We start from the raw sequence: 56,884 nt of genomic DNA on the forward strand, positions 1-56,884 counted from the left end.
GGCGACCCCGCCGAGCCCCGCCTCGGCGCCGAGCGCCCCGTCCGCGGCGTCCGGCGACTGACGTCGTCGATGGCACGGCAGCAGGCCGGCCCCGGACCTGAGGTCCGGGGCCGACCCGCGTCCACGGAGCGCGACACCGAGGAGCTGGCGGCCGGCGTGCCCCGCCCCGTCCCGGCGGCGTCGCCCGCCGCCACGCCCTCCGGAGCGATCCGTGATACTGACGCGATGACGGAGGCGGCACGGCGGCGGTGGCACTGGAGCGTGCGCACCCGCGTCCTCGCCGCGCTCAGCCTGCTGACCGCGCTGGCGCTGCTGGTCGCCGGCTCCACCGCCTACGTGCTGGAGCGCAACCGCCTCGACGACATGATCGACGGCGCGCTCGACCGCAGCCGAACCGAGTTCCTCGCCCTGGCCGAGGACGGCGTCGACCCCAAGACGGGCCTGCCCTTCGAGGACGTCTCGCAGCTGCTGCTGGTCGCCCTGGGGCGGATCGTGCCCGGCCCGAACGAGGGCATGGTCGCCTTCGTCGAGGGCGAGCACCGCTACAACCAGCCGGCCGAGTACCCCTACCAGCTCCAGCAGGACCGCGAGCTGATCCGGCTGCTCGGGCCGATGACCGAGGCCCGCGTGGAGCTCCTGCGGCAGTCGCCTGCGGGGGCGTCCCTCACGACCACCGTCACCACCGAGCAGAGCAGCTACCGGGTCCTCGTCGTGCCGGTCGTGGGCGGCTCCAGCTCCGGCGCGCTCGTGCTCGCGTTCGACCGCACGGCCGAGCACGCCGTCCTCGCCGACACCTACCGCACCTACGCGCTCGTGGCGCTCGGTGCCGTCGTGCTCATCACCGCGCTCGGCTTCCTCATCGTCAGCGACCTGCTCAAGCCGGTCGCGCTGCTGCGCAGCGCCGCCGCGCAGATCGGCTCCTCCGACGACCTGTCGCAGCGCATCGAGGTGGTCGGCAACGACGACCTCGCCGAGCTGACGAGCACCGTCAACGGGATGCTCGACCGCCTGGAGAACGCCTTCGCCTCGCAGCGGCAGCTGCTCGACGACGTCGGCCACGAGCTGCGCACGCCGCTCACCGTCGTCCGTGGCCACCTCGAGCTCATGGACCCCGCCGACCCCGAGGACGCAGCCGCCTCGCGCGCCGTCGCGCTCGACGAGCTCGACCGCATGAACTCGCTGGTCGAGGAGCTGGTCACGCTCGCCAAGGCGCGGCGCCCCGACTTCGTGACGCCGCAGCCCACCGACGTCGCGGTGCTCACCGACGAGGTGCTCACCAAGGCGCGGCCGCTGGGAGAGCGGCGCTGGACGCTCGACGGCCTCGCCGAGGTCGAGACGACCCTCGACGCGCGCCGGGTGACGCAGGCCTGGCTGCAGCTGGCGAGCAACGCCGTCAAGTTCTCCGCCGAGGGCTCCACGGTCGCGCTCGGCTCCGCGGCCGGGGACGGTGTCGTCCGGCTCTGGGTGCGCGACGAGGGCATCGGCATCGACCCCGCCGACCACGACCGCGTCTTCGACCGCTTCGTGCGGGCCGAGCGCAGCGGTGCCGAGGGCTCCGGGCTCGGCCTGACGATCGTGCGCTCGATCGCGCAGGCGCACGGCGGCACCGTCGAGCTCGACTCCCGCCCCGGCATCGGCAGCACGTTCACGATGGTGCTGCCGCTCGACGGACCCCGACCCGACGACCCCCACGAGGTGCCATGAGCCAGATCCTGATCGTCGAGGACGAGGAGCGGATCGCGTCCTTCGTCGCGAAGGGGCTGCGGTCGGCCGGCTACACCTCGCACCACGTCGGCACCGGCCGGGAGGGCATCGACCTCGCCACCAGCGGCGAGTTCGACCTGCTGATCCTCGACCTCGGGCTGCCGGACGTCGACGGCTTCGAGGTGCTGAGCACCATCCGCAGCCTGGGCGTCACGACCCCGGTCATCATCCTCACGGCCCGCAACTCGGTCACCGACACCGTCGCCGGGCTCGAGGGCGGCGCCGATGACTACGTCGCCAAGCCGTTCCGCTTCGAGGAGCTGCTGGCCAGGGTGCGGCTGCGGCTGCGGCAGGACTCCGCCGCCGGCGCGGAGGTCAACGTCCTCACCCACAACGACCTCTCGCTCGACCTGCGCTCGCGGCGGCTGGCGGTCGGCAGCACCGAGGTCGACCTGTCCGCGCGCGAGTTCGCGCTCGCGGAGACGTTCCTGCGCAACCCGGGCCAGGTGCTCAGCCGGGAGCAGCTGCTCTCGCGCGTGTGGGGCTACGACTTCGACCCGGGCAGCAACGTCGTCGACGTCTACGTGCGGTACCTGCGCAAGAAGGTCGGCGCCCACCGGATCGAGACCGTCCGCGGCATGGGGTACCGGCTGGTGTGAGGGCGGTTCCGCGCCGTGCGCGACGGGCCGCCCACGGCCGCCCACGGGCCGCGCAGCGCGCGTCGCGGTGGACGTGTTCGACCGACGCGCGCTCGGCAGGTACACTCGATCCCCGGTGGTCTCCTCCGCCATGCTGCTCGCTGCCCGGCACGCGCCGGACGACGGGCCGCGGGAGGCGGGGATCGTCCTAGGGCAGTGGCGCAATTGGTAGCGCACCGGTCTCCAAAACCGGCGGTTGTGGGTTCGAGTCCCTCCTGCCCTGCCAGGGCCTGGTCCGCGGTCGCCGCGGACGGGTCCGGCGGGGGCCCGTCCAGCGCCCCGAGGAGGTCGCGCCAGCTCCGGCCGACCCGCACCGAGTCAGTGAGGAAGCACGAGTGAGCAGGTCCACCAACGCGTCGCCGGGTGCCCCCGACGACGACGAGGGTCGGCTCGCCGACGGTTCCACCGAGCCGACGGACGACGTCGCGGCGGACGCCGCTGCCGACGCCGACGAGGCCGGTACCGCTGACGACGACGCCGTGGCCGACGAGCCCGCCGGGTCCGAGGACTCCGACGACGCCGACCGCGACGACGACGCGGTGCCCGCCACCGCCGCGGCGGTGGCCCGCAGCCGTGAGGCTGCGCGCGAGCGCAAGCAGGCCGCGCGGTCGGGCGGCAAGCCCGCAGCGCGTCCCGCCGCCCGCCCCGCGGCCCGCGCCGGCAAGGACGAGCGCCGGGGCCCGATCGCGGCGATCGTGCTGTTCGTGCGGCAGGTCATCTCCGAGCTGCGCAAGGTGGTCACCCCCACCGGCAAGGAGCTGGGGACCTACGTCGCCGTCGTCATCGTGTTCGTGCTCGTCGTGATGGCCTACGTCGGCGTCCTCGACTTCGCGATCGGCAGGCTCGTCCTGTGGGCGTTCGGCGGCTGACGGCCCCACCCCCAGACCACACCACCAGATAAGCCAAGGAAGCAGGTCACCGTGTCCGAGCAGCCCCTCGACCAGCCCGTCGCGGCCGAGGTCGACGAGGAGCCCACCACGGCCGTCGAGACCGCGGACGAGACCGACGAGAGCACCGCCGTCGACACCGACGAGAGCGCCGCGGAGGCCGCCGAGGCCTCCGACGCGACCGACGAGGTCGAGCCCGCCGACGAGGTCGAGCCCGCCGAGGACGCGGAGGAGGACCCGGTCGAGGCCTTCCGCCGCGAGCTGCGGATGCTCCCCGGCGACTGGTACGTCGTGCACTCCTACGCCGGCTACGAGAACCGCGTGAAGGCGAACCTCGAGTCGCGCATCCAGTCCCTCAACATGGAGGACTACATCTTCCAGGTCGAGGTGCCGATGGAGGAGGTCGTCGAGGTCAAGAACTCGGTGCGCAAGGTCGTCAAGCGCGTGCGCATCCCGAGCTACGTCCTCGTCCGCATGGAGATGACCGACGAGTCCTGGGGCGCCGTGCGGCACACGCCGGGCGTCACCCAGTTCGTGGGCGCCTCGCACTCGCCGCCGCCGCTCTCGCTCGACGACGTCATGAAGATGCTCGCCCCGACCATCGAGGCCAAGGCTCCGGTGCAGCGCGGCGGCACCACCTCGGCCGCGGCGCCGGTCGAGGTCGACTTCGAGGTCGGCGAGTCGGTCACCGTCACCGACGGCCCGTTCGACACGCTGCCGGCCACGATCTCCGAGATCAACGCCGAGGCCCAGAAGCTCAAGGTCCTCGTGTCGATCTTCGGCCGCGAGACCCCGGTCGAGCTGTCGTTCAACCAGGTCGCCAAGATCTGACGCACCACCTGCAGTCCCGCGCCGCGTGCGTCGGCACCCGGTTCTGACCGGCCCGATCGCGACGGCGTCACCGCCCGGCGGCCACCGTCGCCGGGATGCAACCGGGTCATCGCCCACGGCGTCGGCCCACCACACAGGAGAAGGCAATGCCCCCCAAGAAGAAGGCCGTCGGCCTCATCAAGCTCCAGATCCAGGCCGGCGCGGCCAACCCCGCGCCGCCGATCGGCCCCGCGCTCGGTCAGCACGGCGTCAACATCATGGAGTTCTGCAAGGCGTACAACGCCGCGACCGAGTCGCAGCGCGGCAACGTCATCCCGGTCGAGATCACGGTGTACGAGGACCGCTCGTTCACCTTCATCACCAAGACCCCGCCCGCCGCGGAGCTGATCAAGAAGGCCGCCGGCGTGCAGAAGGGGTCCTCGACCCCGCACACCGTCAAGGTCGCCTCGCTCAGCCAGGAGCAGGTCCGCGAGATCGCGCAGCAGAAGCTGGTCGACCTCAACGCCCGCGACCTCGACGCCGCCGCCAAGATCATCGCCGGCACCGCCCGGTCGATGGGGATCACCGTCACCGACTGAGGTCCCCGCACCTCCCGGCCGTCGCCGGGAGGCCACCCAGTGGAAGGGCCGCGCGGGCCCGCACCACGACTGCTCAGAGCTAGGAGAAGCAGATGACCACGCGCAGCAAGAGCTACCGCAAGGCCGCCGAGCCGATCGACCGTAGCCGTCTCTACACCCCCGCCGAGGCCGTGCGTCTCGCCAAGCAGGGTGCGACCACCAAGTTCGACTCCACCGTCGAGGTGGCGTTCCGGCTCGGCGTCGACCCCCGCAAGGCCGACCAGATGGTCCGCGGCACCGTCAACCTGCCGCACGGCACCGGCAAGACCGCCCGCGTCATCGTGTTCGCCACCGGTGAGCGCGCCGCGCAGGCCGAGGCCGCTGGTGCGGACGAGGTCGGCGGCGACGAGCTGATCGAGAAGGTCGCGGCCGGCTACACCGACTTCGACGCCGCGGTCGCCACCCCGGACCTCATGGGCAAGGTCGGTCGCCTGGGCCGCGTGCTCGGTCCCCGTGGCCTCATGCCGAACCCGAAGACCGGCACCGTGACGATGGACGTGGCGAAGGCCGTCAACGACATCAAGGGCGGCCGGATCGAGTTCCGCGTCGACAAGCACGCCAACCTGCACTTCATCATCGGCAAGGCGAGCTTCGACGAGAAGCAGCTGCTCGACAACTACGCGGCGGCGCTCGAGGAGATCCTGCGGCTCAAGCCGAGCTCGGCCAAGGGTCGCTACATCACCAAGGCGACGCTGAGCACGACGATGGGCCCGGGCATCCCGCTCGACCCGACCCGCACGCGCAACCTCGCCGAGGACGGCGCCGCCTGATCCAGGCGCCCACGGCTCGACGACGGGGCCGCACCCACGCCGGGTGCGGCCCCGTTCTCGTTCGTCGTCGCCGGTGCCCGCAGGTGGCGGCTGGATCGGCGTGGGATCGGCCACACCTGCACCCTCGGCGCCCGTCCCGATTTGCTGTGCTGGACGGCGTGACCTAGACTGACCGCTGCCCAAGACCGCCGGTCGCCCGTCACCAGACGGGACGAAGTCCACGGATGTGGAGCCTGCGCAGGCGAGAGTTCGGTGTCACGTCCCGTGAACCTTCCGAGCCCCGTGCCTGCGCGCGGGGCTCTTGTCATGTGTGGGCCCGGTGGCACCGAAAGATCAAGGAGGGGCCCATGGCACGGCCTGACAAGGCGGCTGCTGTCGCCGAGCTCACGGAGCGTTTCAAGAACTCCTCGGCTGCCGTCCTGACCGAGTACCGCGGGCTCACCGTGTCGCAGCTCAGCGAGCTGCGGACCAAGCTCGGCGCGGACACCCAGTACGCCGTCGTCAAGAACACGCTCACCGCCATCGCGGCCAAGGAAGCCGGGCTCGACCTGTTCGAGGGGGACACGGCGCTCGCCGGTCCGTCCGCGATCGCGTTCGTCTCGGGTGACCCCGTGGAGGCGGCGAAGGGTCTGCGCGACTTCGCGAAGGCCAACCCCGCTCTCGTCATCAAGGGCGGCGTCATGGAGGGCAGGGCCCTCAGCGCCGCCGAGGTGACCAAGCTCGCGGACCTCGAGTCCCGCGAGGTGCTGCTGGCCAAGGCGGCCGGCGCGATGAAGGCGAAGCTGTTCCAGGCTGCCTACGTCTTCACCGCTCCTGCCAGCAAGGCGGTGCGCACCATCGAAGCCCTGCGCGAGAAGCAGGCGTCCACCGGCGAAGCCGCCTGAGGCTGCGCCACACCACCCACCGCGCTTCTCTGCGCCAAGCCCCTGCCCGGCCCCAGCCGGCCCGGTAGGACCCACACAGGAAGGAACGCCATCATGGCGAAGCTCACCACCGACGAGCTCATCGAGGCTTTCAAGGAGCTCACCCTCATCGAGCTCTCCGAGTTCGTGAAGCAGTTCGAGGAGGTCTTCGAGGTCACCGCTGCCGCCCCGGCCGCTGCCGTCGTGGCCGCCGCCCCGGGTGCGCCCGGCGCCGCCGAGGAGTCCGCCGAGGAGCAGTCGGAGTTCGACGTCATCCTCGAGACCGTCGGCGACAAGAAGATCCAGGTCATCAAGGAGGTGCGTGCGCTCACGTCGCTCGGCCTCAAGGAGGCCAAGGACCTCGTCGACGGCGCCCCCAAGCCCGTCCTCGAGGGTGTCGCCAAGGAGCAGGCCGACAAGGCCAAGGAGCAGCTCGAGGCCGCCGGCGCCACCGTCACCGTCAAGTGACGACCGCCTGACAGCGTCACGAAGGCCCGCACCGTTCGGTGCGGGCCTTCGTCGTGCCCGGCCCCGTGGCGTGAGCTCGTACCTCGGTGCCGAGCTCGTACGGTGCACGCTACGAGCTCGGCACGAGGGTACGAGCTCGCGCCGGCGGGCGCGGATGTGCGGCGGGGGAGGCGGTGTGCCTCCCGAGGTCGTGCTTCGCCGTCGAGCTCGTGCTTCGCTGCCGAGGTCGTGCCGGGCCCGGCACGAGCTCGGCGCCACGGCACGAGCTCGGTACCACGGCACGAGCTCGGCGCCACGGCACGAGCTCGGCGCCACGGCACGAGCTCGGCGCCACGGCACGAGCTCGGTACCACGGCACGAGCTCGGCTCCAGGGCACGAGCTGGCGACCGGCGGAGCCGGCGCGAGGCGGATGCGGCGGGTGGTGGGTGCTCGGCCGGGGACCGCGCCGTGGCGCAGCCCAAGCGTCGCGGGCGCAGGTCCCAGAGCGCCTCGCGCCCACCGCCGGAACCCGCCTGCGGCGTGGCGCGGGGGCTGAGTGGCGGCGTGGCGCGGGTGGGGAGTATGGTGTGCGTCACTTACCGGTGGCCCAGTGGCGGGCGCTGGACATGCGATGGCGCGTGCCCTATAGTTGGTCCTTGCTCTGTGCTCTCTGACCCCGTCCTGCCCTTCCGCCGGTTTGCGGCCACGCTCGTGCGACTACCCGTTGGGTAGGAGCGAGCGCCAACCCGGCAGGGCTTGACCGGGGCGGTTCCGCACGCGCAAGCCACACGACGCCGGGAAGGACCCCTCTTGGCTGCCTCGCGCACCTCTAACGCTCCCACTGCCACTGACATCGAACTCCGTACCGCTTCTCGCCGGGTCTCGTTCGCGAAGATCCACGAACCCCTCTCCGCGCCGGACCTCCTCGGTCTCCAGACCGAGAGCTTCGACTGGCTCCTCGGCAACGACGCGTGGCGCGCTCGCGTCGAGGCCGCCGTCGCCTCCGGCAACAACGCGGTGCCGACCACCTCGGGCCTGGAGGAGATCTTCGAGGAGATCTCCCCGATCGAGGACTTCGGCCAGACGATGTCGCTGTCGTTCCGGGACCACCGCTTCGAGCCGCCGAAGTACACGGCGCAGGAGTGCAAGGAGAAGGACTTCACCTACTCCGCCCCGCTCTTCGTGACGGCCGAGTTCGTCAACTACACGACCGGTGAGATCAAGTCGCAGACGGTCTTCATGGGCGAGTTCCCGCTCATGACCGAGCGCGGCACGTTCATCATCAACGGCACCGAGCGCGTCGTCGTCTCGCAGCTCGTCCGCTCGCCGGGCGTGTACTTCGAGCGCGCCGCCGACAAGACCTCGGACAAGGACATCTTCACCGCGCGCGTCATCCCCTCGCGCGGCGCCTGGCTCGAGTTCGAGATCGACAAGCGCGACGCCGTCGGCGTCCGCGTCGACCGCAAGCGCAAGCAGTCGGTGACCGTCTTCCTCAAGGCGCTCGGCATGACCGAGGGCGAGATCCGCGAGACCTTCGCCGACTACCCGGCCGTCATCGAGACCCTGGAGAAGGACAACGTCCACACCCAGGACGAGGCGCTGCTGGACATCTACCGCAAGATCCGTCCGGGCGAGCCGCCGACGGTCGAGGCCGGTACCGCGCTGCTCGACAACTTCTACTTCAACAGCAAGCGCTACGACCTCGCCAAGGTCGGCCGCTACAAGATCGGCAAGAAGCTCGGCGTCGACAAGCCGCTGAGCGACTCGACGCTGTCGCTCGAGGACGTCGTCGCGACGATCCGCTACCTCGCCGCCCTCCACAAGGGCGAGACGACCATCACGGGCGTCCGCAACGGCGAGGAGGTCGAGCTGCCGGTCGAGACCGACGACATCGACCACTTCGGCAACCGTCGCATCCGTGCGGTCGGCGAGCTCATCCAGAACCAGGTCCGCACCGGCCTGTCCCGGATGGAGCGCGTCGTGCGCGAGCGCATGACGACGCAGGACGTCGAGGCGATCACGCCGCAGACCCTGATCAACATCCGCCCCGTGGTGGCTTCGATCCGCGAGTTCTTCGGCACCAGCCAGCTCTCGCAGTTCATGGACCAGAACAACCCGCTCGCGGGTCTGACCCACAAGCGGCGCCTGTCCGCGCTCGGCCCGGGTGGTCTGTCCCGCGACCGCGCCGGCATGGAGGTCCGTGACGTCCACCCGAGCCACTACGGCCGCATGTGCCCGATCGAGACCCCCGAGGGTCCGAACATCGGTCTGATCGGCTCGCTCGCGACCTACGCGCGGATCAACCCGTTCGGCTTCGTCGAGACGCCGTACCGCAAGGTCGTCAAGGGCAAGGTCACCGACGAGGTCGAGTACCTGACCGCCGACGACGAGGACCGCTACGTCATCGCGCAGGCGAACGCCCCGCTCGACGACAAGGGCCGCTTCCTCGAGGACACCGTGCTGGTCCGCACCCGTGGCGGCGAGGCGATCGACGTCCCGGCCGAGGACGTGGACTACATGGACGTCTCCGCACGCCAGATGGTGTCGGTCGCGACCGCGATGATCCCGTTCCTCGAGCACGACGACGCCAACCGCGCGCTCATGGGCGCGAACATGCAGCGCCAGGCCGTGCCGCTGGTGCGGTCGGAGGCGCCGCTGGTCGGTACCGGTATGGAGCGCCGTGCCGCCGTCGACGCCGGTGACGTCATCGTCGCCCGCAAGCCGGGTGTCGTGACCGAGGTGTCGGCCGACTCGATCGTCGTGGCCGAGGACGACGGCACCACCTTCACCTACCGGGTCGCCAAGTTCCGCCGCTCGAACCAGGGCACCTCCTACAACCAGCGCGTGCTGGTCGACGAGGGTGCGCGGGTCGAGGCCGGCTCGGTGCTCGCGGACGGTCCCGCCACCGACGAGGGCGAGCTCGCCCTCGGGCGCAACCTGCTGGTCGCGTTCATGTCGTGGGAGGGCCACAACTACGAGGACGCGATCATCCTGTCGCAGCGCCTCGTGCAGGACGACGTCCTCACCTCGATCCACATCGAGGAGCACGAGGTCGACGCCCGCGACACGAAGCTGGGCCCGGAGGAGATCACGCGGGACATCCCGAACGTCTCCGACGAGGTGCTGGCCGACCTGGACGAGCGCGGCATCATCCGCATCGGTGCCGAGGTCGGCGCCGGCGACGTGCTGGTCGGCAAGGTCACCCCGAAGGGTGAGACCGAGCTGACCCCGGAGGAGCGGCTGCTCCGCGCGATCTTCGGCGAGAAGGCGCGCGAGGTCCGCGACACCTCGCTCAAGGTCCCGCACGGCGAGTCGGGCACGGTCATCGCCGTGCGCGAGTTCAACCGCGAGGACGGCGACGAGCTGCCCCCGGGCGTGAACCAGCTGGTCCGCGTCTACATCGCGCAGCGCCGCAACGTCACCGACGGCGACAAGCTCGCCGGCCGTCACGGCAACAAGGGCGTCATCTCCAAGATCCTGCCGGTCGAGGACATGCCGTTCCTCGAGGACGGCACGCCGGTCGACATCATCCTCAACCCGATGGGTGTGCCGGGCCGCATGAACGTCGGCCAGGTGCTGGAGACGCACCTCGGGTGGGTCGCCAAGCAGGGTTGGGAGGCCGACCCGAAGGCCGAGTGGGCGGCGAACCTCGCCCCCGAGGCGCTGACCGGCGAGCCGGGCAGCCCGGTGGCCACCCCGGTGTTCGACGGTCTGCACGAGGAGGAGCTCAAGGGGCTGCTCGAGTCGGCACGTCCGACCCGCGACGGCGACCGCCTGGTCGACACCTCGGGCAAGGCGCGGCTGTTCGACGGCCGCTCCGGCGAGCCGTTCCCCGAGCCGGTCGCCGTCGGCTACATGTACATCCTCAAGCTGCACCACCTGGTCGACGACAAGATCCACGCGCGCTCGACCGGTCCGTACTCGATGATCACGCAGCAGCCGCTGGGCGGTAAGGCCCAGTTCGGTGGCCAGCGGTTCGGCGAGATGGAGGTGTGGGCGCTCGAGGCGTACGGCGCGGCCTACGCGCTGCAGGAGCTGCTGACGATCAAGTCGGACGACATCCCCGGCCGTGTGAAGGTCTACGAGGCCATCGTCAAGGGCGAGAACATCCCCGAGCCGGGCATCCCCGAGTCCTTCAAGGTGCTCATCAAGGAGATGCAGTCGCTCTGCCTGAACGTCGAGGTGCTCTCCTCCGACGGCACCCAGATCGAGATGCGCGACACCGACGAGGAGGTGTACCGGGCAGCCGAGGAGCTCGGTATCGACCTGTCCCGTCGCCCCGACGCGAGCAGCGTCGAGGAGATCTGAGCGACGCCCCGGCGCCGGTGAGCCGGCGCCGGGGCGGAACGCTCCTCCATCCTCGAAGACTCCACCCACGACCACAGGTCGAAGGAAGTAGGGAAACCAATTGCTCGACGTCAACGTGTTCGACGAGCTCCGTATCGGTCTGGCCACCGCGGAGGACGTCCGCGCCTGGTCCCACGGCGAGGTCAAGAAGCCGGAGACCATCAACTACCGCACCCTCAAGCCGGAGAAGGACGGGCTCTTCTGCGAGAAGATCTTCGGCCCCACCCGGGACTGGGAGTGCTACTGCGGCAAGTACAAGCGCGTCCGCTTCAAGGGCATCATCTGTGAGCGCTGCGGCGTCGAGGTGACCCGCAGCAAGGTGCGCCGCGAGCGGATGGGCCACATCGAGCTCGCCGCCCCCGTCACCCACATCTGGTACTTCAAGGGCGTCCCGTCGCGCCTGGGCTACCTGCTCGACCTCGCGCCGAAGGACCTCGAGAAGGTCATCTACTTCGCGGCCTACATGATCACGGAGGTCGACGAGGAGGGCCGTCGCGAGGACCTGCCGAGCCTGCAGAACGAGATCGACCTCGAGAAGGAGGCGATCATCAAGCAGCGCGACCTCGACATCGCCAAGCGCGCCGAGCGGCTCGAGGCCGACCTCGCCGAGCTGGAGGCCGAGGGCGCCAAGGCCGACGCGCGCCGCAAGGTCAAGGACTCCGCCGAGCGCGAGATGGCGCAGCTGCGCAAGCGGGCGGACGCCGACATCGAGCGTCTCGAGCAGGTCTGGGACCGCTTCGTCAACCTCAAGGTCGCCGACCTCGAGGGTGACGAGATGCTGTACCGGCAGCTGCAGGACCGCTACGGCAACTACTTCAAGGGCGCCATGGGTGCCGAGGCGATCCAGAAGCGTCTGGAGACCTTCGACCTGGACGCCGAGGCCGAGTCGCTGCGCGAGATCATCCGCACCGGCAAGGGCCAGCGCAAGACCCGTGCGCTCAAGCGGCTCAAGGTCGTCAACGCCTTCCAGACGACCAAGAACAGCCCGCTGGGCATGGTCCTGGACTGCGTCCCGGTCATCCCGCCGGACCTGCGCCCGATGGTGCAGCTCGACGGTGGCCGCTTCGCGACCTCGGACCTGAACGACCTGTACCGCCGCGTCATCAACCGCAACAACCGCCTCAAGCGGCTGCTGGACCTGGGCGCGCCGGAGATCATCGTCAACAACGAGAAGCGGATGCTCCAGGAGGCCGTGGACTCGCTGTTCGACAACGGTCGCCGTGGTCGTCCGGTCACGGGCCCGGGCAACCGGCCCCTCAAGTCGATCTCCGACATGCTCAAGGGCAAGCAGGGCCGGTTCCGTCAGAACCTGCTGGGCAAGCGCGTCGACTACTCGGGCCGCTCGGTCATCGTGGTCGGCCCGCAGCTCAAGCTGCACCAGTGCGGCCTGCCGAAGCAGATGGCGCTCGAGCTGTTCAAGCCGTTCGTCATGAAGCGCCTGGTCGACCTCAACCACGCCCAGAACATCAAGTCCGCGAAGCGGATGGTCGAGCGTGCGCGCTCGGTCGTGTGGGACGTGCTCGAGGAGGTCATCACCGAGCACCCGGTGCTGCTGAACCGTGCGCCCACGCTGCACCGTCTGGGCATCCAGGCGTTCGAGCCGCAGCTGGTCGAGGGCAAGGCGATCCACCTGCACCCGCTCGTGTGCGGCGCGTTCAACGCCGACTTCGACGGCGACCAGATGGCGGTGCACCTGCCGCTGTCCGCCGAGGCGCAGGCCGAGGCCCGCATCCTCATGCTGTCGAGCAACAACATCCTCAAGCCGAGCGACGGCCGCCCGGTGACCATGCCGACCCAGGACATGATCATCGGTCTGTTCCACCTCACCAGCGCCCGCGAGGGCGTCGCGGGTGAGGGGCGCGTCTTCACCTCGCCGGCCGAGGCGATGATGGCGTTCGACGCCGGTGAGCTGGACCTCAACGCCGCCGTGACGATCCGTCTCGAGGACCTGGTGCCGCCGACGGAGGGCTTCGAGGCCCCCGAGGGCTGGACCCAGGGCGAGCCGATCGCGTTCAAGACGACGCTGGGTCGCGCGCTGTTCAACGAGCTGCTGCCGGTCGACTACCCCTACGTCAACAAGGTGGTCGACAAGAAGGTCCTCTCGACGATCGTCAACGACCTCGCCGAGCGGTACCCGAAGGTCGAGGTCGCCGCCTCGCTCGACGCGCTCAAGGAGGCCGGCTTCCACTGGGCCACCCGGTCCGGTGTGACGATCGGTATCGGCGACGTCGTGACCCCGGAGCGCAAGGCCGAGATCCTGGCCGGCTTCGAGGAGAAGGCCGCCAAGGTCCAGTCGCAGTACGACCGTGGTCTCATCACCGACGACGAGCGTCGTCAGGAGCTCATCGGCATCTGGACCCAGGCGACCGACGACGTCGACGCCGAGATGCGGAAGAACTTCCCCGACCAGAACTCGGTGTTCCGGATGGTCACCTCCGGCGCCCGAGGCAACTGGATGCAGGTGCGTCAGATCGCCGGTATGCGTGGTCTGGTGGCGAACCCGAAGGGTGAGATCATCCCGCGTCCGATCAAGTCGAACTACCGTGAGGGCCTCACGGTGGTCGAGTACTTCATCGCGACGCACGGTGCCCGCAAGGGTCTGGCCGACACCGCGCTGCGGACCGCCGAGTCCGGGTACCTCACCCGGCGTCTGGTGGACGTGTCGCAGGACGTCATCATCCGCGAGGAGGACTGCGGCACCGAGCGCGGCCTCACGCTGCCGATCATCGAGGTCGGCCCGGACGGCGTCGCGCGTCGCCACGAGAAGGTCGAGACCAGCGTCTACGCCCGGACCCTCGCGGGTCAGGCCGTGACGGCGGACGGGACCGTGCTCGGCGAGTCGGGCGACGACGTCGGCGACGTGCTCATCGAGAAGATGATCGCGGCGGGCGTCGAGACCATCAAGGTGCGCTCGGTGCTGACCTGCGAGTCGCGCGTCGGGACCTGCGCCAAGTGCTACGGGCGGTCGCTCGCGACCGGTGAGCTCGTGGACATCGGCGAGGCCGTCGGCATCATCGCGGCGCAGTCGATCGGTGAGCCCGGTACCCAGCTGACCATGCGGACGTTCCACTCCGGTGGTGTGGCCTCGGCCGACGACATCACGCAGGGTCTGCCGCGCGTCACCGACCTGTTCGAGGCCCGCACCCCCAAGGGTGAGGCCCCGATCGCGGAGATGGCCGGCCGGCTGGCGATCGAGGACACCGACCGTGCGCGTCGTCTCGTGCTCACGCCGGACGACGGCAGCGAGGAGATCGTCTACCAGGTCAGCAAGCGTGCGCGCCTGCTGGTCCAGGACGGCGACCACGTCGCGGTCGGCCAGCAGCTGGTCTCCGGCGCCGTCGACCCGAAGAAGGTGCTCCGCATCCTCGGTCCGCGCGCGGTGCAGAAGCACCTCGTGGACGAGGTCCAGGAGGTCTACCGCTCGCAGGGTGTGGACATCCACGACAAGCACATCGAGGTCATCGTGCGGCAGATGCTGCGGCGCGTGACCGTGCTCGACTCGGGTGACTCCAACCTGCTGCCGGGCGAGCTGGCCGAGCGTGGCCGGTTCGAGGACGAGAACCGTCGCGTCGTGTCCGAGGGCGGCACCCCCGCCTCCGGTCGTCCGGAGCTGATGGGTATCACCAAGGCCTCGCTGGCGACCGACTCGTGGCTGTCGGCGGCGTCGTTCCAGGAGACCACCAAGGTGCTGACGGAGGCCGCGATGAGCGGTCGCTCCGACTCGCTGCTGGGTCTCAAGGAGAACGTCATCCTGGGCAAGCTCATCCCGGCGGGTACCGGTCTTCCCCGGTACCGCAACGTCCGGGTGGAGCCCACCGAGGAGGCGAAGGCCGAGATCTACCCGAGCTTCGGCTACGACGAGATCGACTACGGGCCGATCTCCGACGGCGCGGACGCGATCGCGCTCGAGGAGCTCGACCTCGGCGGGTTCAGCGACTACCGCTGACCCCGACCTGACACGGACGCCCCCGGCCCTTCTTGGGTCGGGGGCGTTCGTGCGTCACGTGCGGTGCTGGGTCGTCTCACCTCCGGTCTGCCGCGCGACGATCAGAGGACGGCTGCGGTGCGCGCGGCTGCGGCAACGGTGCTCGGGTCCGTGCGCCATGCCGTCCCCTGGCCGCCCTGGCCGCCCTCGGCCCGCTGGCGGGCGGAGAGGTGGACGGCGTCGCAGCCGGCGGCCGCCAGGGCCGGGACGTCCTCGGGCCGGACGCCACCGCCCGCCATCAGCTGGACGCGGCCCGCCGCGGCGCGAGCGAGCGCTGCGAGCTCCGGCAGCGCGTCCACGGCGCGCGACCGGCCGCAGGAGGTGAGCACCCGGTCCACGCCGAGATCGACGAGCACGTCCAGGGCGGCGCGCCGGTCCTCGATCACGTCGAAGGCGCGGTGGAAGGTGACGGTGCGGCCCTGCGCCGCGTCGAGCACGGCACGGAGGTGGGCGGTGGCGACGCCGCCCGTGGCGGTCAGGGCGCCGACCACGACGCCGTCGGCGCCGGCGGCGACCGCGTGCGCGACGTCGGCGCAGGTCAGGTCGATCTCGGCGGGGGAGTAGACGTAGCCGCCGGGCCGGGGTCGCACCAGCACGTTGAGCCAACCCGGGTGCGCGGTGAGGGCACGGACCGACTCGATGGTCGCGCGGGATGGCGTCAGGCCCCCCACCTCGAGGGCCGAGCACAGCTCCACCCGGGTGGCACCCTGCTCCAGGGCGGTGCGTGCGCCCGCGGGGTCCTGGACGCAGATCTCGACGGCGAGCGGCACGGGGTCACGCTAGCGGCCCCGCGTCGTCGACCCGGCGCCAGCAGGCGGACGGTGCCGGAATCCGCGAGACAGCGCGGGCACCTGGTCACGCGACCGACGCTCCTGCGCCGCCTGCTGTGGCTGCCCTCGGCGCGGCGCGACGAGCAGCAGGCGCTGCAGCACGCCGCACGCTGCCTGCAGCGCGTGGGGCTCGCGGACCGCGCGGCGGCGCCGGCCTCGGCGCTGTCCTACGGGGACCAGCGGCGGCTGGAGATCGCCCGTGCGCTCGCGTCCGACCCGTCGCTGCTCATCCTCGACGAGCCCGCGGCCGGCATGAACCACCGGGAGGCCGAGGAGCTGTCCGAGCTGATCTCCTCGCTCGCGCGCGACGGGCTGACGATCCTGCTCATCGAGCACAACGTGGGCATGGTGATGCGCACCTGCAGCCGGATCGTCGTGCTGGACTTCGGCGCGGTCATCGCCGAGGGCGACCCGGAGCAGGTCGCCGCCGACCAGCGGGTGGTCGACGCCTACCTCGGCAGCGCCGAGCGAGAGGAGGAGACGCCGTGACCGAGCAGGCGCTCGCCGTCGAGGGCCTCCGCGTCGGCTACGGCCGCGTGGAGGCCGTGCGCGGGGTGGACTTCGTCGTCCCCGCGGGGTCGCTCGTCACGCTCGTCGGTGCCAACGGCGCCGGCAAGAGCTCGATCATCAACGCGATCAGCGGCGTCGTCCGCCCCCGCGGGGGCCGAATCCTCTTCGAGGGCCGCGACATCACCCGCACCCCGGCTCACCGGCTCGTGCGCGACGGGCTCGTGCAGGTCCCCGAGGGTCGCCAGGTGCTCGCGACGCTGACCGTCGAGGAGAACCTGCTGCTCGGCGGCTGGCACACGGGGCGCGGCGGCATCGCCGAGGTGTACGACCGGTTCCCCGTGCTGGGGGAGCGGCGCCGCTCGCTCGCCGGGACGCTCTCCGGCGGCGAGCAGCAGATGCTCGCGATCGGTCGCGCGCTCGTGGCGCGCCCGCGCCTCATCCTGCTGGACGAGCCGTCGATGGGTCTGGCCCCGCTCGTCGTCGACGAGGTCTTCGCCGTCATCGGCGAGATCCGCGCGGCGGGGACGACCGTCGTCCTCGTCGAGCAGAACGCGCGGCGCGCGCTGCGCGCCGCCGACCACGGCTACGTGCTCGCCAGCGGCGAGATCGTGCACAGCGGGCCCGCCGCCGAGCTGCTCGCCGACGAGCGGGTGGTGCAGGCCTACCTCGGCGTCGAGACCTGACGCACGCCGTCAGGCCGGCGCCTGGCCACGGCGCCGCAGCAGCCGGTGCACCACGCCGACGGCGAGCACCGCGAGCCCGCCGACCACGGACCCCAGCGGCAGGCACGCCAGCACGACGAGGCAGCCGAGCAGCCCGACGGCCTGCACCGCACGCGGCCAGCGCCGCTGCTCGCGCGGCTGCGCGAACGCGGCGGCGTTGGTGACCGCGTAGTAGAGCAGCACCCCGAAGGACGAGAACCCGATCGCGGCCCGCAGGTCGGTCAGCAGCACGAGCGCGAGCACCGCGGCGCCGATGACCAGCTGGGCCCGGTGCGGCACGCGGTGCCGCTCGCCGACCGCGGCGAGCGGTCGCGGCAGGTCGTCCTCCCTCGCCATCGCGAGCACGGTCCGGCCGACGCCGGTCAGCAGGGCCAGCAGCGCGCCGAGCGCCGCTGCGGCGGCCGCGACGACCACGACCGGCCCGACGGCGGGGAGCCCGGTCTCCGACGCGAGCGCCGCCAGCGGTGCCGCCGTGCCGGGCAGCTCCGCGCCCAGCGTCCGCACCAGCACGACCGCGACGGCGGCGTAGAGCGCCAGCACCAGCCCGAGCGCGACCAGCACCGCCCGCCCGATCGTCGCGGGCGTGCGGACCTCCTCGGCGAGCGTCGCGATCCGCGCGTAGCCCGCGAACGCGAAGAACACGAGGCCGGCCGCCTGCAGCACGCCGTACCAGCCGGGCGCCGCAGGCAGCGGCGCGGCGGCCGCCGGAGCGCTCGCCCCGCCCGCGACCAGCACGACGACCAGCCCGGCCAGCGTCACCAGCAGCAGCGCGCGGGCGACCTGCGCGGTGCGGGTGATGCCGCGCAGGCCTGCGGCCGTGAGCGCGACGACGGCGAGCACCCCGAGGAGACGCTGCCGTGCCGGGTCCGGCGTCAGGTAGGCGGCGAACGTGAGCGCCATCGCCGCGCACGAGGCGGTCTTGCCGACGACGAAGCCCCAGCCCGCGAGGAACCCCCACCACGGGCCGAGCACGCGTCGCCCGAACAGGTAGGTGCCGCCCGAGGCCGGGTGGTGCGTCGCGAGCTGGGCCGAGGAGGTCGCGTTGCAGAGCGCGACGACGCCGGCGAGAGCGAGCGCGACGAGCAGCCCGTCGCCCGCCGCAGCGCTCGCGGGCCCCCACACCGCGAAGACGCCCGCGCCGAGCATCGCGCTCAGCCCGACGACGACCGCGTCGGTGGTGCTGAGCCGCCGCGCCAGCGCGCGTCCAGCGGAGCCGGTCACGCCCACAACCTAGTCCGGCCGGCATGACCGACCTCGCCCCCTCGTGGCGCAGTCGCCCCCTCGTGGCGCCGTCGCCCCCTCGTGGCGCCGAGTTCGCACCGTCGCGCCGAGTTCGCACCGTGCACGGTGCGAACTCGGCGGAAGGGTGCGAACTCGGCGGCACGGGTGCGGTCGCTAGGGTCGGAGGCGATGACAGCTCTCGCGCACGCCGCCGCCGACGACGTCAGGGCGATCGTGTCCGCGTTCACCGAGGGGGAGCGGCCGCTGCGCCGGGGAGAGGTGCTGGCGACCGCCGAGCGGCTGGGCTGGACCGTGCGGTCCGCGCAGGAGCGCGGCATCCTGTTCATGACCGGTCTGCCGCACCGCCGCGCGCGGGCGGACTGCCTGCTGCTGGACGGCGAGCTCGGGCAGCTGACCGTCGGCCTGAGCGATCGCGCCGACGACCCGGCCCAGCAGGCGCGGCTGCGGGCGGTCGAGCAGGAGGTGCTCGCGGTGCTCGCCGAGCTGCTCGGTGGACCCGGGGACCGGTCGAGCGGCCGGTCCCGGACCTCCTGGGACCTGGGCTCCGGTGCGCGGGTCGCCGTCGAGAACGTCGGCGACAGGGTGATCCTCGTCGTCCTCGGCATGCACGTCGCCGACCTCGAGCGCGCCGAGGCGCGCCTGGGCGTCGACCCCGATCGCGACGTCGGTCGCGATCGGTGAACCCCCGTGACCCCGGGCGTGTGATCTCGGCCTCCCCGGCCGTTCCGGCGCCCTCGACGGCTTTTGAGCAAGGCCATCCGTGTTGTACCCTGGACGACGGTGCCCGCTGAGGCGGGCTCTCGCGTGTGCGCAGTTTGGCCCGTGCCGCCCTCCGGGGTGATGGCGCGGTCGAGCAGCACGGCGGCGTCGAACCGGCCCGAGCACACCGACACCTCGTCATCCGGCGTCGTGCGGTGCGTCCGACCCGGGGCGACACGCCCGGGTGCGGGGGTCACGGCGACCGGGCAGTGCAGGACAGACAGCGGTACTGACGAGCAGTACGAAAGACATGGGACGGAGACGGAGTGCCCACCATCCAGCAGCTGGTCCGTAAGGGCCGCAGCGCCAAGGTCGGCCAGACCAAGACGCCTGCCCTCAAGGGCAGCCCGCAGCGCCGTGGCGTCTGCACGCGCGTGTTCACCACGACCCCGAAGAAGCCGAACTCGGCGCTGCGCAAGGTGGCTCGTGTGAAGCTGTCGAGCGGCATCGAGGTCACCGCCTACATCCCGGGCGTCGGCCACAACCTGCAGGAGCACTCGATCGTGCTCGTGCGCGGCGGTCGTGTCCGCGACCTGCCCGGCGTGCGCTACAAGATCGTGCGCGGCGCGCTCGACACCCAGGGTGTCCGCGGCCGCCAGCAGGCCCGCAGCCGCTACGGCGCCAAGAAGGAGAAGAAGTAATGCCTCGCAAGGGCCCGGCCCCGAAGCGGCCGATCGTCGCCGACCCCGTCTACGGCTCGACCACCGTCAGCCAGCTGGTCAACCGCGTCCTCCTCGACGGCAAGAAGTCCGTCGCCGAGCGCATCGTCTACGACGCGCTCGAGGGCGTGCGGAGCAAGACCCAGCAGGACCCCGCGCAGGTGCTCAAGCGGGCGCTGGACAACGTGCGACCCACCCTCGAGGTGCGGTCCCGTCGCGTCGGCGGTGCGACCTACCAGGTCCCCGTCGAGGTGCGTACCGCCCGCCAGACCACGCTGGCGCTGCGCTGGCTCGTCGACTACGCGCGTGCGCGCCGTGAGAAGACGATGACCGAGCGCCTCATGAACGAGATCCTCGACGCGAGCAACGGCCTGGGCGCCGCTGTCAAGCGCCGCGAGGACACCCACAAGATGGCCGAGTCCAACCGGGCCTTCGCGCACTACCGCTGGTAGAGGCGACCCGCCCCGTCCCGCGCACCGACGCGGGGCGGGCCATCCGACCCTGCTCATCACAACCAAGAAGAGAGCAACCGTGGCACTGGACGTGCTGACCGACCTGGCCAAGGTCCGCAACATCGGGATCATGGCCCACATCGACGCGGGCAAGACCACCACCACCGAGCGGATCCTGTTCTACACCGGCGTCAACTACAAGATGGGCGAGACCCACGACGGCGCCTCGACCACCGACTGGATGGAGCAGGAGAAGGAGCGGGGGATCACCATCACCTCCGCCGCCGTGACCTGCTTCTGGAACGGCAACCAGATCAACATCATCGACACCCCCGGGCACGTCGACTTCACCGTCGAGGTGGAGCGCAGCCTGCGGGTGCTCGACGGCGCGGTCGCGGTCTTCGACGGCAAGGAGGGCGTGGAGCCCCAGTCGGAGACCGTGTGGCGTCAGGCCGACAAGTACAACGTCCCCCGCATCTGCTTCGTCAACAAGATGGACAAGCTGGGCGCGGACTTCTACTTCACGGTCGACACCATCGTGAACCGCCTCAAGGCCAAGCCGCTGGTCATCCAGCTGCCGATCGGCGCCGAGAACGACTTCGAGGGCGTCGTCGACCTGGTCGAGCAGCGCGCCCTGCTGTGGCGCGGCGAGACCGAGATGGGTGCCGCCTACAAGGTCGAGGAGATCCCCGCCGACCTGCAGGAGAAGGCCGAGCAGTACCGCAGCGAGCTCATCGAGGCCGTCGCGGAGTCCGACGAGGAGCTGCTCGAGAAGTACCTCGGCGGCGAGGAGCTGACGGTCGCCGAGATCAAGTCCGGCATCCGCAAGCTCACGATCGCGGGCGAGGCGTTCCCGGTCCTGTGCGGCTCGGCGTTCAAGAACAAGGGCGTGCAGCCCATGCTCGACGCCGTCATCGACTACCTGCCCTCGCCGCTGGACGTGCCCTCGATCCAGGGTCACGCCGTCGGTGACGAGGAGACGGTGATCGAGCGTCACGCCGACGCGAACGAGCCGTTCTCGGCGCTGGTCTCCAAGGTCGCGGCGCACCCGTTCTTCGGGAAGCTGTACTACGTCCGCGTGTACTCCGGCAAGGTCGCCCCGGGCGCCCAGGTGCTCAACGCGACCAAGGGCAAGAAGGAGCGCATCGGGAAGATGTTCCAGATGCACTCCAACAAGGAGAACCCGGTCGAAGAGGCGCACGCCGGCCACATCTACGCGTTCATCGGCCTCAAGGACGTCACCACCGGTGACACCCTGAGCGACATCAACGACCCGGTCGTGCTCGAGTCGATGACCTTCCCCGAGCCCGTCATCTCCGTGGCCATCGAGCCCAAGACGAAGGGCGACCAGGAGAAGCTGTCGACCGCCATCCAGCGTCTCTCGGACGAGGACCCGACGTTCCAGGTCACCCTGAACGCCGAGACCGGCCAGACCGAGATCGCCGGCATGGGCGAGCTGCACCTCGACATCCTCGTCGACCGCATGCGTCGCGAGTTCAAGGTCGAGGCGAACGTCGGCAAGCCGCAGGTCGCCTACCGCGAGACCATCCGCCGCAAGGTGGAGAAGGTCGAGTACACCCACAAGAAGCAGACGGGTGGCTCCGGCCAGTTCGCGAAGGTGCAGGTCACCTTCGAGCCCCTGGACTCCGAGTCGGGCGAGATGTACGAGTTCGTGAACGCGGTCACCGGTGGCCGCATCCCGCGCGAGTACATCCCCAGCGTCGACGCGGGCATCCAGGACGCCATGGGCACCGGTGTGCTCGCGGGCTACCCGCTCGTCGGCATCAAGGCGACCCTCGAGGACGGTGCCTACCACGAGGTGGACTCCTCCGAGATGGCGTTCAAGATCGCCGGCTCGATGGTCCTCAAGGAGGGCGTCCGCCGCGCGGACCCCGCCCTGCTCGAGCCGATCATGGACGTCGAGGTGCGTACGCCCGAGGAGTACATGGGCGACGTCATCGGCGACCTCAACTCCCGCCGTGGCCAGATCCAGTCGATGGAGGACGCCACCGGCATCAAGGTCGTCCGCGCCCTTGTGCCGCTGTCGGAGATGTTCGGATACATCGGTGACCTGCGGTCTCGCACCCAGGGCCGTGCGGTGTACTCGATGCAGTTCAGCAACTACGCGGAAGTTCCCCGCAACGTCGCCGACGAGATCATCGCGAAGACCCGGGGCGAGTAGCCCCACCCGGCGTCAGGAGCCGACCCCCGGGCGCCGCACCAACCAGATCAACCCAAGTCGTAGGATTTTGCAGGCCCGGCGATCGGCACACCCGTCGAGAGCAGGACAAGACACCTACCCGAGTTCCAGGAGGAACCCACAGTGGCGAAGGCCAAGTTCGAGCGGACCAAGCCGCACGTCAACATCGGCACCATCGGTCACGTCGATCACGGCAAGACCACGCTGACGGCGGCCATCACGAAGGTGCTGGCTGACAAGTACCCCGACCTGAACACGTTCACCCCGTTCGACCAGGTCGACAACGCTCCCGAGGAGCGTCAGCGCGGTATCACGATCAACGTCTCCCACGTGGAGTACCAGACCGAGAAGCGCCACTACGCGCACGTCGACGCCCCGGGTCACGCCGACTACATCAAGAACATGATCACCGGCGCGGCTCAGATGGACGGCGCGATCCTCGTGGTCGCCGCCACCGACGGCCCGATGGCTCAGACCCGTGAGCACGTGCTGCTCGCTCGTCAGGTCGGCGTCCCCTACCTCCTGGTCGCGCTGAACAAGGCCGACATGGTCGACGACGAGGACATCCTCGAGCTCGTCGAGGTCGAGGTCCGCGAGCTCCTCTCGAGCCAGGGCTTCCCGGGCGACGACGTCCCGGTCGTGCGCGTCTCGGGCCTCAAGGCTCTCGAGGGCGACCCGGAGTGGGTCAAGTCGGTCGAGGACCTCATGGAGGCCGTCGACGAGAACGTGCCGGACCCGGTGCGTGACATCGACAAGCCGTTCCTCATGCCCATCGAGGACGTGTTCACGATCACCGGTCGTGGCACCGTCGTCACCGGTCGTGTCGAGCGCGGTCGCCTCAACGTCAACGAGGAGGTCGAGATCGTCGGCATCAAGCCGACCGCCCTCAAGACCACCGTCACCGGCGTCGAGATGTTCCGCAAGCTGCTCGACTTCGCCGAGGCGGGCGAGAACGTCGGCCTGCTCCTGCGCGGCACCAAGCGCGAGGAGGTCGAGCGTGGTCAGGTCGTCGTGAAGCCGGGTTCGATCACCCCGCACACGCAGTTCGAGGCCCAGGTCTACATCCTGGCCAAGGACGAGGGCGGCCGTCACAACCCGTTCTACTCGAACTACCGCCCGCAGTTCTACTTCCGCACCACCGACGTCACCGGCGTCATCACGCTGCCCGAGGGCACCGAGATGGTCATGCCCGGCGACAACACCGAGATGACGGTCGAGCTCATCCAGCCGATCGCCATGGAGGAGGGCCTCGGCTTCGCCATCCGTGAGGGTGGCCGCACCGTCGGCTCCGGTCGTGTGACCAAGATCCTCAAGTGATCTCCCGCCGGGTGTGAGCCCGGCACCCCGCGAGGCCCGTCGGCAGCAGCAGCTGCCGGCGGGCCTCGCGCGTAGGTGGCGACGGCGTGCGGCCGTCATCGGGCAGCCGGTCGTCGCCTACGTGTGGTTGCGGGTGGCGCCCTCGCGGCTGGAGGCGGTCGGGCGGGCGCTCGCGGCGCGCCCGAACGTCCTCAACATCGCCGCGACCACCGGGCACAGCAACCTCTCGGGCGAGGTCGCCGTCGCCTCGGACGAGGCGCTCTACGCCTTCATCACCGAGGACGTCGGCCAGCTCTGCGGCGTCGCCGCGGTCGACGTCTCCGACGGTCTCGACGTCATCAAGCGCGGCTCGCTGGTGTACGAGCCGGACGGCTCGGGGCGCATCGCCGAGCCCACGAGCGGCTGAGCGCCGGGCCGCGGGCCCGGGGTGGGGGGAGTCACACGGGTCGGGACCGCACCTGGACTTGGGATCGCGCCGAGCGTGTGGCAGACTAGTCCGGTTGCCTCGTCCAGAGGTGGAGTTTCGTGCGGTCCCGAGAGGAGCGCAGGGAGACGCCGCGGGACGCGAGTGCAGCCGCCGGTCCGCCCGACTGGCAGGGCTCAGCAGCGCTGAGCACGAGGTCAGGCGGCGGACCATCCACAGTCCATCCCGACCGCCCTCGCCACGCAGGGAGCCACACGGTGGCCACCCGCACAGCGCGAGTGGCTCGGATGTGCCGCGCGACAGTGTGATCACAAGCGCGACACGCCCGAGCGCGGGGGTCGGTCGGAGCGGTACGAAGAGAGAGACACTAACGACGCCATGGCGGGACAGAAGATCCGCATCCGGCTCAAGAGCTACGACCACGAGGTCATCGACAGCTCGGCGCGCAAGATCGTCGACACGGTGACCCGCGCTGGCGCGACAGTCGTGGGCCCGGTGCCGCTGCCGACGGAGAAGAACGTGTTCTGCGTCATTCGTTCGCCGCACAAGTACAAGGACAGCCGCGACCACTTCGAGATGCGGACCCACAAGCGGCTGATCGACATCATCGACCCGACGCCGAAGGCCGTCGACTCGCTCATGCGTCTCGACCTGCCGGCGGACGTCAACATCGAGATCAAGCTCTGAGGTTGTCGCTGCCATGACTACTCCCACTGCCACGCACGAGCGTGTCGTCAAGGCGCTGCTCGGGACCAAGCTCGGCATGACCCAGGTCTGGGACGACGCCGGCCGCCTGCGCCCCGTCACCGTGATCCAGGTCGGCACCAACGTCGTCACCCAGGTCAAGACGCCTGAGACCGACGGCTACAGCTCGGTCCAGCTCGCCTACGGCGAGATCGACCCGCGCAAGCTGACCCAGCCGCTGCGCGCGCGCTTCGACGCCGCGGGCATCACGCCGCGCCGCCACCTCGCCGAGGTCCGCACCTCCGACGCCGCCGAGTACAGCGTCGGCCAGGAGCTCACCGCGGAGACCTTCGAGGCCGGGGCTGTCGTCGACGTCGTCGGCACGACCAAGGGCAAGGGCACCGCCGGTGTCATGAAGCGTCACGGCTTCGCCGGCGTCGGCGCCTCCCACGGTGCGCACCGCAACCACCGCAAGCCCGGCTCGATCGGCGGCGCCTCGACGCCGTCGCGCGTCTTCAAGGGCCTGCGCATGGCTGGTCGCATGGGCAACGCCCGCCAGACCACCCAGAACCTCACGATCCACGCCGTCGACGCCGAGAAGGGCCTCCTCCTCGTCGTCGGTGCGGTGCCCGGCCCCAAGGGCGGCACCGTCGTGGTCAAGACCGCCGCGAAGGGGGCCTGACATGACCGCCGTCGACATCCTCGACGCCACGGGGAAGAAGTCGGGCAGCGCCGAGCTGCCCGCCGAGATCTTCGACGTCCAGGCGAACGTCCCGCTGATCCACCAGGTCGTCGTCGCCCAGCTGGCCGCGGCCCGCCAGGGCACGCACAAGGCCAAGACCCGCGCCGAGGTGCGCGGTGGTGGCAAGAAGCCGTACCGCCAGAAGGGCACCGGCCGCGCCCGCCAGGGCTCGACCCGTGCGCCGCAGTTCGCCGGCGGTGGCATCGTGCACGGCCCGGTCCCGCGCGACTACAGCCAGCGGACCCCCAAGAAGATGAAGGCCGCCGCCCTGCGCGGTGCGCTCTCCGACCGTGCGCGCGCCGGCCGCGTGCACGTCGTGTCGGGCTTCGTCTCCGGTGACGTCCCCTCGACGTCGCAGGCGCTGACCGCGCTGTCGGCCGCCACCGGGGCTCGCAACGTCCTCGTCGTGCTCACCCGCACCGACGAGCTCGCGTGGAAGAGCCTGCGCAACGTGCCGTCGGTGCACCTGCTGCACCCCGACCAGCTCAACACCTACGACGTGCTCGTCTCCGACGACGTCGTGTTCTCCGCCGAGGCGCTCGAGCAGTTCGTCGCCGGCCCCGTCAAGGGTCGTTCGGTGACGGCGTCGGCGAGCTCCGCGGAGCCCGAGGCGGCCGACGCGGCCGTCGCTGAGGAGACCGAGGAGGACGCCAAGTGAGCGCCATCAGCACCAAGGACCCGCACGACGTCATCGTCGCGCCGGTGGTGTCCGAGAAGAGCTACAACCTGCTCGACGAGGGCAAGTACACGTTCCTCGTGGACCCCCGCGCGAACAAGACCGAGATCAAGATCGCGATCGAGCAGATCTTCTCGGGCGTCAAGGTCGCCTCGGTGAACACGATCAACCGCAAGGGCAAGGCCCGCCGCACCCGTTTCGGGATCGGTCGCCGCAAGGACACCAAGCGCGCGATCGTCACGCTGCGCGAGGGCACCATCGACATCTTCGGCGGAGCCGGCTGAGCCGGGTCCGGGCGAGAACCTAGAGGAACAGATCCATGGGCATCCGTAAGTACAAGCCGACGACGCCGGGCCGCCGCGGCAGCTCCGTCGCCGACTTCGTCGAGATCACCCGGTCGACGCCGGAGAAGTCGCTGGTCAAGCCGCTCAGCAAGTCGGGCGGCCGCAACAGCTCGGGCCGCATCACGGCCCGCCACATCGGTGGCGGCCACAAGCGCGCCTACCGCGTCATCGACTTCCGTCGCAACGACAAGGACGGCGTGCCGGCGAAGGTCGCTCACATCGAGTACGACCCCAACCGCACCGCTCGCATCGCGCTGCTGCACTACGCCGACGGCGACAAGCGCTACATCATCGCGCCGAACCGTCTCAAGCAGGGCGACCGCGTCGAGTCCGGCGTCGGTGCCGACATCAAGCCCGGCAACAACCTGCCGCTGCGCAACATCCCCACCGGTACCGTCGTGCACGCCATCGAGCTCAAGCCCGGCGGCGGCGCGAAGATCGCCCGCTCGGCCGGCACCTCGGTGCAGCTCGTCGCCAAGGACGGTCCGTACGCCCAGCTGCGGATGCCCTCGGGCGAGATCCGCAACGTCGACGCGCGCTGCCGCGCGACCGTCGGCGAGGTCGGCAACGCCGAGCAGTCGAACATCAACTGGGGCAAGGCCGGCCGCATGCGCTGGAAGGGCAAGCGCCCGACCGTTCGCGGTGTCGCCATGAACCCCGTCGACCACCCGCACGGTGGTGGTGAGGGCAAGACCTCCGGTGGCCGCCACCCGGTCAGCCCCTGGGGCCAGACCGAGGGCCGCACCCGCCGTCCGAACAAGCCGAGCGACAAGCTGATCGTGCGTCGTCGCCGCACCGGCAAGAAGCGCTAAGGAGCCCAGACATGCCTCGCAGCCTGAAGAAGGGGCCCTTCGTCGACGACCACCTGCAGAAGAAGGTGGACGCTCAGAACGAGAAGGGCACGAAGACGGTCATCAAGACCTGGTCGCGTCGGTCGGTCATCACGCCCGACTTCCTGGGTCACACCTTCGCGGTGCACGACGGCCGCAAGCACGTCCCGGTCTTCGTGACCGAGGCGATGGTCGGTCACAAGCTCGGCGAGTTCGCGCCGACCCGCACGTTCCGTGGTCACGAGAAGGACGACCGGAAGGCGCGCCGCCGCTGAGGCTGGCGCACCGACCGCTCGAGAGACTCAGAGAGAGTAAGGACACACGATGGAAGCCAAGGCGCAGGCGCGTTTCGTGCGTGTGACGCCCCAGAAGGCTCGCCGCATCGTCGACACGATCCGCGGGAAGGGCGCGTCCGACGTGCTGACGCAGCTCCAGTTCGCCCCGCAGGCGGCTGCCGAGCCGGTGCGCAAGCTCGTCCAGAGCGCGATCGCCAACGCTCGCGTGAAGGCGGACCTGGCCTCGGAGCGCTTCGACGAGGCCGACCTCGTCATCGCCGAGGCGTTCGTCGACGAGGGGCCGACGCTCAAGCGGTTCCGCCCCCGTGCGCAGGGGCGCGCCAGCCGCGTGCTCAAGCGCACCAGCCACATCACCGTGATCGTGGCCGACCAGAACGCAGGAGGTCGCTGACCCATGGGCCAGAAGGTCAACCCCCACGGCTACCGCCTGGGCATCACGACGGACCACCGCACCCGGTGGTTCGCGGACAGCACCAAGGTCGGGCAGCGCTACCGCGACTACGTGAAGGAAGACGTCGCGATCCGCAAGCTCATGGCCACCGGCCTCGAGCGCGCCGGCATCGCGAAGGTCGAGATCGAGCGCACCCGTGACCGGGTCCGCATCGACCTGCACACCGCGCGTCCCGGCATCGTCATCGGTCGCCGCGGCGCCGAGGCGGACCGCCTGCGCGGCGAGCTCGAGCAGCTCACCGGCAAGCAGGTCCAGCTGAACATCCTCGAGGTCAAGAACCCCGAGACCGACGCCCAGCTGGTCGCGCAGGGCATCGCCGAGCAGCTCGCCTCCCGCGTGTCGTTCCGCCGCGCCATGCGCAAGGGCATCCAGTCCGCGCAGCGCGCCGGCGCCAAGGGCATCAAGGTGCAGGTCTCCGGCCGCCTCGGCGGCGCGGAGATGAGCCGGTCGGAGTTCTACCGCGAGGGTCGTGTGCCGCTGCACACGCTCCGCGCGAACATCGACTTCGGCTTCTTCGAGGCCCGCACCACGTTCGGCCGCATCGGCGTCAAGGTCTGGATCTACAAGGGCGACCTCACCGAGCGCGAGTACGCCCAGCAGCAGGCCTCCGCCGCCCCGCGCCAGCGTCGTGGCGACCGTGACCGCGGCGAGCGCGGCGGCCGTGGCCGTCGCGACGACGCCCAGCAGCAGCAGTCCGCGGCGCCGCAGACCGAGGCCCCCGCGGCCGAGGCTGCCGCCGCTCCCGCACCGACCGCAGAGACGGAGGCCTGAGCGATGCTCATCCCGCGGCGGACCAAGCACCGCAAGCAGCACCACCCCAAGCGCTCCGGTCAGGCCACCGGCGGCACCACGATCGCGTTCGGCGACTACGGCATCCAGGCTCTCGAGCCCGCCTACGTCACCAACCGGCAGATCGAGGCCGCGCGTATCGCCATGACCCGCCACATCAAGCGTGGCGGCAAGGTGTGGATCAACATCTTCCCCGACCGACCGCTCACCAAGAAGCCGGCCGAGACCCGCATGGGCTCCGGCAAGGGCTCGCCGGAGTGGTGGGTCGCCAACGTGAAGCCCGGCCGGGTCATGTTCGAGCTGGCCGGTGTCGACGAAGAGCTCGCTCGCGAGGCCATGCGCCGCGCGCAGCACAAGCTCCCGATGAAGACGCGGTTCGTGAGCCGCGAAGGTGGTGAGTGAGTGATGGCGATCGGTTCGAAGGAGCTGGCCGTCTCCGAGCTCGACGGCATGACGTCGGAGCTGCTCGAGGCCGAGCTGAAGAAGGCCAAGACCGAGCTGTTCAACCTCAGGTTCTCCTCGGCCACCGGCCAGCTGGAGGACCACGGTCGGCTCAAGACGGTGCGTCGCGACATCGCGCGCATCTACACGATCCTGCGCGAGCGCGAGCTCGGCATCCGCACCGCGCCGTCCGTCGACGCGAAGTGAGCGAGGACCTTATGGCAAGCAACACCGAGAGCAGCACGGGCGCCGTCGAGGCCCCCGCGCGGCCGTACCGCAAGACGCGGCGCGGCTACGTCGTCAGCGACAAGATGGACAAGACGGTCGTCGTCGAGGTCGAGGACCGCGTCAAGCACGCGCTCTACGGCAAGGTCATCCGTCGCACCGAGAAGGTCAAGGCGCACGACGAGGCCAACGAGGCCGGCGTCGGCGACCACGTCCTGATCATGGAGACCCGCCCGCTGTCCGCGACCAAGCGGTGGCGGATCGTGGAGATCCTCGAGAAGGCCAAGTAGTCCAGCCCGGCGCTGCCGGACCAGCAGACACCATCCGTTCGGCAAGGCTCGCCCGCAGCGCGAGAACCAGCACGACACCAGGAGCTAAGACATGATTCAGCAGGAGTCGCGACTCAAGGTCGCCGACAACACGGGTGCCAAGGAGATCCTCTGCATCCGTGTGCTCGGTGGCTCGGGACGTCGCTACGCCGGCATCGGTGACACGATCGTCGCCACCGTCAAGGACGCGATCCCGGGCGGCAACGTCAAGAAGGGTGACGTCGTCAAGGCGGTCGTCGTGCGCACCGCCAAGGAGCGCCGCCGTCCGGACGGGTCCTACATCAAGTTCGACGAGAACGCGGCCGTCATCCTCAAGGCCGACGGCGAGCCCCGCGGCACGCGCATCTTCGGCCCCGTCGGCCGCGAGCTGCGCGACAAGCGGTTCATGCGGATCGTCTCGCTCGCACCGGAGGTGCTGTAGCCATGGCAAAGATCAAGAAGGGCGACCTCGTCGTCGTCATCGCGGGCCGGGACAAGGGCCAGCAGGGCCGCGTCCTCGAGGTCCAGAGCAACGACCGGGTGATCGTCGAGGGCGTGCAGCGCGTGCAGCGGCACACCAAGGTGGCCCAGAGCCAGCGCGGCACCCGGACCGGCGGCATCGAGACCATCGAGGCCCCCATCCATGTCAGCAACGTGATGCTCGTCGACCCCGAGAGCAAGCGCGGCACGCGCGTCGGCTACCGGGTCGAGCAGGTCGAGCGCGACGGCCGCACGAAGACCCAGCGGGTCCGCGTCGCCAAGCGCTCCGGTAAGGACATCTGATGACCGAGACACTCGAGACCACGGTGAAGATCACCCCGCGGCTGAAGACGATCTACCGCGAGGAGATCGCTCCTGCCCTCAAGGAGGAGTTCGGTCACGCGAACCCGCACCAGGTCGCCGGCCTCGTCAAGGTCGTCGTCAACATGGGTGTCGGTGACGCCGCGCGCGACTCCAAGCTCATCGACGGCGCCGTGCGCGACCTGACGCTGATCACCGGCCAGAAGCCGGTCGTCACCAAGGCGCGCAAGTCGATCGCCCAGTTCAAGCTGCGCGAGGGCCAGCCGATCGGCGCCCACGTGACGCTGCGCGGCGACCGCATGTGGGAGTTCCTCGACCGCCTGCTGAGCTTCGCGCTCCCGCGCATCCGCGACTTCCGCGGCCTGTCGGCCAAGCAGTTCGACGGCCACGGCAACTACACGTTCGGCCTCACGGAGCAGTCGATGTTCCACGAGATCGACCAGGACAAGATCGACCGGGTTCGCGGCATGGACATCACCGTCGTGACCACGGCCACCACCGACGACGAGGGGCGCTCGCTCCTTCGCCGTCTCGGCTTCCCGTTCAAGGAGGACTGACATGGCGAAGACCGCGCTGATCCAGAAGGCGAACCGCAAGCCGAAGTTCGGTGTGCGCGCCTACACCCGGTGCAACCGGTGCGGCCGACCCAAGTCGGTCTACCGCAAGTTCGGCCTGTGCCGAGTGTGCCTGCGCGAGATGGCCCTGGCGGGCCAGCTCCCGGGCGTGACCAAGAGCAGCTGGTAACCACCACTACGCGGCAGGTCCTGCGCCGTCGGACGACGACGTGGGAAACCGCCACGAGGAAGGGCTGAGGCCCGATGACCATGACAGACCCCATCGCCGACATGTTGACGCGTCTGCGCAACGCCAACTCGGCGTACCACGAGACGGTGTCCATGCCGTTCTCGAAGCTGAAGTCGCACATCGCGGAGATCCTCCAGGCCGAGGGTTACATCGCCTCCTGGAGCGTCGCGGACGCCGAGGTGGGCAAGACGCTGACCCTGAACCTCAAGTTCGGGCCGAACCGTGAGCGTGCGCTCGCGGGCGTGCGTCGCGTCTCCAAGCCCGGTCTGCGCGTGTACGCAAAGTCCACCAACCTGCCGAAGGTTCTCGGCGGCCTGGGCGTGGCCATCCTGTCCACGTCCTCTGGCCTGCTGACCGACAAGCAGGCCGCGAAGAAGGGCGTGGGTGGGGAAGTCCTCGCCTACGTCTGGTAAGGGAGGCTCCGAACATGTCGCGCATCGGCAAGATCCCGGTGACCGTGCCGTCCGGCGTCGACGTCACCATCGACGGCGCCTCGATCACGGTCAAGGGCCCCAAGGGCACCCTGTCCCACACCGTCCCCAGCCCGATCACGGTCGAGCGGGACGACGACGGCGCTCTCGTGGTGCAGCGCCCGAACGACGAGCGCGAGTCGCGCTCGCTCCACGGGCTGACCCGGACGCTCCTGGCCAACCTGGTCACCGGCGTCACGCAGGGCTACGAGAAGAAGCTCGAGATCGTCGGCACCGGTTACCGCGTCGTCTCCAAGGGCAACAGCCTGGAGTTCGCGCTCGGGTTCTCCCACCCGGTGACGGTCACGGCTCCCGAGGGCATCACCTTCACGGTCGAGAGCCCCACCAAGTTCACCGTCTCCGGCATCGACAAGCAGCAGGTCGGTGAGGTAGCCGCGAACATCAGGAAGATCCGCAAGCCGGAGCCCTACAAGGGCAAGGGCGTGCGGTACGCGGGCGAGCAGGTCCGCCGCAAGGTCGGAAAGGCTGGTAAGTAGCCATGGCAGGCATCAAGGGTGTCAGCACGGGCAGCGGCAAGCGCACGGCTCGTGCGCGCCGCCACCTGCGGCTGCGCAAGCGCATCCACGGCACGCCCGAGCGTCCGCGCCTCGTCGTCAACCGCAGCTCGCGCCACATGGTCGCGCAGCTGGTCGACGACACCACCGGCACGACGCTCGCGTCGGCCTCCACCATGGAGGCGGACGTCCGCGCGACCGAGGGTGCGAAGACCGAGAAGGCGCGCCGTGTCGGCGAGCTGGTGGCCGAGCGGGCCACCGCGGCCGGCATCACCGCCGCCGTCTTCGACCGCGGTGGCAACCGCTACCACGGTCGCGTGGCCGCGGTCGCCGAGGGTGCTCGCGAGAAGGGTCTGAACCTGTGAGCATCACGATGAACGTCAACGAGCAAAGGAACGCATGATGGCTGCTCCGCAGCGCGGCCGCGCAGGCGGTCAGAACACCGGGCGCTCCGGCAACGAGAACGAGCGGTCGGGCGACCGCAACGAGCGTCGCGACCGTCGTGGTGGCGGGGACCGTCGCCGCGACGACGCCCAGGCGAGCAACTACGTCGAGCGCGTGGTGACGATCAACCGCGTCGCCAAGGTCGTCAAGGGTGGTCGCCGGTTCAGCTTCACGGCGCTGGTCGTCGTCGGTGACGGCGACGGCACCGTGGGCGTCGGGTACGGCAAGGCCAAGGAGGTGCCCGCGGCGATCGCCAAGGGCGTCGAGGAGGCCAAGAAGAACTTCTTCCGCGTGCCCCGCATCCAGAACACGATCCCGCACCCGGTGACGGGTGAGGCCGCGGCCGGCGTGGTGTTCCTGCGCCCGGCGTCGCCCGGTACCGGCGTCATCGCCGGCGGTCCGGTGCGCGCCGTGCTGGACTGCGCCGGTGTCCACGACGTGCTGAGCAAGTCGCTGGGCTCGACCAACGCGATCAACATCGTGCACGCCACGGCCCAGGCGCTCCGCAACCTGGAGCAGCCGGAGGCCGTCGCCGCGCGCCGCGGTCTGCCGCTGGAGGACGTCGCCCCGGCGGTGCTGCTCCGTGCGCAGGCCGAGGGCCGTGCGACGAAGGCTGCTGAGAAGGAGGCTGCGGCGTCATGACCCAGCTCAAGGTGACCCAGACGAAGTCGGGCATCGGCGGCAAGCAGAACCAGCGCGCCACGCTGCGCACGCTGGGTCTCAAGCGCGTCGGCCAGACGGTCGTCGTCGAGGACCGTCCCGAGTTCCGCGGGATGGTCAGCACGGTGGCGCACCTCGTCACCGTCGAGGAAGTCGAGGACTGAGACCATGGCTGCCAAGGACAAGGCACAGGCCGCGGACGCCAAGGCGACCGCGCTGAAGGTGCACCACCTGCGCCCGGCGCCTGGCGCCCACACCGCCAAGACCCGCGTCGGTCGTGGTGAGGGCGGCAAGGGCGGCAAGACCGCGGGCCGCGGCACCAAGGGCACGAAGGCCCGTTACCAGGTGCCCTCGCGCTTCGAGGGCGGGCAGACGCCGCTGCACATGCGGCTGCCCAAGCTGCGCGGCTTCAAGAACGCGTTCCGCGTCCAGTACCAGGTCGTGAACCTGGACAAGCTGGGCGAGCTGTTCCCCGAGGGCGGCACCGTGACGGTCGAGGACCTCGTGAGCAAGGGCGCCGTGCGCTCGGGCCACAAGGTCAAGGTGCTCGGCACCGGCGACCTGAGCGTCAAGCTCGACGTCACGGCCGACGCCTTCTCGGCGTCGGCCAAGGAGAAGATCGTCGCCGCCGGCGGCTCCGTCTCCGAGAACTGAGCCCGACGACGGGGCGGCCTCACGCAGGCCGCCCCGTCGGCGTCTCGGGTTAGGGTCAGTGCTGACCACCGCTCGACAGCTCCGTCCCCGGCCGGCACGACGCCGGTAGGGAGAACGCCGCAGGAGGATCATTGCTCGGCGCATTCATTCGCGCGTTCCGGACCCCGGACCTGCGCCGCAAGCTGTTGTTCACGCTGGGGATCATGGCGATCTTCCGGGTGGGCTCGTTCGTGCCGGCGCCCGGTGTGGACTACGGCAACGTCCGGCAGTGCCTCGACGCCTCCGCGGCGAGCGCCACCCAGGACGTGCTGAGCCTGGTGAACCTGTTCTCCGGCGGGTCGCTGCTCCAGCTGAGCGTGTTCGCGCTGGGGATCATGCCCTACATCACCGCGAGCATCATCGTGCAGCTGCTGCGCGTGGTGATCCCGCGGTTCGAGGCCCTGCACAAGGAGGGCCAGTCTGGCACCGCGGTGCTCACGCAGTACACGCGCTACCTGACGATCGGTCTCGCGATCCTGCAGGCGACGACGATCATCACCGTCGCCCGCAGCGGCGGGCTGTTCCTCGACTGCCCGGTCGAGGTCATCCCCAACGACTCCGTGGCGACGATCCTCATCATGATCATCACGATGACCGCCGGTACCGGTCTGATCATGTGGTTCGGCGAGCTCATCACCGAGCGCGGCGTCGGCAACGGCATGTCGCTGCTGATCTTCACCTCGATCGCCGCCAGCTTCCCGAGCGGCGTGCAGCAGATCGCCACCTCGAACAACGGGCTGGGCAAGGTCGCCCTGTTCCTGCTGATCTCGGTCGTCGTGGTCGTGCTGGTCGTGTTCGTCGAGCAGTCGCAGCGCCGGATCCCGGTGCAGTACGCCAAGCGGATGGTCGGGCGCCGCACCTACGGCGGCAGCTCCACCTACATCCCGATCAAGATCAACATGTCGGGCGTGATCCCGGTGATCTTCGCGTCCTCGCTGCTTGCGCTGCCGGGTCTGGCCGCGCAGTTCTCGCAGGACCAGACGGTGCCGTGGGTGCAGTGGATCGCCGCGAACCTGCTCGACCCAGGCGCGACGATCTACATCCTCGCGTACGCGGTGCTCATCATCTTCTTCGCGTACTTCTACACGTCGATCACCTTCAACCCCGACGAGGTGGCCGACAACATGAAGCGCTACGGCGGCTTCATCCCCGGCATCCGCGCCGGGCGGCCGACGGCGGAGTACCTGCAGTTCGTCATCTCCCGCATCACCGCGGCCGGCGCCCTCTACCTGGCGTTCGTCGCGCTGATCCCGACGATCTCGTTCAAGTTCATGGGCGTCAACCAGGTGATGGCGTTCGGCGGCGCGTCGGTGCTGATCGTCGTCGGCGTCGGCCTGGAGACGATCAAGCAGATCGACAGCCAGCTGCAGCAGCGTCACTACGAAGGGTTCCTGCGATGACCGAGAGCGCCACGCCGTCGCGCATCATCCTCATCGGCCCGCCCGGGGCCGGCAAGGGCACCCAGGCGGCCCGCCTCGCCGAGCGCCTCGGGGTGCCGGCGATCTCCACGGGCGACATCTTCCGCGCCAACGTGGCCCAGCGGACCGAGCTCGGGCAGCAGGCGCAGCGCTACATGGACGCGGGCGAGTACGTCCCCGACGAGGTGACCAACGCGATGGTCGCCGACCGGCTCGCGGCCGAGGACGCCTCGGGCGGGTTCCTCCTCGACGGCTACCCGCGCACCGAGGCCCAGGTGGCCGAGCTGGACCGGATGCTGGAGAGCAGCGGCGCGAGCATCGACGTCGTGCTCGAGCTGACCGCCGACACCGACGAGCTCGTCACCCGGCTGCTGGGCCGGGCGGCCGAGCAGAACCGCTCCGACGACACCGAGCCGGTGATCCGCCGTCGGCTGGAGGTCTACAGCGAGCAGACCGCCCCGCTGGTCACCCTCTACGACGAGCGCGGCCTGCTGGTCCGCGTCGACGGCCTCGGCACGGTCGACGAGGTCACCCAGCGCATCCTCGACGCGCTGGGCTGAGCCGCGCGCACGGGCCGGGCTGAGTCGCGGCGCTCACCCCGCTGGCGGAGCCGTGCCTGGTTCCGGCGAGGCGCACGTCGTCGAGCGATGCACGCGGCGTGACACGCGCCGTCGCGCCTCGTGGCCGCCGCAGCGGCCGCTGAACCACGCGTGGCACGCCTCGCGACCGGGTGACCGGGAGGGGCGGCCGACGGGGTGACGGGGTGATCTCACCCCGTCGGCCACCTCACCCTCGCTCGTCCTCACCCCGCCGACGGCGTCCGTGACTACGGCACGCTGTCTCCGCGACGCGGCATGCGACAGTCGGCGTCCGGTGTCTCGCGTCTGGGCTGCGCGCCGGACGACGCGCAGCCTCCGACCGCCCACGAACCGCGAGATCCTGCGGGTCTCGGTAGGTTCCTGCATCGCGAGCGCTGCGAGCGGAGGCCACGGAAACCGTGCGATGGAGGCCCGCCGGCGAGCGTCGGCGAGGCGCCCCTGGAGGGCGTGACGCGGGCCACGTCGAGATAGCGCATCACCCGCCGCTGCGTGGTGCTCGAGTGGGGGTGAGAGATCTAACCTCCCGCGTTGCTCCGCGACCAACCAACGTCACCCAAGGTCTGGCTTAAGGAGCGGTAACCCGTTCAATAGCGTTCATCGCAGTCGGGGGAGCCACCCACAAGGGCTCCCGAAGCAGGTTGAGCCAAGTTCGGGTGAGATGCCGTGAACGGTCAGTGGACGCGGGTAGCCGCAGCCGCGCGGCCGGCGGCGCGGGAGGGGGTGGACCAGCGATGAGTGTGATCGACCGAGTCGAGCAGCTGGCGATCCCCACCGAGCGCCGTCGGTTCCAGGTCGTCGACTCGCAGTGGCGGGCCTGGGAGGGCCGCTACCGGCTGGCGGCGATCGGTTCGGACGTGCTGTGCACCCTCCTCGTCTGCCTCGCGCTCGGGCACTACGTGCTCGGCAGCGGGATCGGTGCGGCGGTGGTCGGCGTGCTGACCTTCGTCGGGACCGTCGCCAGCACCGGCGGATACGCGGTGCGCCACGTCGCGCCGGCCACGCGGGAGTACCGCAGCATCGCGCTCGGCTTCGTCGGGATGCTGGCCGTGGCGATGACGGTCTCGTTCCTGGAGCTCGCCGAGCTGCCGCCGGCGCCGGTCGTCCTCGGCATCGGTGGCGTCGCGGTGGCGGCGGCGCTGTTCCGCACGGCGCAGCGTCGATTCCTGTCGGCGCTGCGGGCCCGCGGCCTGCACAGGCCTCGTGCGATCGTGGTCGGCCCGGTCGCGCACACCGAGCGCATGCTCGCGGAGATGTCGATCGTCCGTGAGGATCTTGAGTTGGTCGGGGCCTGCGTGCCCGAGCGCGAGATCGGCTCGCGGCTGCCCGGCGGCGTCGAGGTCCTCGGCGCTCCGCGCGACGTCGCGCTGCTGGCGGAGGTCAACGACGCCGACGTGGTCCTCGTCGCCGACGGCGCGTTGCCCGCCGACGAGTTCCGCCGGTTCCAGTGGGCGATGGAGCGCACCGAGACCGAGCTCGTGGTCGTGCCCGACCTGCGCGAGGTGCTCGACTCTCGCGTCGACCTCCAGGTGGTCGGCGCGACCCCGATCATGACCGTGCTGCGCCCGACGACCTCGCAGCGGTTCGCCAAGCAGGTGATGGACCGTGTGCTCGGCTCGCTGCTGCTCCTGACCTTCTCGCCGGTGATCCTCGGAGCGATGGCAGCGGTGCGGCTCACCTCGCCCGGACCGGCGATCTTCCGGCAGATCCGTGTCGGCCGTGACGGACGCCAGTTCACGATGTTCAAGCTGCGCACCATGCACGTCGACGCCGAGCGCCGCCGCGAGGAGCTGCTCGCCGCGAACGAAGGTGCCGGGCCGCTGTTCAAGATGGCCGACGACCCGCGCGTCACCAAGGTGGGTCGCGTCCTGCGCCGGTTCTCGATCGACGAGCTGCCGCAGCTGTGGAACGTCGTGCGCGGCGAGATGTCGCTCGTGGGCCCCCGGCCCGCGCTGCCCAGCGAGGTGGCGACCTACGACGTCATGGCGATGCACCGGCTCCACGTCCGACCCGGCATGACCGGTCTGTGGCAGGTCAGCGGGCGCTCGCGGCTGAGCTGGCAGGAGACGGTCAAGCTCGACCTGCGCTACGCGGACAACTGGTCGATCCGTTACGACCTGCAGATCCTGTGGCGGACCGCCCGCGCGGTGCTGGGGGCCGACGGTGCGTACTGACACGATCCTCGCCGCGCTCGCCCAGGGGAGGGGGCACGACGGCACCCCCCCGACGCCGTCGTGCCTCCGCCCGTGGGCGGGCTCGTCGACGACTCGTTCCGCGCTGCTCCGCACGAAGGTCGCGCGCGACGTCGCAGGGCTGCCGGCCGCTACGGGGGCAGCTCGAGCGGCCGGCTGCGCGGCGGCGTACCAGGCCGTCACCCTCGTCACCCCGCGGCGTGCGCACGCCGCCCAGTTCCGCACCGACATGACTCTCGACGCGCTCGCCCAGGGGCGAGGGCACGGCGGTACCCCCCCGACGCCGTCGTGCCCTCGCCCGTGGGCGAGCCGTCGAGGTCGCGCCGGCCGATGAACGGGACGGTCGCTCTCGCGCACGACTACGTGACCCAGCGCGGCGGTGCCGAGCGGGTCGCGCTGGCGATGACGCGTGCGTTCCCGGACGTGCCGCTGCACACGACGCTCTTCGACCCCGAGGGATCGTTCCCGGAGTTCGAGACGGTCGACGTGCGTCCGACACGCCTCAACCGTTGGCGTGTCCTGCGACGACACCACCGGATCGCGCTGCCCCTGCTCGCCTCGGCGGTCTCCCGCCACCCGATCGAGGCCGACGTGCTGCTCGCCAGCTCCAGCGGGTGGGCGCACGGGCTGCCCACCACGGGGCGCAAGGTGGTCTACTGCCACGCGCCCGCGCGCTGGCTCTACCAGACCGGTCGTTACGCCGGAAGGTCCGAGAGCGGGCGCGCACGTGCAGCAGCCGTCACGACCGCGATCGGGATGCTCGGTCCCAGGCTGCGCGAGTGGGACCAGCGAGCCGCGCGCTCCGCGCACCGCTACCTGGTCAACTCGACGGTCATCAAGAGAGCGGTCGCCGAGGTGTACGGCATCGAGGCGGAGGTGCTGTTCCCGCCGCCGGCGCCGCTGGACAGCGACGGCGAGGCGCAGCCGCTGCCGGGAATCGAGGAGCCGTTCGTGCTGTGCGTCGCGCGGCTGCTTCCCTACAAGAACGTCGACGTCGTGATCGAGGCAGCGGCGGCTGCGGGCACCCCGGTCGTCGTCGTGGGTGACGGGCCCGACCGCCGGCGTCTCGAGGGCCTTGCTGCACGGACGGGTGCCGCTCACCTGGTGGGCCGTGTCAGCGACGCCGAGCTGCGGTGGCTCTACGGCAGCTGTGTGGGTCTGGTGGCCGCGTCGTTCGAGGACTTCGGGCTGTCGCCGCTGGAGGCGGCGGCGTTCGGCAAGCCGACGGCTGCGCTGCACGACGGCGGCTACCTCGACACCGTGGTGGCCGGCCGGACCGGGGTGTTCTTCGAGACGCCCGACGCGCCCGCCGTCGCCGACGCGATCCAGCGCATGGTCGCCGGTCAGTGGTCCGCCGAGACGATCATGCAGCACGCCGACGCGTTCTCGGAGGCGCGCTTCGCAGCGCGACTTCGTGAGATCGTCGACGAGGAGCTGAGCCATCGCTGAGCGCAACGGCCGTCGGGGGTGGGCGCTGCTCGGAGCGGCAGGGCTCAGCGCCTTCATCGGGCTGTACGCGCTCGCCGTTCTCACACCGACAGGGCAGGCCCTCGACGCGTCGTCGCTCGGGATCCCCGCCGGTCTGACCCTCGAGACCGTGCTGGAGGTGTCCCGGCTGCGGACCACGGTCGCGTTCGGGCTGGTCGCCGTCGCCGGGCTCGCGAGCGTCGACACGCTCGCACGCCGCGAGTGGCGCCCCGTCGCCGCAGCCGCCGCGCTCGTCATCGCCACGATGCTCGCCACCGAGTCGCTTCGGCGGATCCTGCCCCGCCCCTACCTCGGTGACTTCGCCTACGTCGAGAACACCTACCCGAGCGGGCACGCCGCGCTCGCCTTCGCGGCGGTCATCGCGGTCGCGTGGCTGCGGCCCCCGTGGCTTCGGCCGTGGGTCGTCATGCTGCTCGGTGCGGGAGTCGTGTTCGTTGGCCTCGCCTCCCTGACGTCGTTCGCGCACCGCGCGAGCGACATCGCTGGCTCCGTGCTGCTGACGGCCTCGCTCGCTGCGTGGGTGGTCGTGGCGGGACGCGAGCCGCCCCCGCCGCCGGCGGTCCACGACCGGCGCTGGCAGGTGGTCGCCGGTGTCGCGATCGTCCTGGCGGCGGCGTGCGCCATGGCCGCCGCGCTCGGGCCTGCCGCATGGGTCGGCCAGCTGCTGCGCACCGGCACGGCCGCGGCGGTGCTCGGTGCGGTGACGCTCGTCGTCAGCCTCCACCTGCGGCTACGTCAACGGCGTCGTCCGTGAAGGGTCTGTGACGGGTCCGGGCTCATCCTGGTCAGAGCCGACCTTTCGTTGAGATCGCGGTGTAATCTGGGCGCTGCAGCTAATCCACGGAGCGCCCGGACGGACCCGGTGGAGAGCATGGAAACAGAGCCGAGTCATGACGGCCGGCCGGCGGATCGGGGGAGATCGTGACACTCCGGCAGGTGCTCGATGTCCTGTGGAAGCGCATCTGGATCATCGCAGTCGTCACCCTGGTCGCGGTCGGTTCCGCCGCTGGCTACCTGGCGATACGCGACGTGAGCTATGAGACCCGCGGGACGATTCGCCTCAACGCCGTGGTCACCGAGGCGGTCGCGTCCGGCGAGCTCGGCGGGGTCGCCGTCGACCTGGACACCGAGACCATCACGGCGCCGCTGATCCTCGACCCGGCCGCCGAGGCCGCCGGGGAGCCCGCTGGGGCGCTCGACGGCGCGATCGAGGCCTCCTTCCGTGAGGGCGAGCGCACCGGACGCATCGTCATCAACGGCACCGGCCCGACGCCGGCCGCTGCGCAGTCGCGCACCGAGGCCGTCATCGAGGTGTACCGCGCCTACCTGGACGAGCAGCTCGCGGTCGTCGACACGACCCTGCGCGAGCGTCACAGCGAGGCGGTGGCCGAGGCGCAGGACCTCCAGGCGGAGGTCGGTCGAGATCCCACCAACTCGATCGCCGCCACCAATCTGGGGATCGCGCTGGCACGCATGAGCTCGATCCAGACGACCCTCGACGAGATCGCGACGGCGGGGCCGGCCAGCACCGTGCTCGACGTCGTGTACCCCGGGCGGCTCGTCGAGCCCGGCCGCGCCGTGGTCCTGGCCGTGGCGATCGCGACGGGCCTGATCATCGGCATCGGGGCCGCCCTGATCCGCGACCAGTTCGACAATCGCCTGCGCGACTCCGACGAGATCGAGCGCATCAGCAGCACGACGTCGCTGGGGGAGCTGCGGTGGGACCGCAGCGTCAAGAAGATGGACCCGCCGCTACCAGTGGCTGCCCGCAGCCGGACCAACCTGAGCGAGGGTTTCCGTGCCGTGCGGTCCACGCTGCAGGTGCTCCTCCCGGCACGGCATGCAGCGTTCGTCGTCACCAGTGTCGGTCCGGGCGACGGCAAGTCGTTCGCGTCTGCCAACCTCGCGGTTGCGTGGGCGCGCGCGGGGCGACAGGTCGTCATCCTCGGCGGCGACCTGCGACGCCCGGAGCTCGGGACGTACTTCGCGGACGCTGCGGACGGCCCTGGTCTTGCCGAGCTCCTCGAGGAGAACGCCGCCGGTACCCCGGTGACCGAGGCCGCGGTCGAGGCACGACTCAACGACACCCAGCACGCACGTCTGCGTGTGCTGCCGTCCGGTGCGGAGCCCCTGGACCCGGCCGACCTGCTCGCGGGCGACGGGTACGCCAAGGTCATGGCTGTGCTGCGGTCCCTGGCCGACATCGTCATCGTCGACTCGCCGCCGGCGATGGGGCTGGCCGATGCCTCGCTGCTGGCCGGTGCGACCGACGGCGCCGTGGTCATCGCCACGGTGGGCCGCTCCGACCGCGCCATGGTCGTCGACGCGATCGAAGGGCTCGAGGCCAACGGTGTGCGTGTCCTCGGCGTCGTCGCCAACCGTGGCCGCCGCCGCCTGCCGAAGTCCTACGCCGTCTACCTCTCCTCGGACCGGGTCGCGAGCAACCGCGAGCGCCGCGAGAGCGACGAGACGCCCTCGCCCGACCGTGAGCGGGCCCCCGTCTTCCCACCCGCGGCTCCGCCGCAGCGGAGGTCCGAGCGACGGCCCGACGCGGACGTGCTCGGTGACCGCGACGACAGCCTGCTCGGTGGCGACCGGCGCTGAGGCGGCGTCCCAGGTGAGTGGTTCCGCAGAGCCAGCGGGCAGCGTGCCGGTGCGCCTGCTGGTGGTGTGCCGCGCGAACCAGTGCCGTTCGCCGCTGGCCGCTGCGATCGGGAACCGGCTGGCGGCGGGCAGCGACCTCCGGTTCGACTCGGCCGGCCTGCTGCCGGGCGGGCATCCGATGCCGCGCCGCGGGCTCAAGGTCGCGCGCGAGCGTGGCCTCGACCTCCGTCAGCACCGCAGCCGAGAGCTTCGGTCGGCGGACATCGGCGCGGCCGACCTCGTGCTCGCGATGTCCCGGGGGCACGCCCGCGAGGTGCTCCTCGACGACCCGGACCTCTGGCCGCGGCTCTTCACCCTCAAGCAGTTCTCGCGCTGGGTACGTGCGCACCCGCGCCCTGACGGCGCGGACGTGCGGGCATGGCTCGAGGACGCCGCGGCGGACCGGGATCGCTCCGAGCTCCTGGGCTCCTCGCCAGCCGACGACGTCGCCGACCCCGTGCGCGCTCGGGTCGCCGGCTGGCGTCGGACCGCCGACGAGCTCGAGGCACACCTGCGCGTCGTGGTCGGCGGGCTGCTCGGCAGCGACGCCCGAAGGGGTCTCAGAGCCGGTCGATGACGGCCCGCAGCCGGCGCCAGGAGGAGGACCAGTCGCGCTCCTCGGCCCGACGGCGGGCCCGCAGCCCGTAGTCGCGACGGAGGTCGCTGTCGGCGACCAAGGCGCGCAGGGCGGTGGCCAGCGCGTCCGGGTCGTCCCTCTCCACGAGCAGACCTGCGTCTCCGACTACCTCGGGGATACCACCGACACGGCTCGCGACGACGGGGAGGCCGGTGGCCATCGCCTCGCCGACGGTCAGTCCGCTGGGCTCCCGCCAGCGTGAGGGCACGACGAAGACGTCCGCACTCTGCAGCAGTGTCGGGAGCGACGGCCGGTCGACGAACGGCTGAAAGGTCACCGGCCCGGGAACCGCCGCTGCGAGATCGCGCAGCGATCGTTCGTAGGCGGTGAGCGGCGCAGCGGCGTCGAAGCCGCCGCTGCCGACGACGACGCACTCGATGTCGTCGCGGTCGAGAGCACGCAGTGCGCGCAGCAGCACGTCGGGACCCTTGTCCTCCACGACCCGGCCGACGTACATGATGCGCAGCCGCTCGCGACCCGGCTCGACAGGGGCTGGGAAGAACATCGTCGTGTCCACGCCGTTGTCGACCACGTGCACGCGGTCGGCGAGCGTTGCGGGCAGCTGCTCGGCGGTGCGCGCGGCAAGGTCCTCGCTGACGCACACGATCGCAGCGACGTCGCCGAGCCTGCGCGTGGCCTCGCTGCGCCCGACGGTCCGGAGGAGGTCGTTGTGCGCGTAGAGCACGACGGCGTGAGGTCCGCCGCGCAGCAGAGGGGGCAGCGCGGGTGCGTTGTGCGCCAGCACGACCGCGGGAGGCATCGTCGCCAGCGCGTCGGCGAGCGGTCGCCACGCGCGTGTTGCGGCCACGCGTGGAAGCCCCAGCCGGGCGAGTCCGGCGTCGAGCACGCGCTCGATCGGACGGGGACCGCGCGCGGCGCGGTACTCGATGACGGCGGCCGAGTCGTATCGCGGCCGGAACGTCGTCTCGTCGAGGAGGACCGAGTGCCGCCACCGCGGCGGGGCGTCGTCGGCGGACGCCGAGGCCAGCCCGTGCACGACGGTGGGGATCGCAGATCCGGTGCGCGGGGAGAAGTGGTCTCCAGGGGTGATCGCGTGGATGAGGTGCCGAGTCATGCACGCACCCCGCGCGTGCGCCTGAACACGGTCTGCACAGGGTGAGGGATCCGCCGGATGCCGAGCGCCTCGTCCCGCGCCTGCACGCCGTAGCAGATGCCGGCGACGATCCAGAGGATCGACGCGTGGCCGGCTACCCAGTAGATGTCGAACTGCGCCTGTGCGAACCGGCCCGCGACGAGCGCGAGCGCCAGCGTGCCGTAGACCGGGTTCATCGTGGCCAGGATCCAGATGGCCGCTCCGAACATGGCCAGAAAGCCGATGAGACCGAGCACGCCGACCGTCGTCAGCACCTCGAGCACGACGTTCGGCGGCTGGAATCCCGAGTAGCCGGTGTGACCCGTCACCCACCAACGGTGCCCGACGCCGAACAGCGGCGACATCTCCCAGACCTTGACCGAGTCCGCGTACCAGTCCAGCCGCTGGTTCGCGGAGTTGAACGGGTTGTCGGACTCGAGCTGCTCGAGGACCGCGCTGTAGACGAAGTACATGCCCGGGATCGTCACCAGCCAGATCAGGCGCGAGCGCTTGCCGTTGTGGAACCGCGGCCTCAGCCCGACGACGAGCGCGCCGACGAGGGCGCCGACGAGCGCCTGGCGGGACTGCGCCGCGAAGGCGCCGAGTGCACAGGCACCGAAGGTGAGATAGCCGAACAGCGGTGTCCACCGCAGCCATGTCGGGTTCGCGAACCCGACGATCGCCCCGACCATAAGGATCGCGCCGAGCGCGTTCTTGTGGAGCCCGCCGATGTAGACCGGCCCGAACCCGTTGGCGAACGCGGTCCCGATCGCGAGCAGCGCCAGCACCCAGCAGATCGCGACGTAGAGGCCGAGCGCGAGGCGGGCGTGCCCTTCCCGCCCGACGACGAACCCGACGACGAGGCTGCCGAGCACGAGCACGAGCTCGTGGACCCACTCCACCGCGTTCGCGGCGTACGGGTTGAGCAGCAGCTGCGGTGCGCTGAGCGCGATGTAACAGCTACCCGCCCACATGAGCGGTTGCATGGCGACCGCGCCCTTGTTGCGCAGCATCAGGAGCGCGATCACCGTCGCGCCGCCGAGCGCGAAGTCCGCGATGCTCATCGGCCCGAGCCGGGCGACCATCATGCTCGCCGGCACGGCGAGCACGGGCAGCAGCGACAGGTCGATCGCCGCCACGGCGACCAGCAGCACGACGACGGCGAGCGGCAGCGCGAGCCCGGGCTCGATCGCGGCGGTCAGGCCGGCCATGAGTCCGAGGCCGACGAGGACCGCGACCCCTGCGCCGGTCGACAGCACCGACCGCGCGCCGGCCAGCGGCGAGGGGTCGACCAGCGCTCGGGGCGGGCTCACGCGAACATCGTACGGACTGCGGGTGCCACGCCAGGGCTAGGGTTGCGCACGATCGGTGAGGGAAGGGTGGCGACGATGGGCGGGGTGCCTGCTCCGGTGCGCGTGCTGGTGGTCACGCACACCGCCGAGCTCGGCGGCGCCGAGTCCGCGCTGCTCAGGTTGCTGCGCGTGACCGACCCCGGCACCTTCGAGGTCGAGGGCGTCGTTCTGGAGGCCGGGCCGCTCGTCGAGCGGCTCCGCAGCACCGGTGCCGAGGTCCACGAGCTGCGTGCGGGGGACGTCACCCGCGTCACCCGGACCGCGACCGTCGGTTCGGCCGGCGCGGTGCTGCGCAACGGTCGGGATGCCGCGCGGGTGGCGGCGCGGCTGCGCCGGCTGATCCGCCGCCGACGGCCCGACCTGGTGGTGGCCAACTCGCTCAAGTCCGCGGTGATGGTCTCGCTCGCAGCACCTGCGGCCCGCACTCCCTGGGTGTGGCACCTCCACGACCGGGTGGCCGAGGACTATCTGCCCGGCCCGGTGGCGACGGCTCTGCGTGCGCTCGCCCGTCTGGGCCCGCGCCGCGTCGTGGTCAACTCGCACGCCACGGCGGCGACGCTCGGCGCGGGTGCGCAGCGGAAGGTCGTCGTGGCCTACCCGGGTCTGGCGGCGGAGGCCTTCGACGCACCCGCGGGTGGTCGGCAGGGCGGGCCGGTCGGGATCGTCGGCCGTGTCAGCAGCACCAAGGGGCAGCGTGAGTTCCTCGCCGCGGCGGAGACGGTCGGACGGCAGCGCCCCGATGTGTCGTTCCGCGTCGTCGGTGCCGCGCTCTTCGAGGACGCGGTGGTCGAGGAGGAGCTGCGTGCCGCCACCGCGGCGTCGAGCGTCGCCGATCGGGTGGCGTGGACCGGGTGGGTGGACGACCCCGCCGGTCAGCTGCGCGACCTGAGCCTGCTCGTGCACGCCTCGCCCGTGCCGGAGCCCTTCGGCCAGGTCGTGACCGAGGCGATGGCCGCCGGCGTCCCCGTGGTCGCCACCGAAGCAGGCGGCGTCCCCGAGATCCTGGACCCGGACGGCAGCGCTCAGGGCGTCGCCGACGGTGTCCGTCGGTCGGCGACCGGGCTGCTCGTCCGGCCTGGTGACGCCGACGCGCTCGCTCGTGCGATCGTGTGGGCGCTCGACCACCCCGAGGTGTGCCGCGACGCCGCAGCCCGCGCGCGCGACGACGCCCGCCGCCGGTTCGGCATCGAGGTCACCCGTGACGCGGTCGCGCGGGCCTGGACGGCCGCGGTGCGGCCGGGGTGAGGGCTTCACCCTCTCTCACCCTCGCGCCTGCTCCCGTCATCCCGAGATCGTCCCGGCCTGCATGACATCGGCATGTTCACGCCGATCGCGGCCGGTATAGCGTTCCGGCACGGCGTGTTGGGGGGCACACCTGTATTCGGGGTACACGTTGTGCCGCAACCCTTCCTGTGAGTGAGTGCAGATGAGCATGCCTGCTGAGGACGAGAGCTCTCGAGTCGTGTCGTCCACCCGGGTGTCGTGGTGGCGCAGGCCGCGTGGCCTGCGACGCGCCCTCGTCGGTGCCGCCGTCCTCGGCCTGGTCGTGGCCGGCTGCGTCGGAGCTCCGCGAGAGACGGTGGGTGCGGGCGACCACGGCAGCGACCAGGCCCGCGATCTCGTGCCGGGGGCGGACCCTGAGGACGCGCGCCCGATCGGCGGCTCGGTCGGACAGGACATCGGCGCGACGTTCCCGGCCTCCCAGGGCGGCCCCGGTCGCCCCAGCACCATCGTGCCGTCGCTGTGGTGGGTCTGGCGCGCCATCGACACCGGCACCATGCGGTTCTCGACGGTGGGCAGCGAGATGGACACGGCGATCACCGTGCACCGAGGCAGCGCCACCGGAGCCGTCGTGGGCAGCGGCACGACCGCCGGCGACCTGGACACCGCTGAGGTCGAGGTCGCCGTCGACGAGGACGAGACCTACTACATCGAGGTGCGGTCGGAGGAGGAGGAACCCGCGGCGGGCCTGGTCGTGCTGTCGTGGCAGCCCACGACGCCGAGCGGCCCTGGCGCCACCTCTTCTGCGGCCTCGCCCTCCTCGACACCGACGCAGACACCGAAGCCTGGGAGGACGCCGTCGGTGACGGCGCCCACCACCACGACGCCGGCGCCTCCGACGTCGGCGGCGTCCGCACCGGTCGCGCCGGCCTACACGGCACCCGAGATCCCGCTCATGGGCACCACGGGCGAGAAGCCGCAGTCGAAGGTGTGGCAGGCGAACGGGCACTGGTGGGCCGTTCTCGCCACCGCAGCGACCAACCCGGTCGGTACCTGGGTCTGGCGCTACGGGAGCGGGCAGTGGTCCGCGGTCCACCAGCTGTCGGACCGCATCGACGTCCGGGCAGACGTGCTGCCGGTCGGGGACGTGGTGCACGTGCTGCTCCACGGCCCGACGACCTCGCTCGTCTCCTTGCAGTACGACGCCACTGCGGCCAGCTACGTGCCGTGGTCGAGCCGCACCGCCCCGACCGTGATCTCCCTCCCAGGGAGCGAGACCGCGACCGTCGACGTGGACGGCACCGGGCGCATGTGGCTCGCCACGGAGACGTCCAGCCAGATCCAGGTCCGATGGGCCGACGCCCCGTACGCGACCTTCTCCTCGCCGATCACGATCGCGTCGGGGATCACAGACGACGACATCGCGGTCGTCACGAAGTTGCCGGGCCGCATCGGCGTGCTGTGGTCGAACCAGAACACGCAGCGGTTCGGGTTCCGCACGCACGTGGACGGAGCCTCGCCCAGCTCCTGGACCGCCGACGAGGTTCCCGCGTCGTCATCGGCTCGCCCGGTGGGCGGGGGGATGGCGGACGACCATGTCAACGTTGCGGTGGCCTCCGACGGCACGCTCTACGCGGCGGTCAAGACCTCCTACAACTCGCCGAACGAGACGGTTATCGGTCTGCTCGTCAGGCGCCCGAACGGCTCCTGGGACCCGATGTACCAGGTCGACCGCAGGGGCACACGACCGATCGTGCAGATCGATGAGACGACGGCGACGCTGCGCGTCATCTACACCGCGAGCGAGGGTCTCAACGACATCATCGAGAAGGTCACGACCCTTGCCGCTCCCGACTTCAGCGGCCCGGCCGACACGGTGATGGCGGGCTCACGGAACAACGCGACCAGCACCAAGCGGAACGTGAGCGGAACCGTCGTCGCGATGGCGGGCGGGACCTCGACGACCGGCACGGCCACCCTCGCGTGGACCCACCCCGGGGCGCCCAAGGTGAAGGATGATGCGTTCGCCACGGCGCCGGGACAACCGGTGCAGGGCGACGTGACGGTCGACTCGGCACTTCCGATCGACGCGATCGAGCTCGTGCAGGCGCCTGCTCACGGGTCGGTGACCTTCTCGGGAACCACTGGGTTCTCCTACACTCCGGCCGCTTCCTACGTGGGTCTCGACTCCTTCAGTGTCCGAGTCCGAGCGAACGAGCTGTGGTCGGGTGAGGCGACGATGACGATCGGTGTCTCCGACGAGCCGAGCTTGCTGGGCTCCTGGGACTTCGACGACGCTCAGGGCACCACGGTGTCCGACGGATCCGTCTGGGGTCTGAACGGAACGGTGCAGGGCACCACGGCGTGGACCGACGGCGTCGGTGGTTCTGGCGCCCTGCGCCTGGACGGGAACTCCGGCCGGGTCGTCATGCCGCCGTCTCCGATGATGGACACGATCGAGCACCTGACAGTCGCAGCGTGGGTGCGTCCGGAGAGAATTGCGACCCAGTACGTCGTCAAGAAGGCCGACGACGACGTGGTGGACGGCTTCGAGCTCGCGTTCGCCTCGTCCGGCCGGCCCTACCTGCGCCTGAACCACGGCTCGTCTCACAACGACTATCGACTGCAGTCACCTGTCGTCCCGACGGCGGACGGTGCGACCTGGGTACACCTCGTCGGAACGTACGACGGGATCACGATGAGGCTCTTCGTGGATGGTGTCCAGGTCGCGTCACAGGCAGGGCCGGCACAGGTTGCTCAGAACACCCTTCCGCTCATGATCGGCGGGGAGACGAGTGCACGGAACCCCTACCAGGGCGCTGTCGACGGTGTGCGGGTGTACGACCGCGCTCTGAGCGCTGCCGAGGTCGCCGCTCTGTTCACGGGTGAGGCGCCGGAGCCCGAACCGGAGCCGGAGCCCGCACCCGACCCTCAGCCTGAGCCGGGCGCTGTCGGCGTGTGGCGTTTCGACGAGAGTGGCGGCAACCAGGCCTACGACCTTTCCGGCCAGGCGAACCACGGCGCACTCACCGGAGGGGTGACACGCGTGCCAGGTCACGACGGCGGCGCACTGGCTTTCGATGGTGTGTCTGCTCGGGTCAGCGTCCCGGACCAGCAGTCCCTGGATCTCTCCGACGCGATCACGATCTCGGCATGGGTGCGACCCGACCGGGTGGCCACCCAGAGCATCGTGAAGAAGTCGACCAACCACGGCGTCGATGGCTTCGAGCTCTCCCTGGCATCGTCCGGGAAGCCGTTCTTCCGCCTCAACCAGGCGACCTCGGGCGACACCTTCAGGGTCAACGCGCCCGCGGTCGCGACGTCGGACGGCTCGACGTGGACGCACCTGGTCGGCACCTACGACGGGGTCGTGATGCGTCTCTACGTGGACGGTGTGCTCGTCGGGTCGCTCGCGGGTCCGCCAGCCGTCGCGACGAACAACCTCGCGCTCGCCATCGGGGATCAGCCGGGCGGCGGCTACGCGTTCAAGGGCGCCATCGACGAGGTGCGAATCTACGACCGGGCACTCTCGGCAGGCGAGGTCGGCTCGCTGCACGCGGGGGAGGTACCGGTCCCCGAGCCGGAGCCCGAGCCTGCTCCGGAGCCCACGCCGGAACCGGGGGGCATCGGTTTCTGGGAGTTCGACGAGGCCTCCGGGACCACGGTCTTCGACCGCTCTGGTCTCGGCAACGACGGCGTCACCGTCGGTGATGTCACCCGCGTCGAGGGTGTCAGCGGGGGCGGTCTGCTGCTGGACGGGTCCACAGGCCGTGTGACGGTGGCCGATGACCCGGCGCTGGACGTCACCGACGCACTCACCGTGATGGCCTGGGTCCGACCCGACCGGGTTGCCACGCAGAGCGTCGTGAAGAAGGCGACCAATCACTCAATCTCCGGCTACGAGTTGTCTCTCGCATCCAACGGGCGGCCGTTCTTCCGGCTGAACCAGGCGACCTCGGGTGACACGTTCCGTCTCAACGGGCCGGTCGCGCTACCGTCCGATGGCTCGACCTGGACCCATCTCGCCGCGACGTTCGACGGGCTCGGGATGAGGCTCTACGTCGACGGCGAGCTCGTGGCCACAGGGCTCGGGCCGGCGTCGATCGCGACGAACGACCTGGACCTAGTGATCGGGGCGCAGCCCGGTGGCGGCGCGCAGCTCAGCGGTGCGGTCGACGGTGTGCGCGTCTACGACCGTGCTCTGACAGCCGCGCAGATGGAGGCCGTGGTCTCCGGTAGCACGCCGGAGCCGACAGCGGAACCGGAGCCGACGCCCGACCCGGAGCCGACAGCGGAACCGGAGCCGACGCCCGACCCGGAGCCGACCCCGGACCCCGAGCCGGAGCCGACGCCGGAGCCGACCCCGGACCCGGAGCCGACCCCGGACCCGGAGCCGACCCCGGACCCCGTGCCGACCGCGGACCCGGAGCCGACCCCGGACCCCGAGCCGGGCGGCGCCGGCGCGGTGGCGACCTGGTCGTTCGACGAGCCCTCCGGCTCCGTGGTCGTCGATGGCACGGGCGCGGGCCACGACGGCACGCTCTCCGCAGGCGTGACCCGCGTCGCCGGCATCAGCGGCGGCGGTCTGCAGTTCAACGGCACGACCGGAGTCGTGACCGTCCCCGACGCCTCGTCGCTGGACCTCTCCGGGCCCTTCACCGTGGCCGTCTGGGTCCGAGCAGAGACCCTGGCGACGCAGCACATCATCAAGAAGGCGCAGGCCCACGTCGTCGACGGCTTCGAGCTCGCGATCGCCAGCAACGGTCGCCCCTTCCTGCGACTGAACCGAGCCGCCTCGGGTGACACGTTCCGCGTGAACGGCACGTCGGCGGTACCGACCAACGGGACGTGGATGCATCTCGCGGGTAGCTACGACGGCGCGACTCTTCGTCTCTACGTCGACGGCGTCCTCGTCGGGTCGGTGGCTGGTCCTTCGGCCGTCGGGACGAACAACCTCCCGCTCGCGATCGGCGCAGAACCAGGCGGAGACAAGCCCTTCAAGGGCACGCTTGACGAGGTCAGGCTGTACGACCGTGCCCTGACGGCGTCGGAGATCGCATCCCTGGCGACAGCGGCGGGATGAGCGTGCGCGATGGACACCTTGCCGCGCGCCGGTAGAGGGCAGGCCCTCTTCGGGTGGGGTGGTTCCCTGCTCCTTGCAGCGGCCCTGGTCACGCCATTCGGACTGCTCGAGCTCACCGACCACGAACCGTATCCCGCGGTGATCTTCCCGGGCGGCGGCCAGTTCGCGGCGAGCCTCCAGGGCGAGCGGGCGGTGTTCCTCAGCTCGACGTTGATCGGGCAGTCACCGACCGGTGACGACGTCGTCGTCGACCGGACGGAGCTGCTCGACCCGATCCCGGCCTCGCACCTGGGTGGCATCATCGGCACGGAGTTCGGCCAGGACACGACGCCGACCCAGACCATCCGCGTCCGGAAGACGGGTCTCGCTCTCGAGCTGCCCCGTCACGTCCCGAGTGCGGCTGACCGGCAGGCAGCCCTGAGGTGGGTCGCCGCACAGCTCGAGGCGCTCGGCCTCCGACCCGACGTGCTGATCATGAGGACGGAGCGGGTGACCGTCGATCATGCCACCGGTGCCGTGCTCGAGCGAGAGGTGGTCGAGGAGGTCGATCTGCTTGGTTGATCGAGCCCTCTCGTGGGTCTGGTGGCGCATCGAGACCTCGACCACCGTCCCTGCACGGTCGCTGGGGATCTTCCGGTGGGTCTTCGGTGCCTACCTGCTCGTGTTCGACGCGCGCTGGTTCGCCTGGCTCGACCGGACGCCCGACGCCTTCTTCGACCCGCCGGTCTTCAGTCTCGCCTACCTCGTCGGACGGTTTCCGCCACCGCCGTTCTTCACGGTCGTCGACATCGTCGGCCTGCTCGCTCTCTGTGCGATGACGGTCGGCTACCGGACCCGCGCCATGACGGTGACGGCGCTGCTCACCTACCTCGTCAGCTCGACCTTCAACTACTCGCACGGGAAGGTCTCGCACCAGATCGCCATCGTGCTGATCCTCGGCTGCATGGCGGTCGCCGACTGGGGCAAGGGGTCGCCCCGTCGGGTCGCGCAGGGGATGTCACTGCTGGCCGTGTCCATCTGCTTCGGGTTCCTCGCCGCGGGGGTCGACAAGGCGCGGTTCTGGCTCACGACCGACCTCGGCGTCAGCGGGATCCTCAGCTGGTACTACCCCAGGATGGATCTGGACGCTCCGAGACTCCTCGCTCCGTTCGTCCCAGGTACTCCGCTGTGGCTCCTCAAGATCGCGGACTTCAGCGCGGTCCTTATGGAGCTGTCGGGTTTCGCGGCGTTGCTCTCGGGTCGCATCGCGTGGCGTACGTGGCTCCTGGTGCTGCCGACGTTCCACCTCGCGAACACGCTGATCCTCAACATCACGTTTCCCACGCAGGTGGTCGGTTACCTGGTGTTCATCGATCTGGCGGCGGTCTTCGTCCTCAAGGGCGAGAGGCTTCGGCGGGCGCGCACCCTCGGGGCCGTGCTGCTCATCGCTGTCACGTCGTGGCACGTCGTGACACGTGTCGCGGGTGGTGGCTCGTTCCACGTCCTCGGCGGCAGCGCTGCTCAGCTCGTGACGGCGGACATCGTGGTCAGCATCTGTGCGTGTCTCACGGTGATCGCGCTCGTTGCGCGTGACCTCCTCGCCGAGGTTGCAGCGGCCCGAGCGCGGCGCACGACAGCCGACAGGGCCCGACCGAGTCCCGTCGCGTCGTGATCGCATGCCGCCGGAGGTGGAGGCGGGCGTGCGGGTATCGTTCGGACGTGGCACCACCACCGGCAGGGAACGCTGACAGCGACCCGGATCCAGGGGCGCAGCACATCCGACGCCTGACCGATCGTGACGTCACGTGGTTGGCCCTTCCGAGTGAGCGGCACGAGCAGGTTCGACGCGCGACCAGCGCATCGGATCTGGTGAACTCGATGCTCGACTCGCTGGATCCGTGGCCGCCCGAGCTGCTCGCGCGTCTGCTGCACCCGGGCGGAGCAGTAGCAGCCGCGCTGGCGATGGCGCCCCCCGGTGCGCGTGCGCTGGACCTCGGTACCGGGTGGCCCTCCTTGGCGGCCGCGCTGGTCTCGTGCGGTCTCGACGTGACGATCGCCGACCCGGTCCTTCTCCGCCTGCGGTTCGAGCGGCTCATGAGCGCCGCGCCGGTGACGGATGCGGTTCATCTCGCGCTCACATCCCAGCTGCCCTGGCCGGACGACTCCTTCGACCGCGTGTTCGTGGACACGGCAGAGGTGCACCGAGCGCGGGGCGATCTGAGGTTCGTGATCGGTGAGGTGGCGCGCGTCCTTGCGCCCGAGGGCGTCGCCGTCGTCGCGCAGGATGCCGGCGGACCTTCCTCGCGCGGTCGACTGCTTCGCCTGCTCCGCGAGGTCGGTCTGCCACATGCGACGGTCCTCGTGGCTCGGCCCGGTCGTGCCGACTGGAGCCGAGTTCTCGACGAGAGCCGCTGGGGCCAGCACCTCACCTCCGAAGCATCACAGGCGTCAGCACCGTCCGTCCGCGGCAAGAGGTTGCTGAAGGCAGCGATAGCTGCGGCAGGAGGCGTGCGCTGGCTCCCGGCCGACCGCTTCGTCGTGGCCTACGGCCCGGAAGCAGCTCCGTGCGACCCACTCGCAGAGATCCTCGCGGAGCCAGCCGGCTCGCGCGAGCTCATCAGGTTGTCGGATGCGCGGGTCGCCGTCCTCGGCCAGGAGTCCTTCGTCAAGCTCCCCTTGTCGAGGCACCAGCAGGACGCCCTGATCCAGGAGGCGCAGAACACGAGACGTGCTCGGTCCACGGGGTTCGCTCCGCACGTCATCCGGTCCGTGCACGTCCATGATTGGCACGGTCTTCCGTACGTGCGATACCCGCTGATCCGCGAGCGCCACGCCAGACCGGGCGAGGCGGAGCAGACGATTGCCCAGATCCTTCGCGGTCTCGCACCTGGTCGAGATGCACCGCTCGGTGCCACCGCCTTCTGGGAGCGGCTCACCGGAGCGCGCGGGGCACGTGACGCGGACGAGGCAGGGGCCCGCGCCCTGCGAGCGCGAGTCCTCGACACGATGGCGGATGTCTCGGTACCGGCCGGCCCGACCCACGGCGACCTGCACGCCGACAACCTGCTCCTCGTGGACGGTGGCGCGGCGATCCTTGTCGACTGGAACAGGTTCGAGCCGTTCAACCCGCTCGTGCTGGACGCCGGCTACGCGGCGATCGAGCACGACCGCCGATCGCACGGTGGGAGCCTTGCGCAGGCGCTCGTACGCTTTCGTGACCGCGAACTGACCGGACCACTGGCCGAGCTCGCGTCGTCCACGATGGGTGATCTCGACAGCGCACAGGCGGCCACCCTGATCCTTCTCGATCGAGTCGTGTCCTACAGCCAGCCGCGCCGCCGCTACAAGCCGTGGACGATGCCCGCCATGGCCCGAGCGGTCGCAGCCCTGGCGGACTGAGCCGTGATCGCGCTAGGAGTCCGATCCAACCGCCGGTGAGGCCGCCGGCCGCCAGGCCCGTCGACGGGTGCGAACGACGATCTCCAGCAGTCCGGCGTACGAGCGAGCCGCGGCGAGCCGGAGCTTCGCCGCGGGAGATGTCGGCCACTCCGCCCGCCAGACCGACCACCAGACCGTGAAGGTCTGACGCAGGTCGTGCCAGCTGTTGGCGGCGAACACCGCAGTGGCAGGATCCGAGTAGAGGTCGGCGTGACCGTTGGCGATGCGGATCGTCTTCTTGGTCAGCTCGCGCCAGGTCGGTCTCGAGGGGTGGTCGATCACGGCGTCGTCGACGTACTGCAGCCGCAGACCTCGAGCATGCAGGCGTTGCCCCCACTCCAGATCACCCCCGGACTGCAGCGTCGCGTTGAACGGCCCGACCTCCTCGAACACGCGTCGAGGGACCACCAGGTTGGCCGTTGCCGCGAAATGGGCCGTGCGCACGAAGAGCTCCTGGTCGAACCCCTCGATCGCCTCGTACAGCTCCGGTCCGGTGGTCGGGCCGGCTGCCGATCTGAACGTGAGATTCACGCGCCCGCCGACCGCGTCGGGCGCTCCCGTCGGATCGGCGAGCACGGCTACTGCTCGCGACACCCACGTCGCGTGCGGGACGCAATCGGCGTCGGTGAAGGCCAAGATCGCGCCCCGAGCCACCCGGACGGCGGCGTTCCGCGCCGCGTACGATCCCTTCTGCATCTCGCGCACCACGGTGAACCGTGCATCCCCAGGAGGCAGCGCGGCCCCGACGTCCTCGGTGGAGGCGTTGTCCGCGACGACGACGTCCAGCGGCCCGGTGTAGTCCTGTGCCGCCAGAGCCGCCAGACACGTGCGCAACCGGTCCACGTCGTTGTAGACCGGCACGATCACGCTGACGCTCGGTGTGGGGCTGTCGGTCATCTGCTCTTCTCTCTGCTCATCCGGGCCGCCGCGTCTGCGCAGCGCTCACGACGGCTCGTTGGAGCGACCAGTCCGTCAGGCGCTCTCGAGCCAGCCACCGCGCGTGGCGTGCGAGTGGTCGCGCACGAGACAGCAGACGCCGCGGCGGCGAACCCGCACGCGTCGTCAGGCCGCCCAGTGCCCACGCGGCTCGGTGCATCTGCTGCTGCCACGGACTGCCCTCCACCAGCAGATCGAGCGGCATCCCGGTCGCTGACAGCCACCGTGAGGCGTACGACATGTCACCGACGGGTCGGTCACCGTCGAAGTCCGCCTGGGGCTCGCCGAAGTTCGCACTCTCGACGAAGGATCCGGGTCCGTCCGGGTAGGC

57 protein-coding genes and 1 tRNA gene (1 of these 58 cut by a window edge) are annotated in these 56,884 nt (G+C 70.7%); 52 read left to right on the plus strand and 6 right to left on the minus strand.

Annotation, left to right across the window (positions count from 1 at the left end):
- From GPA02_RS01870 to GPA02_RS01920, 11 genes are all read left to right on the plus strand, one after another.
- Positions 1-1,704: sensor histidine kinase (locus GPA02_RS01870; protein WP_338027412.1), on the plus strand; the 1,704-nt coding region annotated here is incomplete at its 5' end.
- On the plus strand, positions 1,701-2,363 hold the full coding sequence (locus GPA02_RS01875) for a response regulator transcription factor (protein WP_156198164.1): 663 nt from the start codon (positions 1,701-1,703) through the stop codon (positions 2,361-2,363). The genes GPA02_RS01870 and GPA02_RS01875, both read left to right, overlap by 4 nt.
- Positions 2,364-2,552: 189 nt before the next feature.
- Positions 2,553-2,628, plus strand: a tRNA-Trp gene (locus tag GPA02_RS01880).
- 109 nt (positions 2,629-2,737) lie between these two features.
- Positions 2,738-3,271, plus strand: coding sequence for a preprotein translocase subunit SecE (gene secE / locus GPA02_RS19510; RefSeq protein WP_338027413.1), 534 nt, complete (start codon positions 2,738-2,740; stop codon positions 3,269-3,271).
- A 51-nt stretch (positions 3,272-3,322) separates the two neighbouring features.
- On the plus strand, positions 3,323-4,120 hold the full coding sequence (nusG, locus tag GPA02_RS01890) for a transcription termination/antitermination protein NusG (protein ID WP_156198165.1): 798 nt from the start codon (positions 3,323-3,325) through the stop codon (positions 4,118-4,120).
- Between the two features lie 146 nt (positions 4,121-4,266).
- Positions 4,267-4,698, plus strand: coding sequence for a 50S ribosomal protein L11 (gene rplK / locus GPA02_RS01895; protein WP_156198166.1), 432 nt, complete (start codon positions 4,267-4,269; stop codon positions 4,696-4,698).
- A gap of 92 nt (positions 4,699-4,790) precedes the next feature.
- Entirely contained in the window at positions 4,791-5,507 is a 717-nt protein-coding gene (rplA, locus tag GPA02_RS01900; protein WP_156198167.1) for a 50S ribosomal protein L1, read from the plus strand.
- Between the two features lie 347 nt (positions 5,508-5,854).
- Positions 5,855-6,391, plus strand: coding sequence for a 50S ribosomal protein L10 (rplJ, locus tag GPA02_RS01905; protein ID WP_156198168.1), 537 nt, complete (start codon positions 5,855-5,857; stop codon positions 6,389-6,391).
- Between the two features lie 93 nt (positions 6,392-6,484).
- Positions 6,485-6,877 carry a 50S ribosomal protein L7/L12 gene (gene rplL, locus GPA02_RS01910; protein ID WP_156198169.1) on the plus strand — a complete coding sequence of 131 codons (393 nt, stop codon included), beginning with the start codon at positions 6,485-6,487 and terminating at the stop codon, positions 6,875-6,877.
- 790 nt (positions 6,878-7,667) lie between these two features.
- Complete coding sequence (rpoB, locus tag GPA02_RS01915) at positions 7,668-11,165, plus strand: DNA-directed RNA polymerase subunit beta (RefSeq protein WP_156198170.1); 3,498 nt, start codon at positions 7,668-7,670, stop codon at positions 11,163-11,165.
- A 100-nt stretch (positions 11,166-11,265) separates the two neighbouring features.
- Positions 11,266-15,150 (plus strand): DNA-directed RNA polymerase subunit beta', encoded by a 3,885-nt coding sequence (locus GPA02_RS01920; RefSeq protein ID WP_156198171.1) that lies wholly within the window; start codon positions 11,266-11,268, stop codon positions 15,148-15,150.
- A gap of 101 nt (positions 15,151-15,251) precedes the next feature.
- Here GPA02_RS01920 and GPA02_RS01925 read toward each other — a convergent pair whose 3' ends face one another.
- Positions 15,252-15,959 carry a copper homeostasis protein CutC gene (locus GPA02_RS01925; protein WP_156198172.1) on the minus strand — a complete coding sequence of 236 codons (708 nt, stop codon included), beginning with the start codon at positions 15,957-15,959 and terminating at the stop codon, positions 15,252-15,254.
- A 51-nt stretch (positions 15,960-16,010) separates the two neighbouring features.
- Here GPA02_RS01925 and GPA02_RS19065 point away from each other — a divergent pair, with 51 nt between their 5' ends.
- Together GPA02_RS19065 and GPA02_RS19070 are read left to right on the plus strand one after the other, a co-directional pair.
- A complete protein-coding gene (locus GPA02_RS19065) occupies positions 16,011-16,508 on the plus strand; it encodes an ATP-binding cassette domain-containing protein (protein WP_240133824.1) in 498 nt (165 codons plus the stop codon).
- Positions 16,505-17,212: an ABC transporter ATP-binding protein gene (locus GPA02_RS19070; RefSeq protein WP_204986476.1), complete on the plus strand. Its 708-nt coding sequence runs from the start codon at positions 16,505-16,507 to the stop codon at positions 17,210-17,212. The genes GPA02_RS19065 and GPA02_RS19070 overlap by 4 nt, the downstream gene beginning before the upstream one ends.
- A gap of 9 nt (positions 17,213-17,221) precedes the next feature.
- Here the strand turns inward: GPA02_RS19070 and GPA02_RS01935 are convergent, their stop codons facing one another.
- Entirely contained in the window at positions 17,222-18,472 is a 1,251-nt protein-coding gene (locus GPA02_RS01935) for an APC family permease (RefSeq protein ID WP_240133825.1), read from the minus strand.
- 189 nt (positions 18,473-18,661) lie between these two features.
- On the opposite strand from GPA02_RS01935, the gene GPA02_RS01940 reads away from it, so the two are divergent.
- From GPA02_RS01940 to GPA02_RS02105, 34 genes are all read left to right on the plus strand, one after another.
- A complete protein-coding gene (locus GPA02_RS01940) occupies positions 18,662-19,174 on the plus strand; it encodes a DUF6301 family protein (RefSeq protein WP_156198173.1) in 513 nt (170 codons plus the stop codon).
- Between the two features lie 344 nt (positions 19,175-19,518).
- Positions 19,519-19,893, plus strand: a complete 375-nt coding sequence (gene rpsL / locus GPA02_RS01945; RefSeq protein ID WP_156198174.1) for a 30S ribosomal protein S12 — start codon at positions 19,519-19,521, stop codon at positions 19,891-19,893.
- Complete coding sequence (gene rpsG, locus GPA02_RS01950; RefSeq protein ID WP_156198175.1) at positions 19,893-20,363, plus strand: 30S ribosomal protein S7; 471 nt, start codon at positions 19,893-19,895, stop codon at positions 20,361-20,363. The genes rpsL and rpsG overlap by 1 nt, the downstream gene beginning before the upstream one ends.
- Positions 20,364-20,442: 79 nt before the next feature.
- On the plus strand, positions 20,443-22,545 hold the full coding sequence (gene fusA / locus GPA02_RS01955; RefSeq protein WP_156198176.1) for an elongation factor G: 2,103 nt from the start codon (positions 20,443-20,445) through the stop codon (positions 22,543-22,545).
- A 141-nt stretch (positions 22,546-22,686) separates the two neighbouring features.
- Positions 22,687-23,880, plus strand: a complete 1,194-nt coding sequence (tuf, locus tag GPA02_RS01960; protein ID WP_156198177.1) for an elongation factor Tu — start codon at positions 22,687-22,689, stop codon at positions 23,878-23,880.
- Positions 23,881-23,893: 13 nt separating this feature from the next.
- Complete coding sequence (locus tag GPA02_RS01965; RefSeq protein WP_156198178.1) at positions 23,894-24,286, plus strand: Lrp/AsnC family transcriptional regulator; 393 nt, start codon at positions 23,894-23,896, stop codon at positions 24,284-24,286.
- Between the two features lie 396 nt (positions 24,287-24,682).
- Positions 24,683-24,991, plus strand: coding sequence for a 30S ribosomal protein S10 (gene rpsJ, locus GPA02_RS01970; RefSeq protein WP_015883628.1), 309 nt, complete (start codon positions 24,683-24,685; stop codon positions 24,989-24,991).
- Between the two features lie 13 nt (positions 24,992-25,004).
- A complete protein-coding gene (gene rplC / locus GPA02_RS01975; protein WP_156198179.1) occupies positions 25,005-25,670 on the plus strand; it encodes a 50S ribosomal protein L3 in 666 nt (221 codons plus the stop codon).
- A 1-nt stretch (position 25,671) separates the two neighbouring features.
- Complete coding sequence (rplD, locus tag GPA02_RS01980; protein ID WP_156198180.1) at positions 25,672-26,388, plus strand: 50S ribosomal protein L4; 717 nt, start codon at positions 25,672-25,674, stop codon at positions 26,386-26,388.
- Positions 26,389-26,393: 5 nt separating this feature from the next.
- On the plus strand, positions 26,394-26,690 hold the full coding sequence (gene rplW / locus GPA02_RS01985; RefSeq protein WP_156198413.1) for a 50S ribosomal protein L23: 297 nt from the start codon (positions 26,394-26,396) through the stop codon (positions 26,688-26,690).
- A gap of 35 nt (positions 26,691-26,725) precedes the next feature.
- Entirely contained in the window at positions 26,726-27,562 is an 837-nt protein-coding gene (gene rplB, locus GPA02_RS01990) for a 50S ribosomal protein L2 (RefSeq protein WP_156198181.1), read from the plus strand.
- Between the two features lie 11 nt (positions 27,563-27,573).
- The gene (gene rpsS / locus GPA02_RS01995; protein ID WP_156198182.1) at positions 27,574-27,855 is read left to right on the plus strand and encodes a 30S ribosomal protein S19; all 282 of its coding nucleotides are present in this window, start codon (positions 27,574-27,576) and stop codon (positions 27,853-27,855) included.
- A 49-nt stretch (positions 27,856-27,904) separates the two neighbouring features.
- Positions 27,905-28,267 (plus strand): 50S ribosomal protein L22, encoded by a 363-nt coding sequence (gene rplV, locus GPA02_RS02000; protein WP_156198183.1) that lies wholly within the window; start codon positions 27,905-27,907, stop codon positions 28,265-28,267.
- Between the two features lie 3 nt (positions 28,268-28,270).
- The gene (gene rpsC / locus GPA02_RS02005) at positions 28,271-29,098 is read left to right on the plus strand and encodes a 30S ribosomal protein S3 (protein WP_156198184.1); all 828 of its coding nucleotides are present in this window, start codon (positions 28,271-28,273) and stop codon (positions 29,096-29,098) included.
- A 3-nt stretch (positions 29,099-29,101) separates the two neighbouring features.
- On the plus strand, positions 29,102-29,518 hold the full coding sequence (gene rplP / locus GPA02_RS02010) for a 50S ribosomal protein L16 (RefSeq protein WP_156198185.1): 417 nt from the start codon (positions 29,102-29,104) through the stop codon (positions 29,516-29,518).
- 3 nt (positions 29,519-29,521) lie between these two features.
- Positions 29,522-29,764: a 50S ribosomal protein L29 gene (gene rpmC / locus GPA02_RS02015; protein ID WP_156198186.1), complete on the plus strand. Its 243-nt coding sequence runs from the start codon at positions 29,522-29,524 to the stop codon at positions 29,762-29,764.
- 11 nt (positions 29,765-29,775) lie between these two features.
- Positions 29,776-30,072 carry a 30S ribosomal protein S17 gene (gene rpsQ, locus GPA02_RS02020; protein ID WP_156198187.1) on the plus strand — a complete coding sequence of 99 codons (297 nt, stop codon included), beginning with the start codon at positions 29,776-29,778 and terminating at the stop codon, positions 30,070-30,072.
- Positions 30,073-30,163: 91 nt separating this feature from the next.
- On the plus strand, positions 30,164-30,532 hold the full coding sequence (gene rplN, locus GPA02_RS02025; protein WP_156198188.1) for a 50S ribosomal protein L14: 369 nt from the start codon (positions 30,164-30,166) through the stop codon (positions 30,530-30,532).
- Between the two features lie 2 nt (positions 30,533-30,534).
- Positions 30,535-30,873, plus strand: a complete 339-nt coding sequence (gene rplX, locus GPA02_RS02030; RefSeq protein WP_156198189.1) for a 50S ribosomal protein L24 — start codon at positions 30,535-30,537, stop codon at positions 30,871-30,873.
- Positions 30,873-31,448, plus strand: coding sequence for a 50S ribosomal protein L5 (gene rplE, locus GPA02_RS02035; RefSeq protein WP_156198190.1), 576 nt, complete (start codon positions 30,873-30,875; stop codon positions 31,446-31,448). Before rplX ends, rplE begins: the two co-directional genes overlap by 1 nt.
- 1 nt (position 31,449) lies before the next feature.
- Positions 31,450-31,635 (plus strand): type Z 30S ribosomal protein S14, encoded by a 186-nt coding sequence (locus tag GPA02_RS02040; RefSeq protein ID WP_156198191.1) that lies wholly within the window; start codon positions 31,450-31,452, stop codon positions 31,633-31,635.
- 74 nt (positions 31,636-31,709) lie between these two features.
- Positions 31,710-32,108 carry a 30S ribosomal protein S8 gene (gene rpsH, locus GPA02_RS02045; protein WP_156198192.1) on the plus strand — a complete coding sequence of 133 codons (399 nt, stop codon included), beginning with the start codon at positions 31,710-31,712 and terminating at the stop codon, positions 32,106-32,108.
- Between the two features lie 14 nt (positions 32,109-32,122).
- A complete protein-coding gene (gene rplF / locus GPA02_RS02050) occupies positions 32,123-32,662 on the plus strand; it encodes a 50S ribosomal protein L6 (protein ID WP_156198193.1) in 540 nt (179 codons plus the stop codon).
- A 2-nt stretch (positions 32,663-32,664) separates the two neighbouring features.
- Positions 32,665-33,045, plus strand: a complete 381-nt coding sequence (gene rplR, locus GPA02_RS02055; protein WP_156198194.1) for a 50S ribosomal protein L18 — start codon at positions 32,665-32,667, stop codon at positions 33,043-33,045.
- A gap of 37 nt (positions 33,046-33,082) precedes the next feature.
- Positions 33,083-33,766 carry a 30S ribosomal protein S5 gene (gene rpsE / locus GPA02_RS02060; RefSeq protein ID WP_156198195.1) on the plus strand — a complete coding sequence of 228 codons (684 nt, stop codon included), beginning with the start codon at positions 33,083-33,085 and terminating at the stop codon, positions 33,764-33,766.
- On the plus strand, positions 33,763-33,948 hold the full coding sequence (rpmD, locus tag GPA02_RS02065) for a 50S ribosomal protein L30 (RefSeq protein WP_156198196.1): 186 nt from the start codon (positions 33,763-33,765) through the stop codon (positions 33,946-33,948). The genes rpsE and rpmD overlap by 4 nt, the downstream gene beginning before the upstream one ends.
- A gap of 4 nt (positions 33,949-33,952) precedes the next feature.
- Positions 33,953-34,438 (plus strand): 50S ribosomal protein L15, encoded by a 486-nt coding sequence (rplO, locus tag GPA02_RS02070; RefSeq protein ID WP_156198197.1) that lies wholly within the window; start codon positions 33,953-33,955, stop codon positions 34,436-34,438.
- 131 nt (positions 34,439-34,569) lie between these two features.
- Positions 34,570-35,877 carry a preprotein translocase subunit SecY gene (secY, locus tag GPA02_RS02075; RefSeq protein WP_156198198.1) on the plus strand — a complete coding sequence of 436 codons (1,308 nt, stop codon included), beginning with the start codon at positions 34,570-34,572 and terminating at the stop codon, positions 35,875-35,877.
- Positions 35,874-36,455: an adenylate kinase gene (locus tag GPA02_RS02080; RefSeq protein WP_193567827.1), complete on the plus strand. Its 582-nt coding sequence runs from the start codon at positions 35,874-35,876 to the stop codon at positions 36,453-36,455. Before secY ends, GPA02_RS02080 begins: the two co-directional genes overlap by 4 nt.
- Positions 36,456-37,225: 770 nt before the next feature.
- Positions 37,226-38,665 (plus strand): sugar transferase, encoded by a 1,440-nt coding sequence (locus GPA02_RS02085; protein WP_156198199.1) that lies wholly within the window; start codon positions 37,226-37,228, stop codon positions 38,663-38,665.
- 348 nt (positions 38,666-39,013) lie between these two features.
- Positions 39,014-40,132: a glycosyltransferase gene (locus GPA02_RS02090; protein ID WP_156198200.1), complete on the plus strand. Its 1,119-nt coding sequence runs from the start codon at positions 39,014-39,016 to the stop codon at positions 40,130-40,132.
- Positions 40,133-40,280: 148 nt separating this feature from the next.
- Positions 40,281-40,925: a phosphatase PAP2 family protein gene (locus GPA02_RS02095; protein WP_156198201.1), complete on the plus strand. Its 645-nt coding sequence runs from the start codon at positions 40,281-40,283 to the stop codon at positions 40,923-40,925.
- A gap of 182 nt (positions 40,926-41,107) precedes the next feature.
- Entirely contained in the window at positions 41,108-42,775 is a 1,668-nt protein-coding gene (locus GPA02_RS02100; RefSeq protein ID WP_156198202.1) for a polysaccharide biosynthesis tyrosine autokinase, read from the plus strand.
- A 49-nt stretch (positions 42,776-42,824) separates the two neighbouring features.
- Positions 42,825-43,391, plus strand: a complete 567-nt coding sequence (locus GPA02_RS02105; RefSeq protein ID WP_162457673.1) for an arsenate reductase/protein-tyrosine-phosphatase family protein — start codon at positions 42,825-42,827, stop codon at positions 43,389-43,391.
- On the opposite strand, the gene GPA02_RS02110 is transcribed toward GPA02_RS02105, so the two are convergent.
- Both GPA02_RS02110 and GPA02_RS02115 read right to left on the minus strand, forming a co-directional pair.
- Entirely contained in the window at positions 43,375-44,526 is a 1,152-nt protein-coding gene (locus GPA02_RS02110; RefSeq protein WP_156198204.1) for a glycosyltransferase family 4 protein, read from the minus strand. The two genes, GPA02_RS02105 and GPA02_RS02110, sit on opposite strands and share 17 nt — an antisense overlap.
- On the minus strand, positions 44,523-45,857 hold the full coding sequence (locus GPA02_RS02115) for an O-antigen ligase family protein (protein WP_156198205.1): 1,335 nt from the start codon (positions 45,855-45,857) through the stop codon (positions 44,523-44,525). Before GPA02_RS02115 ends, GPA02_RS02110 begins: the two co-directional genes overlap by 4 nt.
- A 75-nt stretch (positions 45,858-45,932) precedes the next feature.
- Between GPA02_RS02115 and GPA02_RS02120 the strand changes: the two genes are divergently transcribed.
- From GPA02_RS02120 to GPA02_RS02140, 5 genes are all read left to right on the plus strand, one after another.
- Complete coding sequence (locus tag GPA02_RS02120) at positions 45,933-47,141, plus strand: glycosyltransferase family 4 protein (RefSeq protein ID WP_156198206.1); 1,209 nt, start codon at positions 45,933-45,935, stop codon at positions 47,139-47,141.
- A 181-nt stretch (positions 47,142-47,322) separates the two neighbouring features.
- Entirely contained in the window at positions 47,323-52,200 is a 4,878-nt protein-coding gene (locus GPA02_RS02125; protein ID WP_156198207.1) for a LamG-like jellyroll fold domain-containing protein, read from the plus strand.
- A gap of 9 nt (positions 52,201-52,209) precedes the next feature.
- Positions 52,210-52,761 (plus strand): hypothetical protein, encoded by a 552-nt coding sequence (locus GPA02_RS02130; RefSeq protein WP_156198208.1) that lies wholly within the window; start codon positions 52,210-52,212, stop codon positions 52,759-52,761.
- Positions 52,754-53,851 carry a hypothetical protein gene (locus GPA02_RS02135; protein WP_156198209.1) on the plus strand — a complete coding sequence of 366 codons (1,098 nt, stop codon included), beginning with the start codon at positions 52,754-52,756 and terminating at the stop codon, positions 53,849-53,851. The genes GPA02_RS02130 and GPA02_RS02135 overlap by 8 nt, the downstream gene beginning before the upstream one ends.
- Before the next feature lie 47 nt (positions 53,852-53,898).
- The gene (locus GPA02_RS02140; RefSeq protein ID WP_156198210.1) at positions 53,899-55,578 is read left to right on the plus strand and encodes a phosphotransferase; all 1,680 of its coding nucleotides are present in this window, start codon (positions 53,899-53,901) and stop codon (positions 55,576-55,578) included.
- A gap of 12 nt (positions 55,579-55,590) precedes the next feature.
- Here the strand turns inward: GPA02_RS02140 and GPA02_RS02145 are convergent, their stop codons facing one another.
- Both GPA02_RS02145 and GPA02_RS02150 read right to left on the minus strand, forming a co-directional pair.
- Complete coding sequence (locus tag GPA02_RS02145) at positions 55,591-56,514, minus strand: glycosyltransferase family 2 protein (RefSeq protein WP_156198211.1); 924 nt, start codon at positions 56,512-56,514, stop codon at positions 55,591-55,593.
- A gap of 16 nt (positions 56,515-56,530) precedes the next feature.
- A protein-coding gene (locus GPA02_RS02150; RefSeq protein WP_156198212.1) for a hypothetical protein crosses the window boundary here: on the minus strand, positions 56,531-56,884 show its end. The gene runs 1,557 nt beyond the window's last position; only the last 354 of its 1,911 coding nucleotides appear in the window; the start codon falls outside the window, past its right edge — the gene reads right to left on this strand; its stop codon occupies positions 56,531-56,533.

Origin of the sequence: Actinotalea caeni (assembly GCF_009733795.1) — a bacterium.
Lineage (GTDB): Bacteria > Actinomycetota > Actinomycetes > Actinomycetales > Beutenbergiaceae > Pseudactinotalea > Pseudactinotalea caeni.

Bases quoted from the DNA above. Each gene is read 5' to 3' on its own strand.
- GPA02_RS01875 (WP_156198164.1), top strand. From the start codon at position 1,701: ATGAGCCAGATCCTGATCGTCGAGGACGAGGAGCGGATCGCGTCCTTC.
- rplN (WP_156198188.1), top strand. From the start codon at position 30,164: ATGATTCAGCAGGAGTCGCGACTCAAGGTCGCCGACAACACGGGTGCC.
- rpsG (WP_156198175.1), top strand. From the start codon at position 19,893: ATGCCTCGCAAGGGCCCGGCCCCGAAGCGGCCGATCGTCGCCGACCCC.
- rplC (WP_156198179.1), top strand. From the start codon at position 25,005: ATGACTACTCCCACTGCCACGCACGAGCGTGTCGTCAAGGCGCTGCTC.
- rplD (WP_156198180.1), top strand. From the start codon at position 25,672: ATGACCGCCGTCGACATCCTCGACGCCACGGGGAAGAAGTCGGGCAGC.
- rpsH (WP_156198192.1), top strand. From the start codon at position 31,710: ATGACCATGACAGACCCCATCGCCGACATGTTGACGCGTCTGCGCAAC.
- rplJ (WP_156198168.1), top strand. From the start codon at position 5,855: ATGGCACGGCCTGACAAGGCGGCTGCTGTCGCCGAGCTCACGGAGCGT.
- rpsS (WP_156198182.1), top strand. From the start codon at position 27,574: ATGCCTCGCAGCCTGAAGAAGGGGCCCTTCGTCGACGACCACCTGCAG.
- rpmC (WP_156198186.1), top strand. From the start codon at position 29,522: ATGGCGATCGGTTCGAAGGAGCTGGCCGTCTCCGAGCTCGACGGCATG.
- GPA02_RS01940 (WP_156198173.1), top strand. From the start codon at position 18,662: ATGACAGCTCTCGCGCACGCCGCCGCCGACGACGTCAGGGCGATCGTG.
- GPA02_RS02120 (WP_156198206.1), top strand. From the start codon at position 45,933: ATGGGCGGGGTGCCTGCTCCGGTGCGCGTGCTGGTGGTCACGCACACC.
- rplA (WP_156198167.1), top strand. From the start codon at position 4,791: ATGACCACGCGCAGCAAGAGCTACCGCAAGGCCGCCGAGCCGATCGAC.
- GPA02_RS02085 (WP_156198199.1), top strand. From the start codon at position 37,226: ATGAGTGTGATCGACCGAGTCGAGCAGCTGGCGATCCCCACCGAGCGC.
- GPA02_RS02145 (WP_156198211.1), bottom strand. From the start codon at position 56,514: ATGACCGACAGCCCCACACCGAGCGTCAGCGTGATCGTGCCGGTCTAC.
- rplF (WP_156198193.1), top strand. From the start codon at position 32,123: ATGTCGCGCATCGGCAAGATCCCGGTGACCGTGCCGTCCGGCGTCGAC.
- rplX (WP_156198189.1), top strand. From the start codon at position 30,535: ATGGCAAAGATCAAGAAGGGCGACCTCGTCGTCGTCATCGCGGGCCGG.
- rplB (WP_156198181.1), top strand. From the start codon at position 26,726: ATGGGCATCCGTAAGTACAAGCCGACGACGCCGGGCCGCCGCGGCAGC.
- rplR (WP_156198194.1), top strand. From the start codon at position 32,665: ATGGCAGGCATCAAGGGTGTCAGCACGGGCAGCGGCAAGCGCACGGCT.
- GPA02_RS02125 (WP_156198207.1), top strand. From the start codon at position 47,323: ATGAGCATGCCTGCTGAGGACGAGAGCTCTCGAGTCGTGTCGTCCACC.
- GPA02_RS02110 (WP_156198204.1), bottom strand. From the start codon at position 44,526: ATGACTCGGCACCTCATCCACGCGATCACCCCTGGAGACCACTTCTCC.
- rplV (WP_156198183.1), top strand. From the start codon at position 27,905: ATGGAAGCCAAGGCGCAGGCGCGTTTCGTGCGTGTGACGCCCCAGAAG.
- rplO (WP_156198197.1), top strand. From the start codon at position 33,953: ATGGCTGCCAAGGACAAGGCACAGGCCGCGGACGCCAAGGCGACCGCG.
- rplP (WP_156198185.1), top strand. From the start codon at position 29,102: ATGCTCATCCCGCGGCGGACCAAGCACCGCAAGCAGCACCACCCCAAG.
- rpsC (WP_156198184.1), top strand. From the start codon at position 28,271: ATGGGCCAGAAGGTCAACCCCCACGGCTACCGCCTGGGCATCACGACG.
- GPA02_RS02080 (WP_193567827.1), top strand. From the start codon at position 35,874: ATGACCGAGAGCGCCACGCCGTCGCGCATCATCCTCATCGGCCCGCCC.
- rpsE (WP_156198195.1), top strand. From the start codon at position 33,083: ATGGCTGCTCCGCAGCGCGGCCGCGCAGGCGGTCAGAACACCGGGCGC.
- GPA02_RS02130 (WP_156198208.1), top strand. From the start codon at position 52,210: ATGGACACCTTGCCGCGCGCCGGTAGAGGGCAGGCCCTCTTCGGGTGG.
- rpmD (WP_156198196.1), top strand. From the start codon at position 33,763: ATGACCCAGCTCAAGGTGACCCAGACGAAGTCGGGCATCGGCGGCAAG.
- rpsJ (WP_015883628.1), top strand. From the start codon at position 24,683: ATGGCGGGACAGAAGATCCGCATCCGGCTCAAGAGCTACGACCACGAG.
- rplE (WP_156198190.1), top strand. From the start codon at position 30,873: ATGACCGAGACACTCGAGACCACGGTGAAGATCACCCCGCGGCTGAAG.
- GPA02_RS02090 (WP_156198200.1), top strand. From the start codon at position 39,014: ATGAACGGGACGGTCGCTCTCGCGCACGACTACGTGACCCAGCGCGGC.
- rplK (WP_156198166.1), top strand. From the start codon at position 4,267: ATGCCCCCCAAGAAGAAGGCCGTCGGCCTCATCAAGCTCCAGATCCAG.
- rplL (WP_156198169.1), top strand. From the start codon at position 6,485: ATGGCGAAGCTCACCACCGACGAGCTCATCGAGGCTTTCAAGGAGCTC.
- GPA02_RS02040 (WP_156198191.1), top strand. From the start codon at position 31,450: ATGGCGAAGACCGCGCTGATCCAGAAGGCGAACCGCAAGCCGAAGTTC.
- rpsQ (WP_156198187.1), top strand. From the start codon at position 29,776: ATGGCAAGCAACACCGAGAGCAGCACGGGCGCCGTCGAGGCCCCCGCG.